Raw genomic sequence first — 54087 nt, 5'->3', positions numbered from 1 at the left:
TTTCTTGTGCGGGTCGATATTGGGACGACTTCGGGAGGAATCGTGCATCAGCATCACAACGGACTGAAGACCGCGGCCCTTTTCGGTGTGCTGTGGGCGGTGCTGCTGGGGCTTGGCGCGCTGATGGCCTCCAGCATGCGCAGCGCAGCGCCGATCTGGATCATGGCGCTGGTGGGCGTCGCCACGACGGCCTACGGCTACTGGAACAGTGACAAACTCGCAATCCGGGCCATGCAGGCCTATCCCGTGACGGAGGCCCAGGCGCCCCAGCTCTACCAGATTGTCCGGGAGCTCTCCGCCCAGGCGCAGCAGCCGATGCCGCGGATCTACCTCTCGCCGACGATGGCCCCGAACGCGTTCGCCACCGGACGGAACCCGCAAAACGCCGCGGTGTGCTGCACCGAGGGCATTCTCCGGATGCTCGACGCCCGGGAACTGCGCGGCGTGCTGGGCCACGAGCTGATGCACGTCTACAACCGGGACATCCTGACCGCCTCGGTGGCCGCCGCCGTCGCCGGTGTGATCACGTCGGTGGCGCAGATGTTCCTGATTTTCGGCGGCGGCGGGGACCGGCGCAACGCCAATCCCATCGCCGCGATCGCGATGGCGCTGCTGGCCCCGTTTGCCGCCTCGCTGATCCAGATGGCCATCTCCCGGACCAGGGAGTTCGACGCCGACGAGGACGGTTCCAAGCTCACGGGGGACCCGCTGGCGCTCGCCTCGGCCCTGCGCAAGATTGAGCAGGGCGTGCAGCTCGCCCCGCTGCCACAGGACCAGCGGCTGGTCAACGCCTCGCACCTGATGATCGCGAATCCGTTCCGCGCGGGCGGCGTCGCGAAGATGTTCTCCACGCACCCGCCGATGGGCGAGCGGATCGGCCGGCTGGAGCGGATGGCGGGCCGGCCGCTCGGCTAGCCGGCGGGTTGGGCCGGGGCGCATCCGTCCGGGGGCACTTTGAGCCCGGATTTCGACGGCGGCGCCTCAGCTGACGGCCTATCCGCGCCAATGTGCCCCCGGAGCGCGGACCGATCGCAGTGGATGCCCTGGATCTGAGGGTGCCGACGCGCAAGTGGCCCCGTGACGCGCTGAAGGGCTGTCGACACCGGTATACCGGCGCGCCAGCCCTTCAGCGCAACGTCAGGAAACCTGCGCAGCGTCAGGAAAATACCGCAGCGTCAGGAAAATAGCGCAGCGTCAGGAAACCTGCGCCGCGGTGAGACCCTAGCTGCGGAAGTTCACGAACTGCAGGTCGGCCTCGTCGAAGCCCTTCAGCAGGTTCATGGTCTCCTGCAGGTCGTCACGGGACTTGGAGGTCACGCGGAGCTCGTCGCCCTGGATCTGCGACTTGACCGACTTGGGGGCCTCGTCGCGGATGAGCTTGTTGATCTTCTTCGCGAGGTCCTGGGCGATGCCCTCCTTGATGGTGGCCTCAAGCCGGAACTCCTTGCCGGACGGGTAGGGCTCGCCCGTTTCAAGGGACTTCAGCGAAATGCCGCGGCGGATGAGCTTGGACTGCAGCACGTCCAGGACCGCGAGGACACGCTCTTCGGAGTTGGCCTTCATGAGGATCTTCTCGTCGCTGAAATCGACCTCGGCGCCGACTCCCTTGAAGTCGTAGCGCTGGACCAGTTCCTTCTGCGCCTGGTGCAGCGCGTTGGCGACTTCCTGCTTGTCGACCTTGCTGACGACGTCGAATGTGGATTCGCCTGCCATGACTGTCCTCCTGGGGTTGTGGGGTGCCCGGTGAGGGGCCGTTGTATCTGCAATCCAGCCTAGTACGGATGCCCCTGATGTGAAGTCCGGCGGTGCTTGTCGTCTTCACAGTCCCCTTCACAGTCCGCTCAAAGCTGAGTCAGGGCGGGAACGAAGTTTCGGGTGGGAGAGTTGCAGGAGTTGGAAGAGTCGCTCGAAAGGTACAGCTCATGCAGAACAAAGCCGTCCGGTACGTCGTCCGCTCCACGGCAGCCGCCGCCGGCGGTATCGCCACCGCCGCGACCTCGGTGGCGGCCGCGACATTGGCTGCCTCGATCATCTTCAGCCCGGCCGCGGATGCCCCGTCCCGGCTGGACGGCGTCCATGCTGATCTGGCCCGTGCCGTCCAGCTGAACCAGATCACGGAGGAGCAGGCAGCGAGGCTTGAGTCCAAACTCGCCGGCCGCATCCTCGGAGATGCCTGATTTTCCGGGCTTTTTCGGGCCTCAAAGCGCCGATTCGATTCTTCGGCAGAAGTTCTGTAAAGTTGTCTTGCCCGCGGTTACTGGAAGCGGAACGGACTGGAAACAGGCGTTCTGACGATGGAGGCCGCGAGTGATCTTCTTTTGAAGTTCGGCAGATTACCCGAGCGGCCAAAGGGGGCTGACTGTAAATCAGCTGGCAACGCCTACGGGGGTTCGAATCCCTCATCTGCCACCCTTGGAAAAGCCTCCGGAACCAACAGGTTCCGGAGGCTTTTTCTTTGCCCTTTTTTGTCCTGGGGAAAACGCGTCCCGCCGCGACGAGCGTCAGCGGCCAGTGTGTTCGTTTTGCCCGCTCACAGCCGGGCTCAGCCGAGCGTGCTGCCTTCAGGCTCCAGGGCTGCCGCCGCGGCCCCGCCGGCGGGGCGGTCGGACGTCGGCGCGATCTGCAGCCGCGTGGAGAGCGCCGCAATGAGGGCGAAAACGAAGGCCCCGGCAGCGATCGCGAGCGACATGACGGCCACGGTTCCGTAACCGCTGATCCGGGGTCGAGGAACGGGTACGGATACCAGCTGGCGATGGGACCGCGGACCAGGCTGTAGACCAGGTACAGGAGGGGGAACGCGAGCCAGATCAGCGAGGTGCGGACCGGAATCCGGCTTTTGGGCAGGTCAACCAGCCAGTCGATGACCATGATCGTGGGGATCGTGAAGTGCAGGACGACGTTGATCCACGGGATCGGGGTATTGACGTCGATGTTGCTCAGCAGGAGGTTGTAGACGATCCCGGTGATGGTCATGTAGATGGTTGCGGCCCCGCGCAGGAGCTCCAGCCAGCGCGGGCTTTCGCCTTTCCATGCGTAGAGGCCGCCGACTGCCAGAGTCACGAACGCGATGATGTTTGATTCGATGGTGAAGTAGCTGAAGTAATTCCCGGCAGTGGCTCCGGGTACATTCGCGAGCAGGTGGGTCAGCTGGAATACCACGGCCAGGAATCCCAGAAGGGCAAACCAGAACCTGAAGATTGCGAGCCCTCTATTGGATGTCATACAGGGATCCTATGGCGCGGCAGCGTCCGGACACGGCACCCGGCCGCATCCGGCGGCCTCCGGCTACTGGGGGCGCGCGGCCAGGGCAGCCGCCAGCGCCGTGGCGGAGGAAGTGCTGCTGTTGATGCGCCAGTCGGTTTCCTTGTTGAAGTGGAACCAGACCACGGCCGTGACGTCGGCCTGCGCCGCGAGGTAGCTGATCAGCGCCGTGTTCCAGTCCGCTTTGGATCCGCCTTGTTCCGCGGACGACGTTTCCGCGATGAGCACCTGCTTGCCGGGGGCGAGCCGCCTTAGCTCGGCGAGCCCCGGGCCGAAGAGCTCCGCCGGGGCGATCCAGCTGCTCCAGGCCGCAGACGTGCCCCAGTTGTACCCGTCGAGCGCCACCGCATCCACGTACCCGGTGCCGGGATACAGGCCGTCGAGCGGTGTTGACCCCCAGTAGGGGACGTTAGGGTTCCAGACCCAGGTGATGTTGGTGGCGCCCGTGCCGGCGACGACGTCGTGCACGTGCCGCCAGGCCGCGGCGTAGTCACCGGGTCCGTTGCCGTTGATGCCCTCGGCCCACGGGTACCAGTTGCCGTTCATCTCATGGCCGAAGCGCAGCATCACCGGGTGCCCCCAAGACGCCAGGGCCGCGCCCCACTGCCGCAGGTAGGGGTCGAAGTCTCCGGCGGTGATGCGGTCAAGGGCATAGGCGGGCTGCTCGGTTCCGCCGCCCCAGGCCCAGGGCTCCCACGTCAGCAGGGTCGTGGCGCCGCGGCTGCGGGCGGCGTCGAGCTCCGGAACGGGCGGGGCCTGGTTGAAGTCCTTGTAGGACAGAATGACGGACGGCACCTCGCCGGCGAGGGACGCGGCCTGGTCCAGTTCCGCCGCGGCCAGCGGTCCGCCCGGGGTGCCGATACCGAAGCGCAGCGGCGAGCTGCTGATGGCCGGAGGCGGCGGCGGTGCAGGGGCGGCGACGACGGTGAAGGCCGCCGAGGCGCTGACGGTCCCGGCGGTGGCCTGGACGTCCAGGATCGGCTGGGTCGTCTGCGGGATGACGACGGCGGCCGTGAAGTATCCGGAGGCGCTCACCTTGAACGCGGCGGAGCTGGTGCCGGCGCTAAGGGTTCCGGAGCTCTTTTTCGGGAACCCGGTGCCCGTGACGGTGACCGTGGTTCCCGCCGGGCCCTGGACCGGGCTGAGGCTGATGTTCGCGGCCGCGGCCTGCGCGGGGACCGCTGCCAGCGTCAGGCTCAGGACCACGAGGGCGAGAACGCACGCCAGGCTTCTTATCGGCTTCAATGGAACTCCTCGGCCGGGCGCCGGGTGCGGCGGGGCGTCGTGACGGTACCCGGCCCCCACCGGAAGCCGTAACTTCCAGTGTCCGCTACAGCCAGCCCGCTCAGGTGACCAAATAGACGCAGGACATCCCGAGGATTGCCCAAGGATTCCACTCAGTCATTCAGCGGGGATTTTGACAGGATCCAGGTGTTCGTCCCGTCCTGGCGCTTGAACGTCACGGTGGTGACAAGGGCGCGGATCAGGGCGAGGCCGCGCCCGGATTCCGCCTCGCCGTCGGGCATGGCAGGGTCGGTGTCGATGGGGTCGGGGTGCGCTGCGCCGAAGGCGCTGACCCGGGCCTCCAGCCTGAGGGGCGTGACGCTGATGTCGACCCCGAGTTCCACCGGGGCCGTGGATTCGGGAACCGCATGCTGCACCACGTTGCTGGCAGCTTCGATGACGGCCGTGGCGAAGGTCATCCGGTCCATGTCCGGGACGAATGAAGCATCCTCCCACAGCCCGTCCAGCTCGGTGTGCACGGCCTCGATGGCTTCCGGAAGTGCCGCCTGGCGCAGCGTCCGCCGGGCGAGGACGTCAGTCATCGCCGAAAGCTTCGGCCGCGGAGGGGTAAGACGTGAGGACCTTGTCCATGCTGGTCAGGCCCAGGACCATCTGGACCTGGGGCTGGACTGCCGCGATCCGGAGGTCGCCGCCAGCCTGCCGTGCGGCCTTGAGGCATCCGATGAGGGCTCCGAGGCCGGAGGAATCCATGAAGGCCGTCTCCTGCAGGTTGATCACGATCCGGGAAGTACCCGCCGCGACAACTTCCGCCACCAGTTCCCGCAGTTTCGGCGCAGAGACCATGTTGAGCCGGCCGGCGGCAGTTATCTCGGCGTAGCTGTCTTTTACTTCATAGCTCAGGTCCACGGATGGCCCTTTCTTTGGATGACTCGGTGCTGCTGTCGGTCTCATCGTCGGAATCGCCGGCCGGGTACCCGCGGTACAGGACGGCCCGGACCAGGATGCTCATGACGACGAGGTCAAACACCACCCAGAGTACGTTGACGAGGGTGCCGACCGGTTCGGACATTCCGGCAACGAGCCGGCCAATCCCGACCACCGCCGCAACGACCAGCAGGACGGACACGGCGATCTGGGGGCGGATCAGGCTCCACCGCGGCCCGCCGGACTGCCGGTCCTTGGGGGTGACGGCGAAGCCGAGGGGCCGTCCCAGCCAGACGTTCCGGGCCGCCGTCGTGCACGCCTTGATCCAGGTCGGGAACAAAGCGAGGCTGTACTGCTGCCCGCGCCAGGTGGGGATGCCCTTCCCGGCAATGGCAAACAGGAGCTGGTTCACCACCATGAACGGGATGAATCTGACGAAGAAGTCCGTGCTGAGGCTGGTCACGGGCAGGATGCCGAAGAGCAGATAGACGATCGGTGCGGCGAAGTAGACGACGGCGGCGAAGCCGCTGAGGTAGGTCCACATGGTCGCGAAGTACATCAGCCGCTGGCCGAACTTGAGCCCGCGCTGGACCAGCGGGTTTTCCCGCAGGAAGACCTGCATGGTGCCCTGGGCCCAGCGGAGCCGCTGGGTCAGCATGGTGCCGATGTCCTCCGGTGCCAGCCCGTACGCCAGGACCTCGTGGTGGTACACGCTCTGCCAGCCCATGGCGTGGAGCCGCATGGCCGTGGCCATGTCCTCTGTCACGGAGATGGTGGCCAGCGGCATGACCGGCTGGGCCTCGTCGGTCCGTTCCACCGACAACGCGTCCAGCACCGCCTGGACGGACTCGATCGCCCCGAGCGGGGACCAGTCACGGGCCGCCATCCGCTGCACCGCGTCGTCGGTCACCACCGGCACGCCCGCGTCGCCGACCTCCACCGGGGACATCGCGGCGATCTCCTCCAGGTCGGCCTGCAGGGCGGACACATCGGCCAGCACCAGCGACTGGACCGCCTGGTCCACCCGCCGCCGCGCCCGGTAGGTGATCTCGCTGAGCGACTCCCCGGCGTCGAGCCGGCGGCGGGCCTCCTGGGTGGCCGCTTCGACCTCGTCGAGGGTCTGCTGCAGCAGCGGCGATTCGCTGGAGGCCGCCTTGCGGGCCTTGCGGATCGCGGCCTGGGAGGCGCTGAGGGCGCGCCGGATGCTCTTTTCCGTTTCCTTGACGTAGCCGACCAGCCCCAGCTGCATCAGGGCCTCGCGCCGGAGGACCGCGTTGGAGCCGCAGAAGAAGGCGGCATTCCAGCCGTCCTTGCCCTGCTGGATGGGGCCGTAGAACAACGGCGCCTGGCTGCCCAGCGGGTCGTCGGCCGGGACGTTGCTGAAGTACTGGGGCGTCTGGACGAGGGCGACCCTGCGGTTGTTGAAGTAGCCCAGCGTGTTGTCCAGAATGTCCGGCTCGGGGATCTGGTCCGCATCCAGGATGAGCAGGAACTCGCCTGAGGTCATCATCAGCGCGTTGTTCAGGTTCCCGGCCTTGGCGTGCCGGGGCATCCCGCTCCACGCCGCGCTCCGCGTGACGTATCCCAGCCCGTGCGCGGCAGCCAGGTCCCGGAGTTTGGGCCGGTCACCGTCGTCCAGGATCCAGGTGCTGTGCGGATGCCGGATTTTCTGGGCGGCCAGCGCCGTCGTCATCACCAGGTCCAGCGGCTCGTTGTACGTCGTAATGAACACGTCAACGGTGGCGTCCGCGGGCGCCGGCGACGGCGGTGTGCGGGTTTTGAGCCGCCAGACCGTCATCCCGAAGAGCATCACGTCGATCAGGCTGTAAGTCTCGGCGATGACGAGCGGCACGGCGATCCACCAGGCGTCCCAATTGAGCGACGCCAGCCAGCGCCAGGCAATGTAGTTGACCCCGGTCAGTACCGTCAGGACGACGACGAGCCGGACCCAGAAGGGCCTCATCGGGTCTCTCCGGCGTGAGGGCCCAGGCCGCTCAGGTCATCCCGCCGGACGGCCAGGATGGTGACGTCATCGGGGTTGGCGGTGCCCTGTGCCCGCCGGCGCACGGCGTCGACGAGCTCTTCCGCGGACCCCACGCCGACGGCGAGTCTGCCGATCTCGTCAACCGCGGCGAGTGTTCCGTCATAGAGGTCCAGGACGCCGTCGCTGAAGCTGACGATCATGTCCCCGGGCCCCAGCCGTGTTTCCAGGGATTCCCAGCGGGTGTCGGGGAGCAGACCGACCGGGAAGTTGTCCGAGGCGAGCCTCTCCCAGGTGCCCGCGGCCCGGACCACCAGGGTCAGGCCGTGGCCGGCGTCCGCGAACAGGATCCGCCCGTCGGAGGCCCGGAGCCGGGCGTGGAAGAGGGTCGCGAAGGAGCCCGCCTGGCTGAGGTCGGTGGCGAGGCAGTCCTGCGTGAGGGTCAGGGCGGTCGCGGGGTCGCCGCTGTTTCGCGCGCTGCGGATGACAGCCCGCGTAGTGGCGGCGATCATGCCGGCGCCGGCTCCCTTGCCCATGACGTCGCCGAGGGTGAACCCTAGCCCCTCTTCGATGAGGTACCAGTCAAAGAAGTCCCCTCCCACGGCGGTGGAGGGGATGCAGGCCCCGGCGGTCTGGTAGCCGGGGAGGGGAGCGGCGTTCTTCGGCAGCAGGAAGCGCTGGATCTGGGCGGCCCGGCTGAGTTCGGCAGTGGCCGCAGCCGCCTGCTCGCGCGCTGTGTGGAGACGGCGTCGTGCCCGCCGCGCCAGTTCGTTGACCACGAGGGCTCCTAGGACGAAGATCATCGTGCTGTACAGCCCGCGGAAGAGCTCGTTGGGGTTCGCGTCGATGCTCGACCCGAGCGCGAACGGGACCATGATGGCAACCGTTGCGCCCACAGCCGCGTAGGCCACGTGGCGGCGGCCCTGCATGGCGGCGAGCCAGAGGACCGGCAGCAGGACAATCGAGGCATAGATGGAGTGGCTTTCCCCCGTGCCGTGCCGCAGTGCTCCGGCCGCCAGGAAATCCAGGCAAGGCACGATGATGGCGAAGCGGGCCAGTTCCGGTTTCGTCGCCAGGGCGGCCAGACCGGTGGCTGCCGCCGTCAGCACGGCCCCGGCTGCCAGTGCCGTCCAGTCGCTCACCGTCAGGGTCGCGATCGAACTGCTCATGGCCGCGGCGACGATAAAGAACAGCACGAACGGCAGCTGTTTCCGCAGCGGCGACAGTTCGTCCACACCCGTCCAGGTGAACGGCAACTGCTGCCGCAGCCATGGTTGCTCGTCCACACCCGTCACGACGGCTTCCCGTGTTGCCGTTGCCGCCACTGACTCCCCTATGCCTAGACTTCCCCAGCTTGTCCCCATGAATCCTACCGACGCTTTTTGGGGTGAAATTTCCGGCGGAACGCCGGCCCGCCCCGGAGCGGTGCCGGAGCGGGCCCGGAGCGGCGTCGGAGCTTAGCTTCGGCCCGGCCCGCGCTGGAAGAGGACGGCCGTGATGTCGTCGAGGACCACGGATTTTCCCCGCCGGTCGCACAATCTCTTGACGGCCGTGTCCGCGTTGTCCTGCGTCCGGCAATCGGTCATGGCGGTGGAGAGCAGGCCGAGGTCGCCGCCGTGGAGGTCGAGGAGGCCGTCGGTCGGAATCAGGACCGCGTCTCCGGGGGAGAGCGCGAAGGGGCGCTGCGTCCAGGTCGCGCCGGGGACCAGCCCCAACGGCGGGCCTGTGGGCGGCAGGCGCTCGACGGTGCTGTCGGCCCGGAGGATGTGGGTCAAGCCCTGTCCGGCGTCAGCATAGAGGCCGGTGCCGGTTGCCGGGTCGATCACGGCGTGGAAGACCGAAGCGAAGGACCCGGCGCGGGCCAGGGTCCCGTCCAGGCGGTCCGCTGCGTCCCGGAGGAGGCGGGACGGGTCCGCGTCCCAGCCGGCGTCGGCGAAGGCGGAACGCGCCGCCCCCGCCACGAGCCCGGGACCGACGCCCTTGCCCATGGCATCGCCGACGGTCATGCGGAAGTGCCCGGCCCCTGTGGTGCCGAGGTCGTAGAAGTCCCCGCTGAGCCCGAAGGCGGGATAGAAGCAGACTCCCAGCGAGTAGCCGGCAGGGGCCGGGGGAGTGACCGGCAGGAGCGCACGTTGGGTGCGGGCTCCTTGGTCGATGTCCCAGGACAGGTTCATCTCACGCTGGATGATCTGGGTCAGATCCTCCAGGATCTTTCGCTGTTCCGCACCGAAGGACCGGGGCGACTGGTCGATGATGCAGAACGTTCCGACATGGGTGCCGCCCGGTCCGGTGAGGGGGTGGCCGGCATAGAACTGAATGTGGGGGTCGCCCGTCACGAGCGGGTTGTGGCGGAAACGATCGTCGGTGAGGGCGTTCTCCACGATCAAGGTTTCGGAGGACTTGAGCGTCTCGGCGCAGAACGCATCGCCCCGGTCCGATTCGCGGGACAGCGGACCTACGAACGATTTCAGGTACTGGCGGTTCTCGGCGATCAGCGACACACTGGCTGCGCTGACCCCGAACAGGCTCTGCGCCAAACGCGTGATCCGGTCGAAGCGCTCCTCGGAAGGTGTGTCCAGCAGTCGGGTCCTGGACAGGTCCTCCAGCCGCGCCCATTCCGGGGCATTCGGACCCCGGAGGCTGCTGGGGGATGGGTGTTCCGTGCTTGTCATACTTCCTCCAACTTTGAGGGAGAAAACCCGCCACGGACCTACTCGTCAGAATAGACGGGTCATCCCGAAGCCACGGTGGGCGCTCAACCTCGAATGAGCTTACAGCCCATCGCAGGGTGCAGAGATGCGTCGTCCTCCCCGCACCGACAGGTCAGCAGATGACGAGGTGAAAGGGCGGTCCCGCTTCAGACCAGAATGGTCCCGGCCGCCCAGAGGCCGGCGACGGCACCGGTGATGAGAGCCGGGCGGTCCCAGGTGGAGACCACCCCCGTTGCCGGGCCGGGCAGGGCCGCAGCACGCCCCTCGTGCCAGGCGGTGACGACGGCGTCGCGGCCCGTTCTCGTCGGTGTGGTCCAGCTGCCGAACCGTCGGCCTTCTGCCCTGATCGCAACGGGGTAGTGCACCCGGACGTCGTAGACGGCCGGGTAAGGGATCCGGTGGTTGCGCAGAGGATTGACCAGTTCATAACCGTCCGTCAGGGTGCGGATGCACGGCCGCCACAGCGTGCAGTAGATGAGCCACGATGCCAGGAAGTGCCACGGTGCGGCTTCGACGCCGTCCCTCGTCTCCCCGACCAACAGCAAGGGGCCAAGGGACGCACCAACCCCGAGCCAGCAAAGAACGGCAAGCGGATGAGCGTACGCCGACCGGTGCGTGGTCACCACCGGCGACCACCTAGCAGCTCCGCCGGAACGACCGGCCCGCTGGTTCTGCGAGTTGTAGTCCGTTGTTCCCAATTGTTCCCCCACGTCTCTCCGGCCGTCGTCGTGTCCGAGAAACGTACCGCACTTGTGCCTCGCTGCGGGTGTGCAGCCCGTTCGGTCGGGCTCACCCGAAAGGGATGATGCGGCCACCCCGCCGCGCGCGCTGTAGTGATTCTGTAGGAGCCGGGAAGCTTCAAAGGGATGCGAGCCACCAGAGTCCGGTCCACCGCTGGACCGGCCGCCGGCTCGCCCCCGGGATCACCCGATGCGGGTGGTGACGCCCCGGCAGGCGACGTTCACACTTAGACGAGCGTGCCGGACAGGGCGCTCCAATCAGAACGGAGGAAAGCCAGTGACAACCACACCGGAGACTGAGGCCCACGGGCCGGTCGACTTTGTGCTCCTCGAGTTCCCCATGGCAGGACTGACCGGACGGGCGAGTGAAGAGCTCGTAAGGCTCGTGGAGCAGGGTGTGATCCGGCTCTTCGATCTCCTCGTCGTCATGAAGAACGATGACGGCACGGTCGAGGTGCTCGAACTCACCGACCCTGGCGGCCCCGCGGAGTCGTTCTCCTACTTCGACGGCGCGCAGTCCGGGCTGCTCGGCGAGGAGGAAATCGCCGAAGCAGCAAGCGCGATTCTGCCAGGGTCCCTCGCCGCGCTGATTGTCTACGAGAACATCTGGGCTGCACCCTTCGTAGCGGCGGTGCGCGACAGCGGCGGCGAGCTCGTCGCGAGCACGCGGATCCCCGCACCGGACGTGATGGCAGCGCTCGAGGCCCTTGAGTCCGTCGACGCCGCGCCGCCGGTCGCGGGCGCATAAGAACTAACGCAGACAAAGAGATGTGAGAGGAGAAGAATTATGGGACTTCTTGGGGGTATTGCCCGGACGGCGGTAGTCGCCGGGACGGCATCGGCGGTCAGCGGCCGCGTCCAGCGCAGGCAGGCTTCGAAGTTCGCGGAAAAGGACGCCGCGACCGCTGCGAAGCAGCAGGAGGCGTACGACGCGCAGATGGGCCAGCAGCAGGCTGCCTACCAGGAACCTGTTTACCAGCAGCAACCGCCTCCGCCTGCCGCCGGCGGAATCTCCAACGACGCGATCCAGCAGCTCAAAGAGCTCGCTGCGCTGAAGGAGCAGGGGATTCTCACGGAACAGGAGTTCGGGGTGCAGAAGGCGAAGATTCTCGGCGGCTAAGTCCGGCCGGCCCGCTCCACCCGACAAAAACACCCCCGCAGCTGCCGGGCAGGCGGCTGCGGGGGTGTTCCCGTGCGGGTTTCATTACTTGCCGCGGACCGGCTCCGGTCAGCTGACTTTGGTCTCGGCGAGGATGGCGTCGATCTGGGCGAGGGCCTGCATCATGCCCTCTTCCATGCCCATGGCGAGAACCTTCTCCAGCGCCTCCGCGGAGTCAAAGGTCGACACAATGGTCATCCGCGTGCGGTTGTCGATTGCCTCAAGTTCCATGACGGCGTGGCTGGTGCCCATCGAGAGGTCCGGATCGCCGTTCTCGTCGGCGAAGCCGTCGTCGAACTCCAGGCGGTGCGGAGCCTCGATGGCGGTGAACCGCCACCATCCCCGGCCCTTCTCGCCCTCGGGCCCGGTCATGTAATAGCTGGCCTTTCCGCCGGGCACGAAGTCGTGGCTGTCGAAGGTCGCGGGCCAGGTGGGCGGGCCCCACCAGCGTTCCAGCTTGCGCGGGTCTTCCCAGACCTGCCAGACACGCTCGACGCCGGCATTGAACTCGGCGACGACGGTGAAGCTCAGGGCTTCGGCATTCTTCTGCGAACTGATAACGGTCATGACGGAACTCCCTTACTATCCCTCTGCGAGAATGTCTGCGATCCGGTCAGCCCGCTGCCGCCAGATCGTTTCGTACTCATCGAGCAGCCGTCGGGCGCGTTGTAGGCCATCGTGGTGGGCCCGCACGATCTGCTCCCGTCCGCGCCGTTCCTTCGTCACGAGGGAGGCGCGCTCCAATACCGCCACGTGCTTCTGTACGGCGGCGAAACTCATGGCGTAGTGCTCCGCCAGCCCTGATACCGAATATTCTCCGGCCGTCACGCGGGTGACGATGTCCCGGCGGGTGGCATCGGCGAACGCCTGGAACAGGCGGTCAAGGTCTGCGTCTCGAAGCTGATCTACAACCATTTGGTTGTAGAATAGTCCGCCCGTTCCGCGGTGTCAACGGGTCATCGGTGGGCTACTTTGCCATCCCGGGGTGCACCGCCACGAACTCGATCGCGTTGGCGGGCTGGACGGTCCTTTTCGGCGCCCGGGAGTATCCCTTCGCGTCCAGGTGGTTCTCTGCCCGGTACACGGCTAGGGCCTCGTCGTAGAGGGTGTTGAGACGCTGGCCGGTGAACTCCTCCGTGGAGCCATCATTGAAAGTGACGGCAATGACGGTGCTGCCGGGGAAGTGCCTCTTCATGCGGATGAAGCCTTCGGCGTCCTGCTGGAGATTGATCAATGCGGTCCTGCCTTCGTATTGGGGACTTCCAGTCTCCCGCACGTTCCCCGGAACGCCCGCCCGGCGGGTCGTGACGGAGGGGAAGGCCCCTCGGGGAGGAGCCTTCCTTGGTTTCCGGTTAGACCTTCTCGCGGGTCCGGTCAGTCGTGGCCGGCTCCTCGACGGTGAATTCCCTGCTGCGGCGGGGGAAAGCCCAGAACTTGAAACCAGGCGATTCCACCCGGGGCTCCGGGCGCACAGTTGTTTCTTCTGGTTCCTTTGCTTCGTCCTTCTTGATGTCCCGCCGGAACTCCCTGTTGTACTGATAGCACATCACTGACCTCCTCATCGTGACTGCCTTTTAATCCTCCTCCCCATCCCGCCTCGCGTCGATACACTTCTTGACGAACCGGGGGAATGCCGGGGGAATTCGGATGCCCTTCCGGATCGGCCGCGGACCGGCTTTACTGAAACCAGCGACACATAATGGAGGGGGAACCATGAAGTCCAACGGATCACGGCTAATCGTGGCGGGCAGCCTTGCCTTGGCTGCGGCCATTTTTGTCCTGCCGGCACCGCTTTTCCAAGTGGCCACCGGCAGTGCCGATGCGGGGGCGACCGGTCTGTTTATCCTGGGGCTGGCGCTACTGGCAGGTGGACTCGGATTGCTCGGGGCCGGACTGTACCGCCGCTCGCGCGACTTGAAGACCGCGCGGACCTACGCCACCAGGGAGCCGTCCGCCCTGGACGAGGACCGGCCGGTCAACCCCTACGCGATCCCGAAGTCCTACGGCGCGCTACCTCCGCTGTCGTGACGCGGTCCGGCACTGGCGGTGCTACCGTCCGGCCGTATCCACCACGCAGAAGCGGTTGCCCTCGGGATCGGCCAGAATGACGTAGTCCGCGTCGGCCGGACGTTTGCTCCATTCCACACGGCTCGCGCCGAGCCGCAGGAGCCGGTCGACGTCGCGCTCCTGCTGTTCCGAATAGAGGTCGAGGTGGATTCGGGGCGGGACCTGGACCGTCGACGGGACGCGGTCCAGGGAGACGTTCGGGCCGCCCCCGTTCCGCGGCTCAAGGACGACGAAGTCCTCTTCGGGAGGCCGCCGCGGCACGTAGTCCAGGGCGGCAGTCCAGAAGTCCAGCTGGCGCTGGAGATCATCGACACGGATGACGATCGAGCCAATGCTGATCACGGGACGCGGCGCCCTAATCCCCGCCGAGGAGCCGGTCGGTGGCGGAGTCGGGCAGACCGTCGAAGTACTTCGCCAGGACCTCCTGGAAAACGCCCTGCCCGGGGTCCGCCCGCAGGAAGAGGGTCATCGAGGAGTGCAGCTTCCGTTCGTCGGTGCCGCCGAAGATCTGCCTCGCGGTGCGCCCTTCGAGACCGGCCACGGCACCGGCGCATTCGGCCAGCCGCGGACCCAACACGGGGTGGCCCAGATAAGCCTTCGCTTCATCGAGCGAGGTCACGGCATACTTCCGGGCCGTCGGGCTCTGCCCGAGCCCGGCGATCTGCGGGAACACAAACCACATCCAGTGGCTGCGCTTGGATCCCGCCCGGAGTTCGTCGAGGGCGTGCCCGTACGTGCCGCCCGCGTCCTGGGCTGTAACGAACCGTTCGAGATCGAAGGGATCCGCCGCAGCGTCCTCCCCGGTTCCGGGTGACGTCATTCCTCGAACCGTGCCGTCATGTCGGTATCGCCGGCGATGGAGGCCACGACGGCGGCCGCGACGTCGCGGATCTTCATGTTCCTATTGTTGGAGGTATTACGAAGGATCTTGAAGGCGGCTTCGCGCCCGCAGCGGTTCTGGGCCATGATCGCCCCGATCGCTATGTCGATGATGGTCCTCGACTGCATGGCGGCGGCAAGGTCATCACGGGAGTCGCTGAGCTGCGAGATCCGCAAGGCGAGCAGCAGGGCCCGGGACGCTTGGACGGCAAACAGATGTGCGTGCTCGACATCTTCGCTGGAGAATGCCTCGGTCCGCGGCGAGTGGAAGTTGACGACGGCGGAGCTGTCGCCGTCGAGCACAAGCGGGACCCGAAGCGTGCTGGCGGACCCCTCGCCGGTGCTGCCAGCATCGATGGAGGCCTGTTTCCGCCGGTGGACGGTAATCCCGCAGGACACCTCGGTGCCCGGGTGCGAGAGTTCCGCCGCCGCCAGGCTGGCCAGATCGGCCAGGAAATCGTCGACGCCGGACCCCGCCCGGGTGCTCTGCAGCAAAAGGCCCAGCAGTGTGCTGGCGCCGCCGCTGACGCCGCCTCTGATGCTGTGCGCCGTAGACGATACGGCACGGTCCTCACGCATTTGTTGCCCCCCAATTCCAAGCCGCACGCTGAGAAAACGGCGGCCTTCTCCCATCCTATTCCGGAGGATCCGCTGAGGGTAGCGAAGCGCCCTGCAGGATGTCCGTGGCAATGGTGTGGAGCTTCGTGTCCGTTGCCCTGGCGGCCAGATGAAGCAGCTCCATGGACTGCTCCCTGCTGCACCTGTTCTGAATCATGATGAGGGCGACGGCGGCGTCAATGATGGCGCGGGACTTCAAGGCGGACCGGAGATTCTCCGGGTAAATCTCCGGAGGGTGGACTTTGAGGGCCAGCCGTAAGATCCGGGAGATGGAGGCGGCGTGGCGCTCCACCTCCGCGACCGTCTCGCTGTCAAAAACGCCGCTCGTGCGGGCATAGCAGTTCAGGGCCGCCGCTGAACCCGGATCCGTGGCGATCGGCACGGCCAGCACCGACCGGATGCCCTCGCCGGACACCGTCGAGGCGTAGTGCGCCCAGCGGTCGTCAGCCGCCACGTCAGGAACCAGGACGGTGATTCCTTGCCGCAGCGCCGTCAGGCAAGGGCCGTCGTCGAACGTGTACTGCTTCTCGTCCAGCCGTTTCGCTTCCTCGCCGCTGCTGGCGACCGTGGCCGGGGAACCGTTCCGTTCCACCGTGATGGCACACAGCATGGGCTCCGGTCCGCCGAGGAGCGTCGCGGAGACGGTGGTCAAACCCAGAAGAAATTCAGTGAATCCCGGACTTTCCAGCAGGAGATCCTGCAGTTGCTCAGGGGTTGGAGATGCGCCGGTACCGGAAACCATGCCGGCCTCAATCCTACGAACGCCTGAACGTATGTGACGAGCCGGCTCAGCGGTGGCGGACTCTTGATCGCCCGCAACCCAAATAACTACTAACGACACTACGCCGTGCGGGGGGCGGTGAATATAGGCGCCCCCGGCCAGCCGCCGTATGCTTGACTCCTGCGGCGAAACTCGCCGGCTGGCGTGGCGCCGGTATGGAATTCTGAGGTGAAGATGAGCGTGGAACTGCCGCTGGCTGACGAGATCACCGCTGTTTTCGCCCGAGCCACCAAGCTGCTGCTGACCGAACAGACGGTGGCCCACGCCCTCCGGCTGATCACCGACGCCGCCACTGCGGCGATTCCCGGCGCGATCGGCGCCGGAGTCTCCCTGATCAACGATTCGGGCCTGCGGCAGACGACTGCCGCCTCCGACGCCGTCGTGGCGGAAGCCGATGCACTTCAGTACGAGCTGGGGGAAGGCCCGTGCATCACGGCCTGGGCGAGCGGGGAAACGGTCCTGGTCGAGGATCTGGCCTCCGACCGGCGCTGGAAGCGCTGGGCTCCCGCCGCTGCGTCCCTGGGAATTTCGTCCTCGGTAAGCTGCCCCCTGCTGTCCGGCGGTCTCGCCCTGGGAGCCGTCAAGGTCTATTCCGACGGCGGACAGTTCGCCGGCAACGGCACGGTCCGGTTGGCCGAACTCTTTGCCGAACAGGCGACGCTCTTTGTCATCCACTCGCACGCCCGCGAGGCTGCCCGGACGCTGAGCGACCGCCTGCAGGAATCGCTCGCGCAGCGGGACACCATCAGCATGGCCAAGGGCCTGCTGATGGCCCGGAACGGCACCAATGATGACGACGCATTCAGGGATTTGATGATGCTGTCGCGGCAGACAGGGAAGCCCCTGGCGCTGGTCGCGGCGGAACTGCTGGCTGCGGCCAGGACCTTCGAAAATTAAGCGCAGGACGACGGCATGGCCTTGGGCGACGAGGAGAGCGAACAGCGGCAGCGATTTGCCGAATCGCTGCGCCATGCCGACGTCAGCATTGAAGAGCTGTGGCTGCGGTACTTCACCCTCGGTGGCCACGCCGGGCAGTTCGAGGTTGAGGCGTACATTCACGGCGCCATTGCGCTGCCGGCCCTTCAGCGGGACATCCTCGCCCACGCACTGAACGAACGCCTCGATGAGCTGTACTCCCGGGCACCCCGGGCGCCGTACAGCGTCGATGTCCCCGACGACGGGCCCGACGACGGGCCCGACGACGGCCCCGACGACGAACCGGACGATGGGTCCGACGAAAAGCCCGACGACGAACCGGACGACGAGCGGGACGACGGGTCCGAAGAAAAGCCCCACGACGGCTGACGGCCGCCTTGCTAGAGTCAGCAATAGGGTGAGTGATCCGGGCCGGTCCGGCGCAGGTTAACGGGCCAAGGAAGGGGGTGGCATGTTCGCATTCTTCACCGACACAAGCCTGGTGGAAGCCGGTCTGCTGGCCGCGACGTTCGTCCTGTGTTCGCTGATCGGCATCGAACGCCAGGTCCGGCAGAAGAGCGCGGGCTACCGGACCCACGTGCTGGTGGGGCTCGGTTCGTGCGCCTTCACCCTCGTGTCCGCATACGGCTTCGCCTTTGTGACGGAGCCCGGCACCGTCGTGGACCCGTCCCGCATCGCGGCCCAGATCGTCAGCGGCATCGGCTTCCTGGGCGCCGGCGTCATCTTCAAGGGCCGGGACGTGGTCCGCGGCCTGACCACGGCCGCCACCATCTGGGTCTCTGCCGCCGTGGGCATGGCCTGCGGAGCCGGCATGGTCTCCCTGGGCGTCGTGCTGACGATCTTCCACCTCCTCACGCTGTTCGTGATTGCCCCGGCGGTCCGCAGGATTCCCTCCGTGGACAGAAACCGCGTCATGCACATCGATTACGTCGATGGCCAGGGCGTGTTGCGGCAGATCCTCGAAATCGCCACCACCATGGGGTTCAGTTCCTCGATCCTGCGCACCCGTAGGACCGGCGATGAGCAAAAGCCGATGGTCTCGATGGAAGTGCGGTTCTTCGGCCGCCACCCGCTGCGCAACCTGGTTCTTCCCCTGATGGATCTGCACGGCGTCGCCAGCGTGATTGTCCGGGGGACCGATTCGAGCGAGGATGACGACGACGACGAAGACGAAGACTGACGTGCTTCCCGGCAAGGATCCGCGCGGCGCCCCGTCAGCCTCGGTCGGCGCCTTCTGGCATTCGGTCGAGGCGGAGCAAATGCCACTGCCATGCGTCAAGTGCGACGAACATCCCGTCGACGAGATCATCTCCGGCGCGGTCGAAACTCATGTCCCGGGTCGGGTCGGTCAGCTGCCAGCGGTGACCACGCAGGTCCGGCCACGGTGCCCTCAGGTGACCTGCTGCGGGCGCGTCGCTCAGATTCACGACGATCAGCCACCGAGTGGCACCCTCCCAGGCCCAGACGACGAGGTTTTCGAAGCTGTTGTCGCCCGGCCACCCGGATCGTTCACACAATTGCCAGTGCCCGTCCCGAAAGGTCGGGTCGGAGACAGCCGCCAAGAGCCGGCGGTAGAACGCCGCGAGCTGGTCATCGACCGGCTCCGTGGGGAAACGACCGAGGAACACCGGAAGGCGTACCCTCCACCCCTGCAGCTGGCCGTGGTGAATGAGCCGTGCCCCTGTCTGGGTCAGTGCCGTCACCGCCGCAGCCTGTATTCGGCCGGCTCCGAACACCGTTGCGGCCCGTGGCTCGTCGTGATTCTCCACGAAGCGAACGAGGGCGTTCTGATACGTGTGCTCTGCCCGCAGGTGTAGCCGCACCTGTTCGGCGCTACCACCGAGAAGGCGGTCGTACAGAAGCTTGTCGTAGCAGTAGTCGAAGCCTTGCTGCATGAGGGACCACTCCAGATCCCAGTAGGCTTCGGCGAGGAATACGAAACCGGGGTGGGTTTCACGAACGGCGGTGATCACCGTCGGCCAGTACTCGGTGCTCGGTGCGGGCCCGACCCGGGCACCCCAGGTGCGGGCGAAAATGTCGTTCATGACCAACATCGCCATGTCGCAACGCACCCCGTCGCACTGATCGGCGATCGATCTCACCGTCTCCACCACCGCCGATCGCAGGGCCGGGTCGAAGGCGTTGAGCTGCACGACATCCGGCCACGCCGGGAAGTAGGGGTCCCGCCCGTTGGCGAACACCCGGCCGCCTACCTCGACGAAGGACGCCGGATCCAGGTCCCGATCCGCGGCGGTTCCCGGGACGAAGAGCTCGGGGTTCCCCGTCGTCCACGGATGATCCGGTGCGACATGGTTGGGCACGAAGTCCAGGATCAGCCGGACACCTCGCACCGCCAGCGCCTCCCGGGCGGCGGAAAGCCCGGCAGGTCCACCCAGGCGGTCATCAACCACATAGTCCCGGACGCAGTAGGGCGACCCGACGACATCCTCGGCACGCCAATCGGGAAGAGCGGCCTGGAAATCGGACCGCAGTGCCGGGTTTTCCAGTGCGATCCCGACTCCGGCCGGGCTGCGCCGCCAGACCCCCATCAACCACACCGAATCGAAACCCAGACCGGCAATCTCGTCCCAGTGCCGCCCCGGGGCGGAGCCAAGATCGATTCGGTTGCCTTCTGCGACGCTGATCGATTCGAGCCATGCCCAGGTGTTGATCTCGTAGATAAAGGGGTGGGCCACCGGTGGCGCCAGGCCAGGGGGCCAGGCCGGCATTACCTCGCCCGTCACGGCGCTCCCGCCGTTCATGGCTCTCCCGCCCGGGCCGGGCCACTCAGTCTCGTTTGGCATGGGTTCACGGTTCCCTTTCCGGCGGTGCTGTCGTGGTGGTCGGGTCCGGGTTCTCCCGGAACACCATCCGGTAGCTATGGCGGGGTGGGTCGAGGAGGAGGTCCGCTACCAGAGCGGTCCACCCGGTCTGGTGCATGGCACCCAGTCCGGCCCCGTTGTCGCCGTGAAAGTACTCGAAGAACAGCAGGTAGTCCTTCCATGCGGGATCGTTCTGCAGCAGGTCGACGCCACCATACACCGGTCTGCGTCCGTCCGGCCCAGGGAGCCAGATGCTCACCAGCCGGTCGGCAAGGTCACCGGCAATCTCCCGCAGGGTCAGGTGGTGACCGGACCGGGTGGGGTATTCGACGGTGAAGTCGGGACCGAAGAACTCGTCGTACTGCAGCAGGGACCGGATGACGAGGTAGTTGACAGGAATCCACACCGGCCCCCGCCAGTTGGAATTGCCGCCGTACATCGCGGTCCTCGACTCGGCGGGTTCGTACTGGATGGCCGCGGCGGGCATTCCCGGAACGGTGTAGGGGGTGTTGTGGCGCTTAGAGATCGATCGCAGGCCGTGGGGAGACAGGAAGGCCTCCTCGTCGAACAGGGTGGCGAACAGCCGGGCGAGTTGGTCCATCGGGACGACCGACAGCAGCGTCCGCCGGGAGCTCCCGGTGCCCCGGACCCGCCAGTCGAGGATCTGGTGCCGATCGGTCTGTTCCAACCGGCTGGCGAACCGCTTCCGCAGCCGGCGGATCCGCTCCGTGTTCTGGGTGGGGACCGCCACTGCGGGCAGTGCCGGAATCAGCCCGACGAGGGTCTGCACCTTGATCGGGACGGTGATCCCGGCGGGGTCGGTGAGCCGGTCGTAGAAGAAGCCGTCTTCGGTGTCATAGCAGCCTGAATCCTCCAGCGCGTCCATGATCAGCACCGTCTGTTCCAGGAATTTCACGACCATGTCCTCATAGACGTCATTGTGTTCGGCGAGTTTGGTGGCCAGGGTGAGCATAGCCACGGAGTAGTACGCCATCCAGGCGGTGCCGTCGGCCTGGTCCAGCCTGAAGCCGGGCGGGAGGTGCGAGCGGTCGATGGGGCTGATGTTGTCCAAACCCAAAAAGCCACCCCCGAAGAGGTTGTTCCCGTCGGGGTCCTGCCGGTTGAGCCACCAGGTGAAATTCAGCAGCAGCTTGTGGAACACCCGTTCGAGGAACTCCAGGTCGGTGCCGCCGTCGATAACGAACACCCGGATGGCGGCCAGCGCATGCACCGGCGGATTGACGTCGTCGAAGCTCCACTCATAAGCCGGGATCGCGCCGTTGGGATGCTGGAACCACTCCCGAAGGAGCACCAAGAGCTGGTATTTGGCGAACGCTGGATCCAAGTGCGCCCAGGTGACGGCGTGAAACGCCAGATCCCAGGCCGCGAACCACGGGTACTCCCACGGGTCGGGCATGGCAAGCACGTCGAACGAGTCCAGGTGCCGCCACCCCGTGTTCCGGCCGCTGCGATGCCCGGCCGGCGGCGGTGGTGCAGCGGGGTCGCCATCCAACCACCGGTTGACCCGGTACGGGTACATCTGCTTGCTCCAGACGAGCCCCGCGCAGGACTGGCGCATCACCCGCATCGGCTCGGCACCGATCTCAGCGGGGGCAATCGCGGCATAGAACTCGTCCGCTTCCCGTTCCCGGTCGGCCATGATGTCGTCGAAGTAAGAGTCGAACCACCTGGCACGGGGGACGGCCTGGTCCGGGGCCGGCCGGTGCAGCCGCAGCCGCAGCTCGACCCGACCCCCGCCCGGAACAGCCACCTGATACCACCAGGCTGCCTTCGTCCCCTGATGCTGAGGATTCACGGTGTCCGCGCCGGAGACCACGTGGTCGTTGATGCCGTCCTTCGGATAGGCGGTCCCCGGAGCCGCCCCGAACAGTCGGACCGTGTTTGTCTCGTTGTCGCAGAACAGGGCCTGCGGCAGCACGCCCTCCTTGGTGGGAGCGGCATCGAGCCGGTAGCCGGACAGCCGCGGGTGCTGGACGGCGACCCCGTCCCCGTCCAGGTACAACGACGGCGCCTCACCGCCCGAAACCCGCCACGTGTTGCGGAACCACAGGGTGGGCAGAACCGAAAGCACCGCTTCCTCGGGCGCATGGTTCTCGATGGTGATCCGGGCAAGCACCTCGGTCGGTGAGGCCTTCGCGTACGCGACATCCACGGACCAGTACCGGCCCCCTTCGAAAACCCCGGTATCCAGCAACTCGAACTCGGGTTCGTCCCGGGAACGACGGGCGTTCTCATCGATCAGTTGCTGATACGGAAACGCTGCCTGCGGATAGTGATACCGCCACCGCAGCCATGCATGGCTGGGCAACGCATCCGGGTACCACCAGTACTCCTTGACGTCCTCCCCGTGGTTGCCCTGGGGACCAGTCAGCCCGAACATCCGCTCTTTCAGGATCGGATCGGCCCCGTTCCACAGCGCCAGCCCCAGGCACAGGTCATGGTGGATATCGGACAGCCCCGCCATGCCGTCCTCGTTCCACCGGAAGGCACGGGACCGGGCGTGATCGTGCGGGAAATACTCCCACGCGTCGCCGTTGTCGCTGTAGTCCTCCCGAACCGTGCCCCAGGCCCGCTCCGACAGGTACGGCCCCCATTCGTACCAGGGATTCGCCTCGTACAGGACATCCTCGGCCGCGCCCGTGGCCTCGGCCAGCCGGGCATGTTCAGCCGTCACACGCTGAGGTGCCCCGGGCGGCATCTTGTCGTCGGTCATGACGTCCTCTCAGGAAGCGCTGACAGCCGGACTTCTCAAGACATGCCTTGATCGTGCCCATTGCCCTTGGTCCTGTCAACCTTCGACGGCGCCACGCACCGCGCCGGGCCATCCTCCATCCGGAACACTGAACTCCGCGCCGGGTTGACGGCGGTGCAAGGATGAGATCATGTCCTTCTTCGACGATCTTCCGGCCCCGCCGGAGCACCCGCGCCAGCCCTGCTGGCTGGCCCCGGACTGAGCCTCGGATGACAGGGACCAGCAGGGCGCTCGAGGGCGGCGTCGGGATCCGCGTGTTGCGAGCCTCTGACGCGGAACCCATGTGCGCCGCCTACCTGCGCAACCGCGAACACCTGGCGCCCTGGGAGCCGCTGCGGGCCGAGGAGTTCTTCACCGTTGACGGCCAGATGATGAGCGTCCAGTCCAAGCTGGCCCTGTTCATCGCGGGATCCGACGTTCCGTGGGTGCTGACGGACGGGGAAAAGATTGTGGGCGTGATGACACTCAGCGGCATCGTGCGCGGGCCGTTCCTCAGCGCCCACCTCGGGTACTGGGTGGACAAGGACTACACCGGGCGCGGGATCGGCTCCGCGGCGGTCGCCTTCGCCGTCGACGCGGCGCGGGACGAGCTGGGCCTGCACCGGCTGCAGGCCGCCACCCTCGAGCACAACGCCGCCTCACAGAAGATCCTCAAACGCTCGGGCTTCACGGAAATCGGCATGGCACCGGCCTATCTCAACATTGCCGGGGGCTGGCGGGACCACATCCTCTTCCAGCGCATCCTGTTCTGAGGCGCCGGATGCTGAGGCGCCGGACACTCGAGCGCCAGTTACCGAGACAACCCAAGGCGGGGTCACTCCGCGCCCGTCGCGCGCCCCGGAATGGGCGCGGAGTGACCCCGCGTTGCTGTTGGCTCCGAACACGGCGGAACCCGGGCGTGCGAGACTCTCTGGGTGACTGATGAATCGCTCGGGGCCCTGCACCACGTTGAACTGTGGGTCCCGCACCTGGGCCGCGCCAGGGACGAATGGGGCTGGCTCCTGGCCCGGCTGGGCTACCAGGGCTACCAGGACTGGCCGGACGGGTGCAGCTGGCGGCGGGGGCCGACGTACATCGTGGTCGAGGAATCCCCGGCCCTCAGCAGCCGGGCGCATGACCGGACGGCTCCCGGGCTCAACCATTTGGCGTTCAGCGCCGGGACCAGGCAGCAGGTCGACGCGCTCGCCGCGGCCGCCGTCGGGCACGGCTGGCGTGAGCTGTTCCCGGAGAAATATCCGCGCGCCGGCGGCCCGGACCACTTCGCGGCGTATCTGGTGAATTCCGACGGCTTCGAAGCCGAGCTGATCGCCACGGACTGATGCCCGCGTGGACGCCCGGACTAACGCCCGCGTGGACGCCTCGGCGCACTGCCCGGCGCACTGCGCAGGGCACCCCAGCGCACCATCCGCAGGATCCGGACCGGCGTGCCGGCCAGTTCGTGCACGGCGGTCGCCCCGTCAGGGACGAAGCCGTTGCGCCGGTAAAAGGCGAAGGCCCGGGGATTGTCCTCCGCAATCCAGAGGTACGCGCCGGCGTCGCCCACGGCCGCGTCCAGCAGCATCTGCCCTGCCCCCGAGCCGTAGTGGCTGGCGAGCACGTAGATGCCCTGCAGCTCCCAGGGCCGGGGTCCGTCGTCGTCGCGGCCGGCCCCCGCGCTCGCCCAGCCGATGATGTCCGTCCCTGCGCGGGCCACCCAGGTGTCCGAGGTGGCGGCGGCGATGATGGCGCGCCAGCGCTCCTCCCGCGGGCCCTGCCGCAGCCCCGCCAGAGTCCCGGCCGGCAGCAGATGGGCGTAACTCTCGCGCCAGGCCTGGAGGTGCACGCGCGCAATGCCGGCGGCGTCGTCCAGGACGGCGGCCCGGACGGTCAGCTCTGGTGTCATCCGCACAGCGTAATACGCATTTCTGCCCCACCCTTGGCAGCGATCCGGGTACTTTGAAGCCATGAGCATTTTTCTGGTCGGCGGCGGCCCGGACACCGTGTCGACTCCCGTGATCTTCGACCAGTTCACCGCGGAGGCCCGGCGCCGCACCGGCGGCAGCCGGCCGCCGCGGATCGCCATGGTGCTCGTTGACCACGAAGGCAGCGCCGAATACTTCCTCCCCGCCTACCTGGATCCCCTGCACCGCCGGACGCCGAGTGAGGTGACCACGGTCCTGCTCCGCCGCCACGGACACGTGGACCCCCGGGCGTTCGACGGCGTCGACGCGATCGTCGTCGGCGGCGGCCCCACCCCCGTCTACGCCGAGGGCCTGCAGACTGCCGCGCCCGCCATCCGCCAGGCAGTGGCCGCGGGCGCCTCGTATCTGGGCTTCTCCGCCGGAGCCATGATTGCGCCGGAGCGGGCGATTGTCGGCGGCTACCGGATCCGCGGCGTCGAGGTGTGCCCCGAGGAAGCGTCCGAGGGGCTCGGGGAGGTGGAGCTGCGCGCGGGTCTGGGCCTTGTCTCTTTCGCCGTCGACGTCCACGCCGCGCAGGCCGGTACGCTGGGCCGTGCGGTCGCCGCCGTCGTGCATGGCTTGGTGGACAGAGCGGTGGCTGTCGACGAGAACACGGCGCTGGTGCTGCCGCATGCGGACCCGGGGGAGCAGCGGGTGATCGGGACCAACAACTGCTGGCTGGTCCGCGGTCCCGGACCCAAAGCCACGGTCTCGGTCCTTGGCAGCGTTATTACTCGCGGGTAACATAGTCCCCATGCATCTGCTCCTTCGCACGCTTGTCCTGCTCTTCACGTCCGCCCGCCGCTCCCCGCTGAGCATCTGGGACACGTCGTCGCTGCCGCTGAAGGTCCTGCCGACCGACATCGACATCGCGATGCATGTCAACAACGGCATGTATTTCTCGCTGATGGACCTCGGCCGGTTCGACCTGATGGCCCGCAGCGGAACCTGGAAGACCATGCGCCGCCGGGGATGGAGCCCGGTGGCGGCGGGGGAGACCATCGCCTTCCGCCGGTCGCTGCAGCTGTGGCAGCGGTACACGATCGAAACGAAGATCATCGGCCTGGACGAGAAAGCCATCTACTTCGAGCAGCGCATGGTGGTGGACGGGGAAATATATGCCCGTGCCTTCATCGCCACCCGCCTGGTCTGCAAGGGCAAGCCGGTCAGCCAGGAGGACATCCTCCGTGAGTGCGGAGCGCCGCCGGCGGACCTGGTACTGCCCGAATGGATCCACGAATGGCGCGAAACCAATGCCCTCCCCGGCGCGCGGCGCCCGGCGCCGCACGTCTGGGCCTGAGTCGGTCTGGGCCTGAGCGGTCTAGCCGTAGGTTCCGACGTCGCGCCGGCTCAGCGCTGCGGCGCTGAGCGCCACGAGAACGGCGGAAATGCCCCACAGCCAGCCGCCGGCCGCCCAGTCCGCCCCGTTGGCCAGCGGGTTGTTGCCGTACGCCCAGCTGTAGGGCGAGAGGTTCAGGAGCCAGTCGACATCCCCGCTTTGCCGGCCCACGGCGTTGAACACATAGCCCAGGACGCCGACGCCGGCGCCGGCAGCCAGCCCGTAGGTCTTCCGCCCCGTCACGGCGCCGGCGAACAGCGCCGTGCTGCCCGAGAGCATGGTCAGCCCTGCGAACAGCACCGAGGCGCCGAAAAGGTTTTCCGGCCGGATGTTCAGCTGTGCTGAATCGGTCAGCAGCCGGATCAGCACGAATACCAGGGCCACGAGCAGCAGCACGCGCAGCAGCATGGCCAAGGCCCGCTCCAGGACCACCTGCGTCCGGGTCACGCCGTGCGCCAGGGTGAGTTCCAGCTGGCCCGATTCCTCGTCCCCGCCGACCGCCGCAGCCCCCCACGCCACTGCGGCGATGGTCATCAGCAGGAAGCCGATCAGCCCGAACATGGTGGCCTGGGTGTAGCCCGGTCCCGAGGTGATCTGGTCGTAGTTGAGGGCCTTGATCATCTCCGGCGGGAAGGCATCCATCACGGCCTGCATCTCCGGGCTTCCGCCGACGGAGGGATAGAGCGGCAGGTAGATGAAGATCGTGGCGGCGAGCCCTGCCGCCCACCCGAGCGTGGAACGCCAGGAGTCCACAAACGCCCGTGTGAACAGCGGCAGCGGCTTGCTCATGCGCCGTGTCCTTTCCGGCTGCGGCGTCCCCCGCGGTTCGTGCCGCCATTGCCGTTGCCGCGGATGGTGCCGTAGAGCTCCAGGACGGATTCCTCGAGGTCCGGCTCCTCCAGCACGAGGTCGGTGAGCTGGAGGGTGGCCAGGACCCGGAGCAGCGGCTGGATCGCGCCGCCCAGCGTGGCGGACAGCCCGACGCCGTCGCCCGCCGGGAGCACCTCGAGGTGCCCGATCCCGGGCACCCCGGCCAGCAGCGCGCCGGCGTCGGCCGCCGAAATCCCGGCGGCGGTGAACCGCACGTGCCGGACCGCGCCTTCCCGGAGGCTGTCCACGGTGGCGACGGTAATAATGCGGCCGTCGCGGAGAATCGCGACCTGGTCGGCGGCCTGCTGGACTTCGCTGAGCACATGGGAACTGAGGAACACCGTCTGCCCGTTGGCCTGGGCCTCGCGGACCATGGTGAGGAATTCCTGCTGGACCAGAGGGTCCAGCCCGCTCGTCGGCTCGTCCAGCACGAGGAGCTCGGGATCATGCATAAAGGCCTGGACGAGCCCCAGCTTCTGCTTGTTGCCCTTGGAGAGCTTGCGGGTGTGGCGGTCCAGATCCAGGCCCAGCCGTTCGGCCAGGGCATCGACCCGGCCCGGGCGGACGGGGCCGCTGATGTCGGCGTAATGGGACAGCAGCCTGCGGCCGGTGATCCGCCCCTCCAGGAACAGTTCGCCGGGCAGGTAACCAATCCGGCGCCGGAGCGCCGGGCCCGCGGTCCGGGGGTTCTGGCCCAGCACCGTCAACGTGCCGGCGTTCGGCCGGATGATGTCCAGCAGGCACCGCATGACGGTCGTCTTGCCGGCACCGTTGGGCCCGATCACGCCAAAGACGGAGCCCTTCTCGATGCCGAAGCTGACGCCGTGCAGGACTTCACGACTGCCGAACTTCTTGACCAGGGAATCGACCGTGATGGCCTGGCTGGCGGCGTTATCCGGGTCCGGGGGCATGGCGCCGATGGTAGGCCGCGGCCGCCGTGGAGGCTAGGGTCCTAGGGCCCCGGGCCGGATGGCACGGGGCGGGGGAGGGCCGTCACATGGATGTGCCAACAGCGAAATGCAGGGGACAAGCCGGGGCTGCTCGCGTACCGTTGACCCATGGCTACCGTAGACATTACAGGTGAACAGTTCGCATCTACCGTCGAGGACAATGACATTGTCCTCGTTGATTTCTGGGCCGAATGGTGCGGCCCGTGCAAGCAGTTCGGCCCCACATACGCCGCAGTGTCCGAGAAGCACCAGGACGTCGTCTTCTCCAAGGTGGACACCGAGGCCGAGCAGCAGCTCGCGGCCGAGGCCGGCATTACGTCCATCCCGACGCTGATGGCGTTCCGCGAGAAGGTGCTCGTGTTCTCCCAGCCGGGCGCGCTGAATGCCCAGCAGCTGGAGCAGGTCGTGGACGCCGTCAAGGCCCTCGACATGGAGGAAGTCCACGCGCACGTGGCCCGGTCCCAGGCCGAGGCCGCCGCCGCGTCCGGCAAGCAGGACGGCAGCCAGATCCCGGAGGCCTAAGCGCCACCGCTCTCCGGGAAACAGCAACTCACCGGCAAACAGCAACGCGGGGTCACTCCGCGCCCATAATCTTCGGATTTAGGGGCGCGGAGCGACCCCGCGTTGCTTTGTTCCGTCGTGGTTCCGGGTCCGGCTAGAGCTTTACGAGTTTGACCGGCTCGGCCAGCAGGGCGCTGAGGGATTCGTTGAGGTCCTGGACCGCGGTGCCTTTGGAGTGCTTGTCCAGGTCCTCCTGCGAGGCCCACCGCTCGGTCAGGACCAGTTTGTCCTCGCTGGCCTCGGTGAGCTCGTAGCGGATGCAGCCGGGCTCGTTGACCACCTCGTCAATCGCGATCTCCAGCGCGAGCTTCACACGGAAGAACTCGCCGTCGTTGGGGATGAAGATGGCCTGAAGGTCAATGGGTGCGCTCATGGTTTTTACAATACCGGGCGGGGGCCATGTGTCCCGAAGATTTCGTAGGACATCCAAGCTTTACTCTTCTTTTGGGGGCCGAGTGTTGGTAGCGTCACATCATGCTTGCATACACAGCCGGGGACACTGACGTCCCGCTGCTCGAGGAAACCATCGGCGACAATTTCGAACGGGTCGTGGCCCGGTTCCCCTACCATGACGCCCTGATCGAGGCCGCGGCGGTGCCGGGGGAAGAGGCCCGGCGCTGGAGCTACACCAAGCTGAACGACGACGTCGACCGCGTAGCACGCGCGCTGCTGGCCCTGGGCGTGGCCAAGGGGGACCGGATCGGCATCTGGAGCCCGAACTGCGCCGAGTGGACCATCCTGCAGTACGCGACGGCCAAGGTCGGGGCGATCCTGGTCAACGTCAATCCCGCGTACCGCAGCCACGAGCTGGAATTCGTGGTCAAGCAGAACGGCATGCGGATGCTGGTCGCGGCGCCATCGGACCGCAACAGCGACTACACCGTCATGGCCCGGCAGGCGCTTGCCGAATGCCCGGAGCTGCGCGAACTCGTGTTCCTGCCCGACGCCGGCCTGCCCGGCCTCATCGCCGGCGTCCCCGAAACCCCGGCGGAGCGCACCTTCGCGGAGCTGCTCAAGCGGGCCGACGACGTCGCGCACGCCGCGCTGAAGGCGCGCATGGCCGAGCTGGACCCCTACGACGCGATCAACCTGCAGTACACCTCCGGGACCACCGGGTTCCCCAAGGGGGCCACGCTCTCGCACCACAACATCCTGAACAACGGCTACTCGATCGGCGAGCTGATGGGGTACACCGAGCACGACCGGGTGGTGCTGCCGGTGCCGTTCTACCACTGCTTCGGCATGGTGATCGGAAACCTGGCCGCTCTCAGTCACGGCTGCGCCACCATCATCCCGGGCCGGGGGTTCACGCCCGCCGCCGCCTTGGAGGCCGTGCAGGACTTCGGCGGGACGTCGCTGTACGGCGTGCCCACGATGTTCATCGCCGAACTCGCGCTGCCGGACTTTTCCTCCTACGACCTCTCCACCCTGCGCACCGGGGTGATGGCGGGCTCGCTGTGTCCCATCGAGGTGATGAACCGCGTCATCGCGGAGATGAACATGACCGATGTGGTCATCTGCTACGGCATGACCGAGACCTCGCCGGTGTCCACCATGACCCGCAGTGTGGACACGATGGCGCAGCGCACCCAGAGCGTGGGCCGGACCATGCCGCAGCTGGAGAGCCAGGTGGTGGACCCGATGACCGGTGACGTGATGCAGCGCGGCGAGATCGGCGAACTGTGCACCCGCGGATACTCCGTCATGAAGGGCTACTGGAACCAGCCGGACAAGACCGCCGAGGCGATCGACGCCGACGGCTGGATGCACACCGGGGACCTGGCCCGGATGGACGAGGACGGCTACATCGTTATCGAGGGCCGGATCAAGGACATGGTGATCCGGGGCGGCGAGAACGTCTATCCCCGCGAGATCGAGGAGTTCCTGTACACCCACCCGGACATCCAGGACGTGCAGGTGATCGGCGTGCCGGACGCCAAGTACGGCGAGGAGCTGATGGCCTGCGTCATCCTCAAACCGGGTGCCGCCCCGCTGGATGCCGGCAGCCTGGCCGAGTTCTGCCGCGGCAAGCTGGCGCACTACAAGATCCCGCGGTACGTGGACGTGCGCGAGGACTTCCCGATGACGGTTTCCGGCAAGATCCGCAAGGTGGACATGCGGCAGGAAGCGGTGGCCCGGCTGGGCCTCTAGTGCGTGTTCCGGTGGACGGTCCGGATGCCCACGGCAAGCCCGACGGCGGCTGTCACGCCGGCGGCGGCCAACCCGAGCAGCGTGTCCACGCCCACCGCCCCGGCGAAGAGTTCGCGCTCGGCGTTTACAAGGTACGTCAGGGGATTGAACAGGCTGGCCGCCTGCATCCAGTCCGGCCCGGCCTCGATGGGCAGCATAATGCCGGACAGGATCATGAGCGGAAACAGGAGGGTCTGCTGGACGGCCCAGAATATCCACTCCTTGCTCTGCGAGACCAGGGCCAGTGAATAGGACAGCGCTCCGAGTCCGATGCCGAAAATTCCCAGGATGACCAGCCCGAACAGCACGTGAAGCGGGTAGAAGACGAATCCGAAGGGGACGCACACCAGGGCGATCAGGAGGCCCTGCACCACCAGCGGCGCCCACTCCTTGAGCGCCCGGCCGATCATCAGCGAGGAACGGGACAGCGGTGTGGCCAGGATCCGTTCGTAGGAACCGGTCATGAGCTCGTACTGCAGGTTGGAGCCGGTCATGGACGTGCCGAACAGAGCGATCATGACCACGACGCCGGGCAGGAACCACTGCAGCGTCGACTGGCCCCCGAAGGCCGGTGCCCCCACAGCGGATCCGAGAAGAGGTCCGAAGAGGGCGAGAAAGATCAGCGGCTGGAGCAGGGAAAAGACCAGCGAAAAGGGGTCCCGCAGCGGAAGCAGCATCTCGCGCAGGAAGACGTACCAGATGTCCCGCAGGAGCTGCATAGTCCCGGGCTGCTTCACATCGGCGTCGGGCCGCGGGCCGGTCCCGGGCATCAGACCTTCGCCCCTTCCCGCAGGCTGCGCCCGGTCAGTTCGAGGAACACGTCATCGAGGGTCGGCGGCTTCAGTTCCAGGGACAGCGCGGGTGCTCCGGCGTCGTGCATTTGCCGCAGCAGGTCCGGGGCCAGCCGGGAGCCGTGCGTGAGCCGCAGTCGGAACCGGACTACGCCGTCGACCTCGGATTCGTCGAGTCCGCCGTCCGCGGCGGTCCGCTCCAGCAGTCCCCGCACCGCGGCTGCCGACCCCGCGGCCACTTCCACGGCCAGCAGGTCTCCGGCCAGATCCGCCTTGAGCCGTGCGGGAGTGTCGTCGGCGATGATGGTGCCGTGGTCGATCACGACCACCCGCTCGGACATGGCATCCGCCTCATCCATGTAATGGGTGGTCAGCACGATGGTGGTTCCGTGCTCGGCACGCATGCGCATGATGTGCTCCCAGAGATTGGCCCTGTTCTGCGGGTCCATGCCGGTGGACGGTTCGTCGAGGAACAACAGCCGGGGTGAATGCATCAGCCCCAGGGCCACGTCCATCCGCCGCCGCTGGCCGCCGGAGAGCTTGATGACGGTGCGTTTCGCGAGCTCGGTGAGGTCCAGGGACTTGAGCAGCTCATCGGCACGGGCCAGCGCGTCGGCGCTGTTCATGCCGTAGAAGCGGCCCTGCATGACCATCTCGTCGATGACCCGGAAGCTGTGGCCGCCGCCGTTGCCCTGTCCGATGTAGCCGATCCTGGCCCGCACGCCGGCAGGATCCGTTGCGAGGTCCAGGCCCGCCACTCTGGCGGTGCCGGACGTCGGCTTCAGCAGGGTTGTCAGCATACGAAGCGTGGTGGACTTTCCCGCGCCGTTCGGGCCGAGGAAGGCCACGAGTTCGCCGGGGGCCACGTCAAGGTCGATGCCCTTGACCGCCTCGACGGTGTCCTTCTTGACGACGAAGTTTTTCGTGAGCTTATGGGTGTGGATCACTGGTACTCCGGGAAGGTGAGGCCCGGGCGCCCGGGGCTGCCGGGCGCCATGCCGCCACGCTATACCCAACCGGCAGGGCCGTCCACAGGGGTGTTAGCCGAGCTCCACGAGCATGTCGACGGTGTCGGGGAGGGTCTCGAACACACCCAGGTCCGAGGTGATCTCTCACCACACCACCGGCGGTGTGGTGATCGGCGTTCCCTCAGCCGTCCCCTCACCCGGGGCCTCAGCCGGGGCCTCAGCCGGGGCCCCGGCCGGGGCCGACGACGCGGTTGCGGCTGCGGTGGACGGGGTAGTTGCCGCGGTCGGGGATGTGGCGGTGGTCGCGGGTGCGGAGCATGCGGCGAGGGCGATCGCGGCCGTGGAGACGAGGGCGATGAGGGACGGGGATTTCTTCATCATTTCCTAAGCGTTTTCGATGGCCATGGTCGAGGACAGCTCGCGGTGGGCATCAACCTGGTCCAGCAGAAGCTGGGCCTTACGCTCGACGCCGGTGACGACATCCGCTCCGGCGACGAAACGCAGCGGCGGGGTCTCCAGGGCGGCGATCGTGACAAGGGCTGCGCCGAGCTTGGCGGGGTCTCCGCCCTGCTGGCCGTTCATGCTCTTCCAGGCGGCGATCGTCCGGGCGGTGCGCTCGGCGTAGTCGTCGATGGACAGTTCGGGCCAAATGGAAGACGCGCCCTCGACCAGGAGTTCGGTGCGGAAGAAGCCGGGTTCGACGATGGTGGTGTGGATGCCGTAGGGCTGGATGTCGTACTGGAGGGACTCCATCCAGCCTTCGAGGGCGAACTTCGATGCGGCGTAGGCGGCGCAGAACTCCTGGCCGATGATGCCGGCGGCAGAGGTGATGGTGATGACGTGTCCGCCGCGCTGCTTGCGCATTACCGGCAGGATCGCGCGGGTGACGTTCAGCGGGCCGAAGAAGTTGGTCTCCATCTGCCTGCGGAAATGCTCGTCGCTGATCTCCTCGAAGTATCCGGCGTAAAAGTTGCCGGCGTTGTTGACGAGAACGTCAATGCTTCCAAAGCGTCCGACGGCGGCTTCCGCGGCGGCCGCCGCGGCTGCGGCGTCGGTGATGTCCAGGGACAGGGCGAGAAGGTTTTCGTGTTCTCCGAGAGCCGCGGTGACCTTGGGGGCGTCGCGGGCGGTGCCGACGACGCGGTGGCCGGCGTCGAGGGCGGCCCTGGCCAGGTCGACGCCCATGCCGCGGGCGGCTCCGGTTATGAACCAAACGTTGGTCATGATGATGCCTTTCTCGAGTCCAAGCCGCCCGTTCGGGGCGGCTGATGTTTCAAGTCAACCGGCCGGCGCGGGGGCTAGCGAGACCCTATCTAGAGGTTCCCTGACAGGGACCCGCTACCGGGCGCGGGGTGGAGTACCTTCGATTTCATGGACTCCCAGGACGACCTCAGCAAGTTCCTCATCTCCCGCCGGGCCAAGCTCGACCTGGAACAAGCCGGGCTGCCGGACTACGGCGGACGGCGCCGCGTTCCCGGCCTGCGACGAGAAGAAGTTGCCCTCCTGGCCGGCATGAGCTCCGAATACTACAAACGCCTGGAACGCGGCAACGCCAAGGGGGTGTCGGAGGCGGTGGTCGAAGGCGTCAGCCGGGCCCTCCAGCTGGACGAGGCCGAACGCTCGTATCTCTACGAGCTCATCCGCTCAGCCAATGCCGGAGCCCATCCAGGGCGCGGGCGCCCGACCCGCAAAACGCAGGTCAGCTCCAGCCTGCAGCAGACCATCGACGCAATGTCGACCGTCCCGGTGTTCGTGCAGAACGGCCGGCTTGACGCAGTCGCCACCAACCGTCTCGGGAGGGCCCTGTTCTCGGAGATGTTCGACGGATCCCTCCAGCCGGTGAACGCCGCGCGCTTTGTCTTCCTGGATGCCAGGGCACAGTCGTTTTACCAGGACTGGGAAGCCAACACCCGCCAGATTGTCGCACTCCTCCGGGCCGAAGCTGGCCGTGCCCCCTACGACCGCCAGCTCAGCGACCTCGTCGGGGAACTTTCAACCCGCAGTGACCTCTTCCGGAAACTCTGGGGAGCGCACGACGTCCGCGAACACCGGACCGGCATCAAGAGCATCCACCACCCTGTCGTTGGCGACCTCGACCTGAGCTACCTCGCGCTGGACCTCGCGTCCGACCGCACCCTGCAGATGCTGGTGTTCTCCGCGGAACCAGGATCCGCGTCCCACGACGGGCTGCAGCTGCTGGCCAACTGGGCAGACACGCACAACGCCGGGTTCAAAGCCAACGACTCGGCAACCACTAACCTCATCAACGGAAATTGATGCTGCGACGATGGCTGGAAACCGCCAGATGCTAGTGGCCGCGGTGGTCCTGGATGGTCATCCGCGGGCCGAAGGTGGGTTTGCGGAAGCCGCTGAGGCCGATCATCCGGACCACGCGCTGCCGGTGCCCGGCCCACGGGGCCAGTAGCCGGAGCATCCCGGCGTCGTCGGTCCGGCGCCCGGTCAGCGCCGCCCCCACATACGCCGCCAGGTGGTAGTCGCCCACCGCAATCGAGTCCGGGCAGCCGTGCGTGCGCTGCATGACTTCGGCCGCGGTCCACACACCGATGCCGGGGATGGTCTGCAGCTTCGCGGAGGCCTCCGCGGCCGGGAGCGCCGCCAGCCGTTCCAGCGCGGCGGCGGAGCGCAGCGCGCGCATGACGGTCGCTGAGCGCTGCGGGCCCACTCCGGCCTTGTGCCATTCCCAGGACGGGATGCGCAGCCACTGTTCGGGCGTGGGCTGCACCAGCAGGTTCGCCGGCGCAACGCTGCCGGCGCCGGGGGCCTGGGTGCCGAAGCGGTACATCAGGTAGCGGTAGCCGCGCCGGGCCTCGATCACGGTGACCTTCTGCTCCAGGATCGTGGGCACGAGGGAATCGACCAGGCGGCCGGTGGCGGGCAGCCGGACGGCGGGGTTCCGGCGTCGGGCCTCAACCACCATCCGGGGGAGCGTGGCGTGGAACGCGGGCTCATCGAAGGCGGACCAGTCGTCGTCGCGGCCCAGCATCCGCGGCGCGGACGCGGCGGCATCGGCCGCACCCGGCCCCCAGGCCTGGATCTCGACGGCGGGACCCGCCGGCGGGCAGTCCGACGGATAAGCCACCGTCAGCCGGAGCGTGGCCGGACCCGACGGCGTGGTGAACGCCATCCAGAGGCCGTCCGCGGCCGTGCGGATGGACGGGTCGCCGTGGCCCCGCAGCAGCGTCCCGATGGTCTGCATCAGGTCGAAGGGGCCGCCCGGGAGCCAGCGCAGGGAGGCGTCCGCCGCGGCGGCTACGCCGGCGGGGACGTCTGCAATGGTCATCCGACCATGATTCCACGAACGCCTGACAGCGGCCGCCGCTGCCCCCACCACCTGCCCACGGAAAGCATGGGCCGGACGGCCCTTAGCCCCGGGGTTGAGCGGTACTAGACTCCGGCTGTGGCGTGGGCGCCCGCGCCTCGCATTTGGCCCAAATCCCTATTCTAAGGAGAGCGTGATGGCTGGTGGAGTAGTACATTTCGAGATCCCCGCGGACGACGAGAACCGCGCGCGGGAGTTCTACAGGTCGGCGTTCGGCTGGAGAATCGATGCCATGCCGGAGATGAGTTACGCCATGCTCATGACGACGCCGACGGATGAGACGGGCATGCCCTCCGTACCGGGCTCCATCAACGGCGGCATGTTCCGCCGCGAGGGCGAACTCACCTCCCCCGTTGTCACGGTGGACGTGGAGGACATCGACGCCGCGCTGGAGAAGATCAACGCCCTGGGCGGCAGCACTGTCCAGCCGCGGCAGGAGGTCGGCACCATGGGCTGGGCCGCCTATTTCCGGGACACCGAAGGCAACATCATCGGCCTGTGGCAGAACGCTGCGCCGGAGGGAGGCGCCGCCGCAGGGACGACCGCGGCGAACGACATCGGCGCCTAAGGCACGCGGGCCCGCCGGCCCGCCGGCCTCAGTGGATCCCCGTGCTGAACCGGAGGGCCACGACCGCCTCCGGGCCGCCCCGCCGCGCCCGGGACCGCCCCATGCGGCCGGAGACGGTAACTTTGTACCTATGAAGTACGCCCAGTCCGTTCTGGACCTCATCGGCAATACGCCGCTCGTCAAACTGCACCACGTCACCGACGGCATCGGGGCCACGGTCCTGGTGAAGCTGGAATACCTGAACCCCGGCGGTTCCATCAAGGACCGCATCGCGGTGAAGATGATCGAGGAGGCCGAACGCACCGGCAAGCTCCTGCCCGGCGGCACCATCGTGGAACCCACCTCCGGCAACACCGGCGTCGGCCTGGCCCTCGTGGCCCAGCAGAAGGGCTACCGCTGCATCTTCGTGGTGCCGGACAAGGTCGGCGAGGACAAGCGCGCCGTGCTCCAGGCCTACGGCGCCGAGGTCGTGGTGACGCCCACCGCCGTCCCGCCCGACAGCCCGCAGAGCTACTACGGCGTCTCGGACCGGCTCGTCACCGAGATCCCCGGCGCCTACAAGCCCGACCAGTTCTCCAACCCGGCCGCCCCGGCCAGCCACTACGAAACCACCGGCCCGGAAATCTGGCGCGACACGGACGGCCGGATCACACACTGCGTGATCGGCGCCGGCACCGGCGGCACCATCACCGGCACCGGCCGGTTCCTCAAGGAGGTCTCCGCCCACCGCGCGGAGGCCGACGGCGGCGTGGTCAAGATCATCGGCGCGGACCCGGCAGGTTCGGTCTACTCCGGCGGCACCGGCCGGCCGTACTTCGTCGAGGGTGTCGGCGAGGACATGTGGCCCGCCAACTACGACAAGTCCGTCCCGGACGACGTCATCGCCGTCAGTGACGCAGACTCCTTCGAGATGACGCGGCGGCTGGCCCGCGAGGAAGGCCTGCTCGTGGGCGGGTCCTCCGGCATGGCCGTCGTCGCCGCCCTGCGGGTCGCCAAGGACCTGCCGGACGACGCCGTCGTCGTCGTGATCCTGCCGGACTCCGGCCGCGGCTACCTGGCCAAGATCTTCAACGACCAGTGGATGCGCTCCTACGGCTTCCTGGCCAGCGGCGACGACGCCTCCGTGGGCGAGATCCTCAAGGCCAAGACCGGGGAGCTGCCGGACCTGGTGCACATCCACCCGAACGAGAGCGTCCGCGACGTCATCAACATCATGAACGAGTTCGGCGTCTCCCACATCCCGGTGCTCTCCCAGGAACCGCCCGTGGTGATGGGCGAGGTCCTCGGCGCCGTCGACGAGCGCACCCTGACCGCCAAGCTGTTCCGCGGCGAGGCCAAACTCTCGGACAAGATCTCCGAACACATGGAGGCCCGGCTGCCGGTGATCGGATCGCTCGAATCGATCCAGACGGCCCGCGAACTCCTCTCCGACGCGGACACCCTCATGGTGACGTTCGTCGGAGCTCCGGTGGGGATCCTGACCCGCCACGACCTCCTCGCCTACCTGAGCAACTGAAGCCACTGACGCCCGCAACTGACCTCAGCAACTGACCCGGCAGCCGGACCGCCCTTCCGGGGGCGCCGGCCGCCGGCCGAAAGGAACGCACATGTCTTTGCCAGAAAGCTCCGCCGCACCCACCACCGGCTTCAACACCCGCGCCGTGCACGCCGGCCAGGAGTTCGAGCCGCGCACCGGCGCCGTCGTGCCGCCCGTGCACTTCTCCACCACCTACGCCCAGGAAGCGATCGGCGTGCTGCGGGCCGGCTACGAATACGGCCGGGGCACCAACCCCACCCGCGACTCGCTGCAGGAACAGCTCGCCGCCCTTGAGGGCGGGACCGCCGCGTTCTCCTTCAGCTCCGGCCTCGCCGCCGAGGACTCGATGATCCGCGCGCTCACCCGCCCGGGGGACCACATCGTGCTCGGCAATGACGCCTACGGCGGCACCTACCGGCTGATCGCCCGGGTGCTGGGGGAGTGGGGCATCGGCAACACCCCGGTGGACATGTCCAACCTTGAGGCCGTCGCGACGGCCGTGGCGGCGGGTGGTTCAAACGGGGGCAAGACCCGCCTCGTGTGGGTGGAGACGCCGTCGAACCCGATGATGAAGATCACCGACATCGCGGCCCTCGCCAAGCTGGCGCACGACGCCGGCGCCCTCCTCGTGGTGGACAACACCTTCGCCTCGCCGTACCTGCAGACCCCGCTGGCCCTCGGCGCCGACATCGTGGTGCACTCCACCACCAAGTACATCGGCGGGCACTCCGACGTCGTCGGCGGCGCCATCATCGTCAACGACGCGGAGCTGGCCGAGAAGATCGGCTTCGTGCAGTTCGCCGTCGGCGCCATCTCCGGCCCGATGGACGCCTTCCTGACCACCCGCGGCCTCAAGACCCTCGGCGTCCGCATGGACCGGCACAGCGACAACGCGCAGGCCGTGGCCGAATGGCTGCTGCAGCGCCCCGAGGTCGAGGCCGTGCTGTACCCGGGCCTGCCCTCCCACCCCGGGCACGAGCTCGCCAAAAAGCAGATGAAGAAGTTCGGCGGCATGATCTCCGTACAGTTCAAGGGCGGCGAGGCGGCGGCACGCAAGGTGGCCGAGTCCACCTCCGTGTTCACCCTGGCCGAGTCGCTCGGCGGGATCGAATCGCTGATGAACTACCCCTCGGAAATGACGCACGCCTCGGTCAAGGGCACCGAACTCGCCGTCCCGGTCAACCTGATCCGGCTCTCCTGCGGCATCGAGGACGTCGAGGACCTGATCGCCGACCTCGAGCAGGCCTTCGCTCAGCTCGGCTCCGGCGCCGGCGAGTCAGGCAGCTAAGCACCCGTGACCACCACCACCATCAGGGCCACGCCCTCCACCATGCGCGGCTGGCTCGCGACGGCGGCCGGCGCGCTCGCCGTCGTCCTCGCCCTGGTGGTGCTGTACTCGTCCTACATCCCGCTGATGAACGACTTCGAGGTGTACTTCTACGGCGGCAGCCGGGTGCTGCAGACCGGGGAGACCGGCGTCAACGAGCTCTACGCGCCGCGGGACGGGCTGCCGTTCACCTACCCGCCGTTCGCGGCGCTGCTGTTCGCGGCGATGGCGACTCTGGGCCAGGACGGCGGCGGCCTCGTGTTCATCAGCACGGCGCTGCTGGGGGCCGCGACCGTGTCCGCCTGGCTCGCGCGGCACTACTTCCGGCTCGGCGGCTGGCGGAACGCGTTCGCCGACTGGCGCTTCCGGGCCGTGGCCCTGGCCGGCACGGCCGCGATCCTGCTCCTGGGCCCGTGGCGGGACACCTTCGACTTCGGCCAGATCAACATCATCCTGATGGGCCTGATCCTCGCCGACTTCGCGCTCTACGGCAAAGCCCGGGCCGGGGAGATCCGCTGGCCTGCGGGGCTGCTGATCGGCGTCGCGGCCGGGATCAAGCTGACCCCGCTGGCGTTCGGGCTGTATTTCCTGGTCCGCCGCGACTTCAAGGCGCTCGGCTGGATGGCAGCCGGCTTCTTCGGCTCGATCGGCCTTGCCTGGGCCATCCTGCCCACGGCCTCGCACACCTTCTGGACCAAGATCCTGCCGGACACCGGACGGATCGGCGGGCCGGCCTACGTGGACAACCTCTCGGTCAAGGGCCTGCTGCTGCACCTGGGACTCCCGGACTCCGGCCTGACCAGCATGCTGTGGCTGGTGCTCTCCCTGGCCCTGGCCGCCGTGGCCGCGCTCGTGATCGCCTGGGCCGTGGACGCGGACGAGAACTTCGTCGCGGTCTCGGCCACCGCGGTACTGATGCTCCTGATCAGCCCGGTGTCCTGGTCCCACCACTGGGTGTGGATGGCCGTGGCGCTGCCCTGCATGGGCTTCGCGATCCACCGGGTGCCGTCCCGGAACGGCCGGATGCGCCTCGCCGGCTGGATAACCGTCGCGTTCTCGGCCCTGGCCTTCTACCTGACGCCCAAGTATCTGTCCGTCATGGCCGGGGCGGCCGAATGGGGCAAGGACCCGCAGACCCAATGGCAGCTGATCGTGGCGAGCCTCGGTGTGCTCTGCGGGATCGCCATGCTGGTGTTCTGGGCGCTGGCCTACCGGCCCTCCCGCGCCGCGCTCCGCCCGGGGATCAGCATTCGACCCTAGCCCGCCCGTCCCGCCGGCCCCGCCGGCCAGCCGGTAGAGATCCCTCTAGCTTTCTTGAAGATAGTCAGCTAGCTTTGTCGGCATGGCACTTCGATCTGACTGGTCCCAACGGAGCTGCAGCATGGCCCGCGGCCTGGACATCCTCGGCGACCCGTGGGGCATGCTCGTCCTGCGTGAGGTCTTCTTCGGCAACGGCCGCTTCGACGCCATCAAGTCCCGGCTCGGGGCCGCGGATTCCGTCCTCACCAAACGCCTCACGGCACTCGTCGACGCCGGGCTGCTCAGCCGGCAGCCGTACGACGACGGCGGCCGCACCCGCCAGGAGTACGTGCTTACCGCGATGGGGGAGGACGCCCTGCCGGTGCTGAACGCCGTCGTGCTCTGGGCCGAAAAGCATCTGCCGGCGCCGTCCGAGCGGGCCCACATGTTCGTGATCCACACCGGTTGCGGATCGCGCACGACCTCCGCGGACAGCTGCACCGTATGCGGGGAGCGGCTCACGGCCCGCAACACGAGCTGGCACAGCCTGAGCCGGACCCCGGAACCTGTGATCCTCGCCGCCGCGCCGGCTGCGCCCCCGACCCCGGCCGGTACTACACTCCCGGTCCCGGTCCCGTCCGACGCCGCCGCCCACCTGAACGGACCCGCCGCATGAGCGCCCCCGAAACCACTCTGTTGCCCGCGCCCAAACGGCGGATCCACCCCGCCTGGATCGTCGCCGCGGTCGCCTTCCTCGCACTCGTCGGCGCCGCGGGCTTCCGTGCCGCGCCGGGGGTGCTGATGGTGCCGCTGCAGAGCGAATTCGGCTGGTCCACCACGGTGCTCTCGGCCGCGGTCAGCATCAACCTGGTGCTCTTCGGCCTCACCGCCCCCTTCGCCGCGGCCCTGATGGAACGCTTCGGCGTCCGCATTGTCACGTCCGTGGCGCTGGTGCTGATCGGGGCCGGCAGCGCCCTGACCGTGCTGGTCAACGAGTCCTGGCAGATCCTGCTGACCTGGGGGCTGCTGATCGGGCTCGGGACCGGGTCCATGGCGCTGGTCTTCGCGGCGACCATCGCCAACACCTGGTTCGTCAAGAGCCGCGGCCTGGTGATCGGCATCCTCACCGCCGGCAGTGCCGCGGGACAGCTGGTCTTCCTGCCGTTCATCGCCGCCCTCGCCCAGGATGCGGGGTGGCGGCAGGCGTCGCTGCTGATCGCCGCCGGCGCCCTGGCCGTGGTGCCGCTGGTGCTGAAGTTCCTGAAGAACTCACCGGCCGAGGCCGGGGTGCTGCCCTACGGTGCCGACGCGGGGACCGTGCCCGCCGCCGGGCCGGGCGCCGGGCCGGGCGCCGCCGGCACCGCAGGACCGGGCCCCGCGGGCGCCGCCGGAGCCGAGGAACCGAGCCGGAATGCCGCGGTCCGTGCGCTGCAGGTGCTCAAGCGGGCCAGCAGGGTGCGGACGTTCTGGGCGCTCGCCGCCGGGTTCGCGATCTGCGGCGCGACCACCAACGGCCTGATCGGCACGCATTTCATCCCCTCCGCCCACGATCACGGGATGTCGACGACGACGGCGGCGGGCCTGCTGGCCGTCGTCGGGATCTTCGACATCGTGGGGACGATCGCCTCCGGCTGGCTCACCGACCGCTTCAATCCCCGGATCCTGCTCGCGGTCTACTACCAGTTCCGCGGCATTGGCCTGCTGGTCCTGCCGCTGCTGCTGAGCGCGACCGTCCAGCCCAGCATGATCGTGTTCGTGGTGATCTACGGGCTGGACTGGGTCGCCACCGTGCCGCCGACCGCCGCCATCTGCCGCGAGGTCTTCGGCGCGGACGGCAGCGTCGTGTTCGGCTGGGTCTTCGCCGCCCACCAGCTCGGGGCGGCCGCCGCGGCTCTGGCCGCCGGCGCCGTCCGGGACGCCACCGGACACTACACCTACGCCTGGTTCGGCGCCGCCGCGATGTGCACGATCGCCGCCGTCATCAGCGCGACCATCCGCAAGGACACCGCCGCCAAGAAGCCCGCGCCCGTCCCGGCCTAACCGGCCGCGGCAACCAAGGGGCCGGATCCGCGGGAATGGGTCCGGGGTTGGCCCCGTCCAGGGAAGCCTGACGCGGGGCGCCGTCCGCAGGAAACCTGCCGCGGGAAAACCTGCCGCGGGAAAACCTGCCGCGGGAAAACCTGCCGCTAGGCTGGTCCGCATGGATGCCACCCCGCCCGCTGTGCCGCCTGCCGCGCCCCAGCCTCCCGAACACCGGCCTCCGGCGCCCCCGGCGCACCGCAAAACTGTCCTGGTGACCGGCGTCGGCCGGCTGGCGGGAATCGGTGCGGGCATCGCGCGCCGGCTGGCGGCCGACGGCTGGGACCTCGTGCTGACTTACTGGCAGGACTACGACGCCCGGATGCCGTGGGGCGTCCAGCCTGACGACGTCGGACGGCTCACCGCGGAACTCCGGACCGCCGGCGCCGCCGTCGTCGCGCTGCCGGCAGATTTCCAGGACCCGCAGGCCGTGGACGGGCTGATGGCGGCCGTCGCGGCTGAGGCTGGGCCGCTGCAGGGGATGGTGCTCAGCCACGCTGAATCCGTGGACTCCGGCATCCTGGACACGTCCCTGGAAAGCTTCGAGCGGCATTTCGCCGTCAACACCCGCGCCAGCTGGCAGCTGATCGCGGCGTTTGCCCGGCAGGCCCCGCCCGAGGGCGGCGCCATCGTGGCCCTGACCAGCGACCACACCGCCTTCAACCTGCCCTATGGCGCATCCAAGGGCGCGCTGGACCGGATCGTGACCGCGGCCGCGCGGGAACTCGGACCAATGGGAATCAGCGCCAACGTGCTCAATCCCGGCCCGGTGGACACCGGCTGGATGGACCGGACGCTGCGCGAAGAACTGGCCCGGCGCCAGCCCGGCGGCCGGCTCGGCACCCCGGCGGATGTGGCCGGGACGGTAGCGTTCCTGCTCTCACCCGACGGGCGCTGGGTGTCCGGCCAGCTGGTCAAGGCCGACGGCGGCTTCTCCGCCTGACCGCCCGGGCTAGCGGAAGGCGGCCAGCCCGGTGATGTGCTGGCCCAGGACCAGGGTGTGCACCTCGTCGGTGCCCTCGTAGGTGCGCACGGACTCCAGGTTGGCGGCGTGCCGGAGCGGGGAGTAGTCCAGGGTGATCCCGTTCCCGCCCAGGATGGTCCGGGCCTCGCGGGCGATCGCGATCGCCTCACGAACGTTGTTCAGTTTGCCCAGCGAGATCTGCTCGGGCCGCAGTTTCCCGGCATCCTTGAGCCGTCCCAGCTGCAGCGCCACGAGTGTGCCTTTCTGGATCTCGAGCAGCATGTTCACGAGCTTCTCCTGGGTCAGCTGGTAGCCGGCGAGGGGCTTGCCGAACTGCAGCCGCTCCTGCGAATACTTCAGCGCGGCCTCGTAGGAGTCCCGGGCCGCGCCCATCGCTCCCCACGCGATCCCGTAGCGGGCCTCGTTCAGGCAGCTGAACGGCCCACGCAGCCCGCGGGCTGCCGGAAGCAGGGCCTCCGGAGCCAGCCGGACGCCGTCGAACGCGACATCACACTGGATCGAGGCGCGCATCGAGAGCTTCTGTCCGATCGTTGTCGCGGTGACCCCGGGGGTGCGGGCGGGGACCAGGAAGCCGCGGACACCGTCGTCGGTCATGGCCCAGACCACCAGCACGTCGGCCACCGAGGCGAGCCCGATCCAGCGTTTGGTGCCGTCCAGGATCCAGCCGGCGTCGTCGCCCGAGCCGTCGCGGCGGGCGAAGGTCTGCATGGAGGCCGGGTCCGAGCCGGCGGTGGGCTCGGTCAGCGCGAAGCTGCCGATTATTTCGCCGGCGGCCATCCGGGGGAGCCACTCCTGCTTCTGCTCCTCGGAGCCCCACTTGTGGATGGCTGTCATGGCCAGCGAGCCCTGCACGGAGACGAAGGTCCGGATCCCGGAATCGCCGGCCTCCAGTTCCATCGCCGCCAGGCCGTATTCAACGGCGGAGCGGCCCGGGCAGCCGTAGCCCTCCAGATGCATCCCGAGGACACCGAGTTCCCCCAGTTCGGGGGCCAGCTCCAGCGGGAAGACGCCGTCCTCGTACCAGCCGGCGATGCCGGGACGGATCCGCTGCTCGGTGAAATCGCGGACCCGCTCCCGGAGGGCCAGTTCGCCGGCGCTCAGCAGGGAATCGATTGCCAGGATGTCGGACACGTCGGAAACGTCAGATCCAGAGGGAAAACCAGCCTCGGTGCTCATTTCAGCATCCTACGGTCTCGGCGCGGCCGCCGGCCCGGCCTTCCCGCCCAGTTACTTCCGGACACGGGCCCGGATCCCGGCCAACACGCCGGTGTCGCCGGGGAATCGGGGGCTGCGCCGGAATGTAACTGGGCTGGAGCGTCGCGCGGGTCCGGAGCCGGACCGGTTTCGGGGCCGCAGGGGTCCCGGGCCGCGGGTTTGTGTGGCGTGCGGGGGACATGTCCCGTGGGCGGCCCCGGGGGCCCAGGCCTACACTGGTGCCATGGACACCGCTTCTGTGCTCGCCGTCTGCCGCGTACACCAGTTGCTGGACGACCCCGGAACCGTGGGCGTCACAGCGATCGACAAGCGTCCCGTGGCCGGGCCGGTCAGGGTGCACAGGCTCGGGCTGCGCGGCGACGTCCAGGCCAGCCGCGTCCACCACGGCGGCGAGGACCAGGCGCTTTACGCCTACTCCCAGGACGACGCGGACTACTGGGCCGCGGAGCTCGGCCGTGACCTGCCGCCGGGGATCTTCGGGGAGAACCTGCGTATTGCCGGCATCAGCGCCACCGACGCAATCATCGGCGAACGCTGGAAGATCGGACTCGACGTCGAAGTCGAAGTGACCTCGCCCCGCACCCCCTGCGCGACGTTCCAGCGCCGGATGCATGAACCGCACTGGGTCAAGCGGTTCGGCGATGCCGGGCGGGTGGGGACCTATCTGCGGGTGGTGCGGGTGGGCAGCATCCAGGCCGGCGACCACATCCACCGGATCTTCGTCCCCACCCACGGGGTGACCATCGGCAAGTGGTTCAGCGACCCCACGGTCGAGGACATGGAGGCCCTGCGGGACGCCGACGCCGACGGCGAGATCCGCCTCCAACCCGAGTACCACGGGGAGTTCGCGAAGCTTCAGCGCAGCCTCGGGGTGTAGCGGGACAGGCGCCCGTGTGCGCAGGATCACCGCCGTCGTAAGCCCCTGAGTTACCCATGCGCGGATCCATGCCCTACAATTGAACTATCCCCCACTCCGGAAATCCCTTATTTCCTGCCCAATTCTTGAGGCAAGACTGGTAAGTGTTGGGGCCCGCGCATTGAGATGCGGGCATTTTCATAGGGAGAGCCGGCTAAAGAAAACGCTGTACAGACTGCTGGGATAGCAGCCAAGAGATGCAGCGGGAAGTCCTGCCACGGGATTGCGAAAGCGCCGGGCTTCTATGTGACCGGCCGGTCAAAGTATGCCCGGCGATTTCGGTCACGCGTACTGCGGCTCCGCTCACCTCGGGTTGTGCCGCTTGGCCCCTATGGATGAGGATATTTCACCTATGCCCGAAAATCAGAACAACTCCGTCGAAACCGAAACCGTCAACATCGACGTCGAGACTTCTGAAACGGCTGCCCCCGCAGCCGGCTCCGCCCCGGTATTCACCGAGGCTCCTGCGAACAACGACGCTCCGGCTGCTGCCGAAGCCGCACCGCAGGCCGACGCTCCGGCTGCCGCCGAAGCACCGAAGGCCGAAGCCCCGGCTGCCCCCGCGAAGGAAGAAGACGCCGAAGAAGAAGGCGTCAAGTTCGTGGACCTCGGCATCGACGGCCGCGTCCTTGCTGCCCTGCAGGACGTTGGCTACGAGAAGCCGTCCCCGATCCAGGCAGCAACCATCCCGCTGCTGCTCGAAGGCCGCGACGTCGTGGGCCTGGCCCAGACCGGCACCGGTAAGACTGCAGCATTCGCAGTACCGGCGCTGTCCCGTCTGGCCGAGCTCCACGACCTCAACGGCCCGTCCCGCAAGACCCAGGCCCTGGTGCTCGCTCCGACCCGTGAGCTCGCCCTTCAGGTCGCCGAGGCCTTCACCTCCTACGCCAAGCACATCGACGACTTCACCGTCCTGCCGGTGTACGGCGGCTCCGCCTACGGCCCCCAGCTCAACGGCCTGCGCCGCGGGGCCCAGGTTGTTGTCGGTACCCCCGGCCGCGTGATCGACCACATCACCAAGGGTTCCCTCGACCTGTCCGAACTCCAGTACCTGGTACTGGACGAGGCTGACGAGATGCTCCGCATGGGCTTCGCCGAAGACGTGGAGCAGATCTTCCAGCAGACCCCCGCGGGCCGCCAGGTTGCCCTGTTCTCCGCCACGATGCCGAGCCAGATCCGCCGGCTGTCCAAGCAGTACCTGAACAACCCGGCCGAGGTGCAGGTCAAGTCCAAGACCACCACGGGCGCCAACACCCGCCAGCGCTACCTGCAGGTCATGGGCCCGCACAAGCTCGATGCGCTGACCCGCATCCTCGAGGTCGAGCCGTTCGAAGGCGTCATCGCCTTCGTCCGGACCAAGATGGCCACCGAGGACCTCGCCGACAAGCTGCGTTCACGGGGCTTCCAGGCCGCCGCCATCAACGGCGACATCCCGCAGCAGCAGCGCGAGCGTACGGTCGAGGCCCTGCGTGACGGCAAGATCGACATCCTGGTCGCCACCGACGTCGCGGCCCGCGGCCTTGACGTTGAGCGCGTCAGCCACGTGGTCAACTACGACATCCCGCACGACACAGAGTCCTACGTGCACCGCATCGGCCGCACCGGCCGCGCAGGCCGTTCCGGCGACGCGATCCTGTTCATGACGCCGCGGGAGAAGTACCTGCTGCGGTCCATCGAGAAGGCGACCCGCCAGCCGGTGGAGCAGATGCACCTGCCCACCGCCGAGTCGGTCAACACCCTGCGCCTGGGCAAGTTCGCGGAGAAGATCACCGAGACCCTCGCCTCCGAGGATGTTTCGTCGTTCCGCGACCTCATCGCCTCCTACGAGGAAGAGCACAACGTTCCGGCCTCGGAAATCGCCGCCGCACTGGCCGTGATGGCCCAGGGCGGGCAGCCGCTGCTGGTCAAGGAACTGCCTGCTGCTCCTGAATTCCAGAAGCGCGAGCGCGCCAAGGACGGCTTCGGCTCCCGCGGCCCGACCCGCACGCTCACCGAGGGCAACGCCACCTACCGGATCGCCGTCGGACGCCGTCAGCGCGTCATGCCGGGTTCGATCGTTGGCGCCATTGCCAACGAAGGCGGCATCTCCTCGGCCCAGATCGGCGGCATCGACATCCGCGCCGACCACTCCCTCGTGGAGCTTCCGGCGGACCTGAGCGCCGACCAGCTGAAGGCCCTGTCCCGCACCCGGATCGGCGGCGAGCTGATCCACCTCGAGCTGGACAACGGCCGCAAGCCCTCCGGCGAGCGCGGCAGCTACCAGGGTGGCGGCCAGGGCGGCAGCCGCGGCGGTTACTCCGGCGGCAGCGACCGTGGCGGGTTCTCCGGCGGCGGCGACCGTGGTGGCAACTTCAAGGGCAACGGCGGCTTCAAGCGCGAATTCCGCAAGAGCGACGGCGAGCGGACCTCCGCTGACCGTGGCGGACGCTCCTTCAGCGACCGCAACGAACGTGGCGTCGGCTCCGACGCGGCCCGCAAGCCGCGCACCAAGTGGTAACCGTCAGCTGCTAACGCACTGATTCACCCCTGAGAACGGGCCGGCCCAACAGCCGGCCCGTTCTTCGTTAAGTTCCCTTGGTCACATCCGCTCGTCCGGCGGGGTCGCCGGGCTGCCGGCGGACCCTCGCCAGGCCCCTGTGAGCCCGGATTTCCGCCGGTTTTGGCGCTTTCAGGGCGTCCCCGGCGCCGATTTGTTGGGAGCGGAATCTTCCGGTAAAGTATTTACTCGTTGCCCCCCTAGCTCAGTGGTAGAGCGCGTTCTTGGTAAGAACGAGGTCACCGGATCGATTCCGGTGGGGGGCTCTGAATGAGGGCCTGTGTCAAGGCGGTTTTTGACCGGCTTAGCGCAGGTTTTCCTCATTTATGGCGGCGTAGCTCAGTTGGTTAGAGCGCACGACTCATAATCGTGAGGTCGGGAGATCGAGCCTCCCCGCCGCTACCAGATAAGACCCCCGGAATCCTTGAGATCCCGGGGGTTTTTCTGTGACAGCAGATGAGCGATTTCCGAGAGTTGTCTCTGGGATTCCCGGAAATTCCCTACTTTCTCTGGCAGGTGGCTGTTAAATGGCTGCTACTGGGATGGTTTGCCGCCCGACCCCCGCACTCGGACGCGAGGCCTTGAGTGCCCCTGTGCGCTGGCTTTAGGGTCATCGGCGGCTTGCAACCACGGCCAGCGGGACGGAGGGCCTTCAGATGGCCACCTGAGGGGGTAGGGGGAGGTACCGTACGGGGCCGTACCGTACCGGGTTGAAGCGGAGGCCGCCAGGCCGCAGCTTCAGTCGCTTCGCTCCTTCAGCTGCGGGTGCCAAGCGGAACCGACAACCGGGGGCTTTGGAGCCCCCGGGGTCAGAACCGGAATCAACCGTCAAGGCCCCGTTCGGTACGGTACCTCGGGAGGCTCCGCCTCCCTCGGGTAACAAGCGGAATCAACCGTCAAGGCCCCGTTCGGTACCTCGGGGGGCTTCGCCCCCTCGGGTAACAAGCGGAATTTACCGCGTCGAACCCTCTTCGGCTTCGTCAAGGATCCTTTCCAGGACCCTTGACCCCTCCGGGGTGATATGCCCCGGAGCCAATCAGGATCAGGGCCGCGCGTAACCGCGCGACCAGTGCTTCGGTCAAGGCTTCTTTCCGTCGTGCAGGAATTACGGGACGGACTGATCGGCATCTTCAAGAGGCTGGCCAGGTCCCGCGAGCTGCGCCAGTCTTCGCTGGCGCCCATGAGGTAGATGACCCGCGGGTGGCCCGGAGTGCCTTGGCCTGGGACGCTATCTCGTTGGTGCCCTTGCGGATCCAGTACCGCTGCGCGCTCGTCCGTTTCACGATTCTCCGCATATATTTCATTCTTCCGCCCCGGTGGCTCCCACGCTCGCGCCAGTCCTTCCCCCTCCTTCGGCCCGCTGCGCGATTTAGCAGCTGGTTCCGACGCCTCGGGGCGGAACACCTTACACGTCGGACACCCAGCGCGGCCGTACTACTCAATGTAGACCCCCGGCCGGCGGGCTACTTCAGATTCTGCAGCCGGTCCCGGAGCCGGGAAAATATCTCCTCGTCCGTCATCTGCTTCGGGGGCGGCGGGGGTGGCGTCGGCCTGTATGGCGGATCGGCCCGGCCCATGGTTTCCGCGAAGGCGCGGTCCCATGCCCGCTTGTCCAGGAGGGTCTCCTGATGGTTGGCCGGGGTCCACTTCCGCTTGTACCCGGGGGCAGGTACGGGACGCCGCTTGGCCCCGGGGGCAGGTACGGGACGCCGCTTGGCCCTGGGATCCATCTTCGCGTGGAGCACCATGCGCCAGACCAGGAACACAAGCAGGCCGATGATGATCAGGGCCAGAGCGAAGATGACGAGATAGATAAACACCCCCAGGGCGAGAAGCGACCCGAGTGCCACCACCAGGACAAGATCATCGTCACTCTTCTTTGCCATGGCCAACATTAACTTTTCAGCAGCCCATTAGGGAAGGGGCGCGGTTCCGCTACCTGTCCCTGTTTTAGGGTGGGACGGATATATTGGGCGGCCTCTAGGGCTGCAACTGAGGTGGCGGCGACGGACGTATCTGGCAAGTAAATGTCCGGTGATCAGAGACGGTGATCGGTTCAGGGCCGCAGACGGACCGCGCTCGGGAGGAAGGTTGCCAGCACCAGTGCGGCGGCGCGGAGTAATCGGCCGTGACCACACCGCCACGGAGGACGGTGGCAGAAGCATTGGCGCTCAGGGCCTCAGCCTCGGAGCCCAACTGTGACCTTGCGGCGTGTGGGAAAGGGCAAAGCTGCCCGAAGGCTGGAACAGGCCCGCCGGCTCTTCGTCCCTCAACTGTTCAACAGGGCGCCAGCGGCCCTTTTGGTGACGCTGCCAGGCGACGAGGGACTCTCGGCGCCTTGCTCCCGTACCGTAGTCAACAATTCCGCACCCAGGGCCGCTACTGGCCCACTGAGGGGCCTCCCGGCCGGGAGGACTTGGCCGCGCGGCGAGGAGAGTTGGAGCGCCACTTTCATCCCCGCCGCGGGATGCGGCGGGGATGGCCGGCGCTGACCGGGGCCCTGCAATACCTGGGTCGGGGCCCCTGGGGATCATCGGTGTCGCCGCCGGGGTGGTGAGAAGCCCGGGCCTTGGCCGAGGCGTACTTTGGATCCCTGGCGTGCGGGATCCTTGGGCTCAGGGTTTGGCGTAGTCGACGAATCCCTGCCAGTCGATCACGACACAGGGTTCGTCTCCCAACACCCAGGCATCGTGCCCGGGTGCCATCATGGCGAAGTCTCCCGGCCCATACTCCATTTCTTCGCCGTCGTTCATCACGACTTTCATTCGACCGGAGATGAAATATCCCATGTGCGAGGCCTGACAGCTCTCCGTTTTGGCGATCGGTTTGACGTGCTCGGACCAACGCCATCCGGGCAGGAACGTGGCGCGGCCCACGCCGCCCTGTTCCAGGTTGACGAGTTGAAGTTGACCCTTACCACCTTCGAAGGGACGCGTCTCCTCGGGCGAATCGAGGCTTTTACGAATTAGACTTGGCATCTTGACCTCCTATGGTCTGCACTGCCTGCTGTTGTGATTTCCCTTCGGCAACGGCGCGCTGGCGGTGTGTTGGCCCCCTCGGGTGCGGGCGAACTTCAGCTGCCGGCGCCCGGGTAGAGGGCCGGCAACGCACTCAGTTGCCGTGATGATTTATAGACCCATTGGCACCATTTGCCTAGAGCACATTGGTTACGGAGCCGGGTGAGCCCGCGAGTGACCGCTCACGGCGCGTGTCTCTGTCCACGCCTTCCAGTGCTCGTCTCTCCCTGCTGTCCCTTGCGCTGCAGGCGCCTGTGACCCAGCCAAATCGATGCCACCATGAGGCCCAGCACGTCGGCGAAGCCGAGGATGGCGGCCCAGGGAAGCTCGATGTCTCCGGTGTTGAGGTTATTGAAGAACGAACCCAATGGAGTGAGTAAGGGCCACAGGACCAGGGCGTTACGGGTCAGATCGAACGCGACCGCGTAGACGATGCCGAGCCCAAAAAGGAAGACCATGCCCTCGCTGCTCATCCCGTACCCGACGTGGTAAACGGCGTACAGTGCGGCCGCGACTGCTATGCCGGGGGCCCGGCCGAAACTGGCACTGAGGCGGGTCTGCACGAAGCCCCGGAAGAAGACGGTTTCAAAGGCTCCCACCGTCAAAGACATCACCAGCAAGGGAACCCAGCCGGCTGGTTCCGGCAGGGGATACCCGAGGAGCGTGATGGCGAACTGAATGGCCGCCAGAACCGCTCCCAGGGCTACGGCCTGCTTCCAGTTGCCGAGCGACAGTCCCAGGTCGGAGAGTGGCCGCCGGCGTCTTACGGTGTAGAAGACGGGGCCGGCGACGCCCAGGACGAGCCCTGCAGCAAAACACAGAAACAGGCCCAACACGTTCGTAACAGTGAATACGGTAAAGGCCACCCGGAACAGTGCGACGACGGAGATATAGAGGGTCGCCACCACGGCGAGATCCAATTTATCGATACCCTGACGCCGCCAGGCTGCGGGCCCGGAAATCACGGCCAGCAACAGCGCTGAGGCGGGCACCACCAGTCCATAGACCGTCAGGTCGAGGAACGCCAACATCATCATCGCCGCGACCAGCCACAAGCACCACATCCAAGTGCGCCAGCCTCGAACCGCCTGAACGCTCATCAGGGCCGTCCTTCCACGTTAGCTTCAGTTTGGTGCCAGGAGGCCGCCGTCGATAGGGGCTTTGGACGCAGCGCTTCCGCGTCCGGATGATGAGAACTGCCTCCGCGGGCGGCATCTCTAAAGGCCTTTAGCCACTGGCCGCGTAGTGCCGCCGGCGTGCCCGTCATGGCCCCAGATATGAGGAAAGCCTCCGCGCGAGTCCAAAGACTCAAGCGCGGAGGCTCCCGGCTCTCCAAGCTGGGGGGACTGGAGAGCCGATATGAGTCTACTAGCAGAGGCCACTGATCGGCAGTTCATTTGCGTTCCCCCCGGAACCGGTGATCCGGGCCCGTTGCGCTGTCACTCCTGGGGCCTAACCGGGCTTTTTGGCCGCGCAGAGTGATAGGGCAACATGGGGTTGTGGGACAGAATGGGTCCATGACGCGAATCGCAATCATTGGCGGCCACGGCAAAGTGGCTCTGGAACTCTCCCGCATCCTCTCCGCCGAAGGTATGGACGTGACGTCGTTCATCCGCAACCCGGCGCACCGGGAGGACGTCGCGGCCACGGGCGCCGCTCCCGTGGTCCTGGATGTTGAGCACTCGACGACGGCGGAGATCGCCGAAGCGCTCCGGGACCACGACGCCGTGGTCTGGTCCGCCGGTGCCGGCGGCGGGAGCCCGGAGCGGACCTACGCCGTGGACCGGGACGCCGCCATCCGGTCGATGGACGCGGCGGCACAGGCCGGCGTCGGGCGGTACATCATGGTCTCCTACCTCGGCGCCGGGCCCGATCACGGGGTCCCCGAGGACAACAGCTTCTTCGCGTACGCCGAGGCCAAGTCCGCCGCGGACGCCTATCTCCGGGGAACTGACCTGGAGTGGACCATCCTGGGCCCGGGAGCGCTCACTGACGGGCCCGGCAACGGCCTGATCGAGGTCAATCCGGCGGAAGGCTCCGGAGGCGGGGAAACGGCCCGCGCCAACGTGGCCCTCGTCGCGGCGGCGGTGCTGGGCCTGCCCTCCACGGCCGGACGCACCATCGACTTCCGGGACGGCACCCTGCCCCTGGCGGCGGCCCTGGCGCCGGTGAGCTAGCCGGCGCACCAGCTGATGAAAGAGCTGCCGAAGGCAAAGGCGCCGCTGGTCACAACAATGTGACCCGGCTGCGCGCCGAATTGCCAGACGGCAGCATCCGCAACGAAAGGTGTGGGAGAGCTGGCGGCTGCGGCCAGACGGTCGAGCTCGATGCGGCCCCGCCAGGAAGTCGCAGCCTCCCGCCACTGTTTTGCCGTGATGACTGCGGGGACAACAGAAAGGGCCGGATCATTGACGATCCGGCCCTTTCAGTCTCGCTGTGGCTCTCTGCCGGCTGGTGCCGCGGCCTCGGCGCGGTCAGTAAACCCTAGTTTGGCATCCGAGGAGTCGGTTGCCGTTGGATAGCGGCGAGATGGCGATGCCGTAGGAGCAGACGTTATACGTGCCACGTTGTGTGACGGGTATGGCGGCGGCGTACCCGTGGTTGCCGGTGATACCGAGGGCGGTGTTGACGTCGGCCCGTAGTTGGTTTGTGGTGAAGGCATAGCCCAGCGTTTTACCATCGGGCGCTGTGACATAGATGTGGACGGGGTTGGACACGCTGGGATTCCCCGGGTCAACGGTCCATCCGCGGGCGGTTATGGTGGCTCCCGACGCGGTCTTGGCGATTGAGGTGCTGTCCAAATGGCCTTCCGGTGACGGAAC

57 protein-coding genes, 3 tRNA genes and 2 pseudogenes are annotated in these 54087 nt (G+C 67.5%); 28 read left to right on the top strand and 34 right to left on the bottom strand.

The genetic code is table 11. The features are described 5' to 3' along the window. Positions 1-42: 42 nt before the first annotated feature. Positions 43-915, top strand: coding sequence for a zinc metalloprotease HtpX (gene htpX, locus J2W14_RS07815; protein WP_307460797.1), 873 nt, complete (start codon positions 43-45; stop codon positions 913-915). Positions 916-1221: 306 nt separating this feature from the next. On the opposite strand, the gene J2W14_RS07810 is transcribed toward htpX, so the two are convergent. Beyond that, a complete protein-coding gene (locus J2W14_RS07810; RefSeq protein WP_226758422.1) occupies positions 1222-1713 on the bottom strand; it encodes a YajQ family cyclic di-GMP-binding protein in 492 nt (163 codons plus the stop codon). Positions 1714-1922: 209 nt separating this feature from the next. On the opposite strand from J2W14_RS07810, the gene J2W14_RS07805 reads away from it, so the two are divergent. After that, positions 1923-2177 carry a hypothetical protein gene (locus J2W14_RS07805; protein ID WP_307460795.1) on the top strand — a complete coding sequence of 85 codons (255 nt, stop codon included), beginning with the start codon at positions 1923-1925 and terminating at the stop codon, positions 2175-2177. 150 nt (positions 2178-2327) lie between these two features. Next, positions 2328-2409 (top strand) — tRNA-Tyr (locus tag J2W14_RS07800). Positions 2410-2542: 133 nt separating this feature from the next. Here the strand turns inward: J2W14_RS07800 and J2W14_RS07795 are convergent. The 9 genes and pseudogenes from J2W14_RS07795 to J2W14_RS07755 all read right to left on the bottom strand — a co-directional run bounded on the left by J2W14_RS07795 (position 2543) and on the right by J2W14_RS07755 (position 10667). After that, a complete protein-coding gene (locus tag J2W14_RS07795; RefSeq protein WP_307460792.1) occupies positions 2543-2689 on the bottom strand; it encodes a hypothetical protein in 147 nt (48 codons plus the stop codon). A gap of 83 nt (positions 2690-2772) precedes the next feature. Then, a pseudogene (locus J2W14_RS07790) lies at positions 2773-3222 on the bottom strand (Pr6Pr family membrane protein); the annotation flags it as partial. Positions 3223-3285: 63 nt separating this feature from the next. Beyond that, positions 3286-4506 carry a glycoside hydrolase family 26 protein gene (locus tag J2W14_RS07785; protein ID WP_307460790.1) on the bottom strand — a complete coding sequence of 407 codons (1221 nt, stop codon included), beginning with the start codon at positions 4504-4506 and terminating at the stop codon, positions 3286-3288. A gap of 152 nt (positions 4507-4658) precedes the next feature. Further along, complete coding sequence (locus J2W14_RS07780) at positions 4659-5087, bottom strand: ATP-binding protein (RefSeq protein WP_307460788.1); 429 nt, start codon at positions 5085-5087, stop codon at positions 4659-4661. Then, complete coding sequence (locus tag J2W14_RS07775; RefSeq protein WP_307460785.1) at positions 5080-5412, bottom strand: STAS domain-containing protein; 333 nt, start codon at positions 5410-5412, stop codon at positions 5080-5082. The genes J2W14_RS07780 and J2W14_RS07775 overlap by 8 nt, the downstream gene beginning before the upstream one ends. Beyond that, positions 5396-7393, bottom strand: coding sequence for a glycosyltransferase family 2 protein (locus J2W14_RS07770; RefSeq protein ID WP_307460782.1), 1998 nt, complete (start codon positions 7391-7393; stop codon positions 5396-5398). Before J2W14_RS07770 ends, J2W14_RS07775 begins: the two co-directional genes overlap by 17 nt. Further along, positions 7390-8736, bottom strand: a complete 1347-nt coding sequence (locus J2W14_RS07765) for a PP2C family protein-serine/threonine phosphatase (RefSeq protein ID WP_307460779.1) — start codon at positions 8734-8736, stop codon at positions 7390-7392. The genes J2W14_RS07770 and J2W14_RS07765 overlap by 4 nt, the downstream gene beginning before the upstream one ends. A gap of 132 nt (positions 8737-8868) precedes the next feature. Further along, on the bottom strand, positions 8869-10083 hold the full coding sequence (locus J2W14_RS07760; RefSeq protein WP_307460776.1) for a PP2C family protein-serine/threonine phosphatase: 1215 nt from the start codon (positions 10081-10083) through the stop codon (positions 8869-8871). 185 nt (positions 10084-10268) lie between these two features. After that, the gene (locus tag J2W14_RS07755; RefSeq protein WP_307460775.1) at positions 10269-10667 is read right to left on the bottom strand and encodes a hypothetical protein; all 399 of its coding nucleotides are present in this window, start codon (positions 10665-10667) and stop codon (positions 10269-10271) included. A 472-nt stretch (positions 10668-11139) separates the two neighbouring features. Here J2W14_RS07755 and J2W14_RS07750 point away from each other — a divergent pair, with 472 nt between their 5' ends. Continuing rightward, a complete protein-coding gene (locus tag J2W14_RS07750; RefSeq protein ID WP_307460773.1) occupies positions 11140-11610 on the top strand; it encodes a DUF6325 family protein in 471 nt (156 codons plus the stop codon). Between the two features lie 39 nt (positions 11611-11649). After that, positions 11650-11982, top strand: a complete 333-nt coding sequence (locus tag J2W14_RS07745; protein WP_307460772.1) for an SHOCT domain-containing protein — start codon at positions 11650-11652, stop codon at positions 11980-11982. Positions 11983-12090: 108 nt separating this feature from the next. On the opposite strand, the gene J2W14_RS07740 is transcribed toward J2W14_RS07745, so the two are convergent. The 4 genes from J2W14_RS07740 to J2W14_RS07725 form a co-directional block, all read right to left on the bottom strand. After that, the gene (locus tag J2W14_RS07740) at positions 12091-12588 is read right to left on the bottom strand and encodes an SRPBCC family protein (protein ID WP_307460770.1); all 498 of its coding nucleotides are present in this window, start codon (positions 12586-12588) and stop codon (positions 12091-12093) included. Between the two features lie 15 nt (positions 12589-12603). Continuing rightward, positions 12604-12936 (bottom strand): ArsR/SmtB family transcription factor, encoded by a 333-nt coding sequence (locus tag J2W14_RS07735; protein ID WP_307460769.1) that lies wholly within the window; start codon positions 12934-12936, stop codon positions 12604-12606. A 52-nt stretch (positions 12937-12988) separates the two neighbouring features. Further along, complete coding sequence (locus tag J2W14_RS07730) at positions 12989-13255, bottom strand: hypothetical protein (protein WP_307460768.1); 267 nt, start codon at positions 13253-13255, stop codon at positions 12989-12991. Positions 13256-13373: 118 nt separating this feature from the next. Further along, a complete protein-coding gene (locus J2W14_RS07725) occupies positions 13374-13583 on the bottom strand; it encodes a hypothetical protein (RefSeq protein WP_307460765.1) in 210 nt (69 codons plus the stop codon). A gap of 151 nt (positions 13584-13734) precedes the next feature. On the opposite strand from J2W14_RS07725, the gene J2W14_RS07720 reads away from it, so the two are divergent. Continuing rightward, positions 13735-14049 (top strand): hypothetical protein, encoded by a 315-nt coding sequence (locus tag J2W14_RS07720; RefSeq protein ID WP_307460764.1) that lies wholly within the window; start codon positions 13735-13737, stop codon positions 14047-14049. Between the two features lie 21 nt (positions 14050-14070). Here J2W14_RS07720 and J2W14_RS07715 read toward each other — a convergent pair whose 3' ends face one another. Genes J2W14_RS07715 through J2W14_RS07700 form a run of 4 tightly spaced genes read right to left on the bottom strand, consistent with a single transcriptional unit; the run spans position 14071 to position 16327 of the window. Continuing rightward, positions 14071-14430, bottom strand: coding sequence for a VOC family protein (locus tag J2W14_RS07715; RefSeq protein WP_307460763.1), 360 nt, complete (start codon positions 14428-14430; stop codon positions 14071-14073). 13 nt (positions 14431-14443) lie between these two features. Then, entirely contained in the window at positions 14444-14908 is a 465-nt protein-coding gene (locus J2W14_RS07710; protein ID WP_307460762.1) for a DUF1810 domain-containing protein, read from the bottom strand. Then, positions 14905-15546, bottom strand: coding sequence for a GAF and ANTAR domain-containing protein (locus J2W14_RS07705; protein ID WP_307460758.1), 642 nt, complete (start codon positions 15544-15546; stop codon positions 14905-14907). The genes J2W14_RS07710 and J2W14_RS07705 overlap by 4 nt, the downstream gene beginning before the upstream one ends. A 55-nt stretch (positions 15547-15601) precedes the next feature. Continuing rightward, entirely contained in the window at positions 15602-16327 is a 726-nt protein-coding gene (locus tag J2W14_RS07700) for a GAF and ANTAR domain-containing protein (protein ID WP_307460755.1), read from the bottom strand. 213 nt (positions 16328-16540) lie between these two features. Here J2W14_RS07700 and J2W14_RS07695 point away from each other — a divergent pair, with 213 nt between their 5' ends. The 3 genes from J2W14_RS07695 (at position 16541) to J2W14_RS07685 (ending at position 18482) form a co-directional block, all read left to right on the top strand. Continuing rightward, entirely contained in the window at positions 16541-17263 is a 723-nt protein-coding gene (locus J2W14_RS07695; RefSeq protein WP_307461586.1) for a GAF and ANTAR domain-containing protein, read from the top strand. A gap of 15 nt (positions 17264-17278) precedes the next feature. After that, positions 17279-17671, top strand: a complete 393-nt coding sequence (locus J2W14_RS07690; protein ID WP_307460753.1) for a hypothetical protein — start codon at positions 17279-17281, stop codon at positions 17669-17671. Between the two features lie 82 nt (positions 17672-17753). Then, positions 17754-18482, top strand: a complete 729-nt coding sequence (locus J2W14_RS07685; RefSeq protein WP_307460750.1) for an MgtC/SapB family protein — start codon at positions 17754-17756, stop codon at positions 18480-18482. Positions 18483-18516: 34 nt separating this feature from the next. Here the strand turns inward: J2W14_RS07685 and J2W14_RS07680 are convergent, their stop codons facing one another. Together J2W14_RS07680 and J2W14_RS07675 are read right to left on the bottom strand one after the other, a co-directional pair. Next, positions 18517-20106 (bottom strand): alpha-amylase family glycosyl hydrolase, encoded by a 1590-nt coding sequence (locus J2W14_RS07680; protein ID WP_307460745.1) that lies wholly within the window; start codon positions 20104-20106, stop codon positions 18517-18519. A gap of 4 nt (positions 20107-20110) precedes the next feature. Then, entirely contained in the window at positions 20111-22858 is a 2748-nt protein-coding gene (locus tag J2W14_RS07675; protein WP_307460742.1) for an MGH1-like glycoside hydrolase domain-containing protein, read from the bottom strand. Positions 22859-23106: 248 nt separating this feature from the next. Here J2W14_RS07675 and J2W14_RS07670 point away from each other — a divergent pair, with 248 nt between their 5' ends. Then, on the top strand, positions 23107-23649 hold the full coding sequence (locus J2W14_RS07670; protein WP_307460739.1) for a GNAT family N-acetyltransferase: 543 nt from the start codon (positions 23107-23109) through the stop codon (positions 23647-23649). 162 nt (positions 23650-23811) lie between these two features. Beyond that, positions 23812-24216 (top strand): VOC family protein, encoded by a 405-nt coding sequence (locus J2W14_RS07665; protein WP_307460736.1) that lies wholly within the window; start codon positions 23812-23814, stop codon positions 24214-24216. 20 nt (positions 24217-24236) lie between these two features. Here the strand turns inward: J2W14_RS07665 and J2W14_RS07660 are convergent, their stop codons facing one another. Continuing rightward, positions 24237-24779: a GNAT family N-acetyltransferase gene (locus tag J2W14_RS07660; protein ID WP_307460732.1), complete on the bottom strand. Its 543-nt coding sequence runs from the start codon at positions 24777-24779 to the stop codon at positions 24237-24239. Positions 24780-24840: 61 nt separating this feature from the next. Here J2W14_RS07660 and J2W14_RS07655 point away from each other — a divergent pair, with 61 nt between their 5' ends. Beyond that, entirely contained in the window at positions 24841-25581 is a 741-nt protein-coding gene (locus J2W14_RS07655) for a Type 1 glutamine amidotransferase-like domain-containing protein (RefSeq protein ID WP_307460730.1), read from the top strand. 10 nt (positions 25582-25591) lie between these two features. Then, positions 25592-26137 carry an acyl-CoA thioesterase gene (locus J2W14_RS07650; protein ID WP_307460728.1) on the top strand — a complete coding sequence of 182 codons (546 nt, stop codon included), beginning with the start codon at positions 25592-25594 and terminating at the stop codon, positions 26135-26137. Between the two features lie 21 nt (positions 26138-26158). Here J2W14_RS07650 and J2W14_RS07645 read toward each other — a convergent pair whose 3' ends face one another. Further along, positions 26159-26965, bottom strand: a complete 807-nt coding sequence (locus J2W14_RS07645; RefSeq protein ID WP_307460725.1) for an ABC transporter permease subunit — start codon at positions 26963-26965, stop codon at positions 26159-26161. Further along, positions 26962-27957 (bottom strand): ABC transporter ATP-binding protein, encoded by a 996-nt coding sequence (locus J2W14_RS07640; protein WP_307460721.1) that lies wholly within the window; start codon positions 27955-27957, stop codon positions 26962-26964. Before J2W14_RS07640 ends, J2W14_RS07645 begins: the two co-directional genes overlap by 4 nt. A 147-nt stretch (positions 27958-28104) precedes the next feature. On the opposite strand from J2W14_RS07640, the gene trxA reads away from it, so the two are divergent. Beyond that, on the top strand, positions 28105-28518 hold the full coding sequence (gene trxA / locus J2W14_RS07635; protein ID WP_307460719.1) for a thioredoxin: 414 nt from the start codon (positions 28105-28107) through the stop codon (positions 28516-28518). 133 nt (positions 28519-28651) lie between these two features. Here trxA and J2W14_RS07630 read toward each other — a convergent pair whose 3' ends face one another. Then, a complete protein-coding gene (locus J2W14_RS07630; protein WP_307460717.1) occupies positions 28652-28930 on the bottom strand; it encodes a putative quinol monooxygenase in 279 nt (92 codons plus the stop codon). A 101-nt stretch (positions 28931-29031) separates the two neighbouring features. Here J2W14_RS07630 and J2W14_RS07625 point away from each other — a divergent pair, with 101 nt between their 5' ends. Next, complete coding sequence (locus J2W14_RS07625; RefSeq protein WP_307460714.1) at positions 29032-30708, top strand: AMP-binding protein; 1677 nt, start codon at positions 29032-29034, stop codon at positions 30706-30708. Here J2W14_RS07625 and J2W14_RS07620 read toward each other — a convergent pair. The 4 genes from J2W14_RS07620 to J2W14_RS07605 all read right to left on the bottom strand — a co-directional run bounded on the left by J2W14_RS07620 (position 30705) and on the right by J2W14_RS07605 (position 33730). Continuing rightward, positions 30705-31466, bottom strand: coding sequence for an ABC transporter permease (locus J2W14_RS07620; protein ID WP_370871240.1), 762 nt, complete (start codon positions 31464-31466; stop codon positions 30705-30707). The genes J2W14_RS07625 and J2W14_RS07620 overlap by 4 nt on opposite strands. 50 nt (positions 31467-31516) lie before the next feature. Further along, on the bottom strand, positions 31517-32485 hold the full coding sequence (locus J2W14_RS07615) for an ATP-binding cassette domain-containing protein (protein ID WP_307460709.1): 969 nt from the start codon (positions 32483-32485) through the stop codon (positions 31517-31519). Between the two features lie 165 nt (positions 32486-32650). Next, a complete protein-coding gene (locus J2W14_RS07610) occupies positions 32651-32887 on the bottom strand; it encodes a hypothetical protein (protein WP_307460707.1) in 237 nt (78 codons plus the stop codon). 3 nt (positions 32888-32890) lie between these two features. Further along, positions 32891-33730, bottom strand: coding sequence for an SDR family NAD(P)-dependent oxidoreductase (locus J2W14_RS07605; RefSeq protein ID WP_307460704.1), 840 nt, complete (start codon positions 33728-33730; stop codon positions 32891-32893). Between the two features lie 147 nt (positions 33731-33877). Here J2W14_RS07605 and J2W14_RS07600 point away from each other — a divergent pair, with 147 nt between their 5' ends. Further along, a complete protein-coding gene (locus J2W14_RS07600) occupies positions 33878-34783 on the top strand; it encodes a helix-turn-helix transcriptional regulator (protein WP_307460701.1) in 906 nt (301 codons plus the stop codon). A gap of 31 nt (positions 34784-34814) precedes the next feature. On the opposite strand, the gene J2W14_RS07595 is transcribed toward J2W14_RS07600, so the two are convergent. Continuing rightward, entirely contained in the window at positions 34815-35807 is a 993-nt protein-coding gene (locus J2W14_RS07595) for a DNA-3-methyladenine glycosylase family protein (RefSeq protein ID WP_307460699.1), read from the bottom strand. A gap of 175 nt (positions 35808-35982) precedes the next feature. On the opposite strand from J2W14_RS07595, the gene J2W14_RS07590 reads away from it, so the two are divergent. The 7 genes from J2W14_RS07590 (at position 35983) to J2W14_RS07560 (ending at position 43539) form a co-directional block, all read left to right on the top strand. Next, on the top strand, positions 35983-36414 hold the full coding sequence (locus J2W14_RS07590) for a VOC family protein (RefSeq protein WP_307460695.1): 432 nt from the start codon (positions 35983-35985) through the stop codon (positions 36412-36414). Between the two features lie 130 nt (positions 36415-36544). Beyond that, the gene (locus J2W14_RS07585; RefSeq protein ID WP_307460691.1) at positions 36545-37930 is read left to right on the top strand and encodes a cystathionine beta-synthase; all 1386 of its coding nucleotides are present in this window, start codon (positions 36545-36547) and stop codon (positions 37928-37930) included. A gap of 91 nt (positions 37931-38021) precedes the next feature. Continuing rightward, the gene (locus tag J2W14_RS07580) at positions 38022-39239 is read left to right on the top strand and encodes a cystathionine gamma-synthase (protein WP_307460688.1); all 1218 of its coding nucleotides are present in this window, start codon (positions 38022-38024) and stop codon (positions 39237-39239) included. 6 nt (positions 39240-39245) lie between these two features. Next, positions 39246-40538, top strand: a complete 1293-nt coding sequence (locus tag J2W14_RS07575; RefSeq protein ID WP_307460685.1) for a glycosyltransferase 87 family protein — start codon at positions 39246-39248, stop codon at positions 40536-40538. Positions 40539-40620: 82 nt separating this feature from the next. Next, positions 40621-41193: a winged helix-turn-helix transcriptional regulator gene (locus J2W14_RS07570; RefSeq protein WP_307460681.1), complete on the top strand. Its 573-nt coding sequence runs from the start codon at positions 40621-40623 to the stop codon at positions 41191-41193. Continuing rightward, the gene (locus J2W14_RS07565; protein ID WP_307460677.1) at positions 41190-42557 is read left to right on the top strand and encodes an MFS transporter; all 1368 of its coding nucleotides are present in this window, start codon (positions 41190-41192) and stop codon (positions 42555-42557) included. Before J2W14_RS07570 ends, J2W14_RS07565 begins: the two co-directional genes overlap by 4 nt. A gap of 160 nt (positions 42558-42717) precedes the next feature. After that, positions 42718-43539: an SDR family oxidoreductase gene (locus J2W14_RS07560; protein ID WP_307460674.1), complete on the top strand. Its 822-nt coding sequence runs from the start codon at positions 42718-42720 to the stop codon at positions 43537-43539. A gap of 9 nt (positions 43540-43548) precedes the next feature. Here J2W14_RS07560 and J2W14_RS07555 read toward each other — a convergent pair whose 3' ends face one another. Then, positions 43549-44757 (bottom strand): acyl-CoA dehydrogenase family protein, encoded by a 1209-nt coding sequence (locus J2W14_RS07555; protein WP_307460670.1) that lies wholly within the window; start codon positions 44755-44757, stop codon positions 43549-43551. A gap of 262 nt (positions 44758-45019) precedes the next feature. On the opposite strand from J2W14_RS07555, the gene J2W14_RS07550 reads away from it, so the two are divergent. The 4 genes from J2W14_RS07550 (at position 45020) to J2W14_RS07535 (ending at position 48653) form a co-directional block, all read left to right on the top strand. After that, positions 45020-45673, top strand: a complete 654-nt coding sequence (locus J2W14_RS07550; protein ID WP_307460666.1) for an MOSC domain-containing protein — start codon at positions 45020-45022, stop codon at positions 45671-45673. Between the two features lie 391 nt (positions 45674-46064). Beyond that, the gene (locus J2W14_RS07545) at positions 46065-48209 is read left to right on the top strand and encodes a DEAD/DEAH box helicase (RefSeq protein ID WP_307460663.1); all 2145 of its coding nucleotides are present in this window, start codon (positions 46065-46067) and stop codon (positions 48207-48209) included. Positions 48210-48442: 233 nt separating this feature from the next. Continuing rightward, positions 48443-48514: transfer RNA gene (locus J2W14_RS07540), tRNA-Thr, on the top strand. 62 nt (positions 48515-48576) lie between these two features. Continuing rightward, positions 48577-48653: transfer RNA gene (locus J2W14_RS07535), tRNA-Met, on the top strand. A gap of 1058 nt (positions 48654-49711) precedes the next feature. Here J2W14_RS07535 and J2W14_RS07530 read toward each other — a convergent pair. From J2W14_RS07530 to J2W14_RS07520, 3 genes are all read right to left on the bottom strand, one after another. Continuing rightward, positions 49712-50134 carry a hypothetical protein gene (locus J2W14_RS07530; RefSeq protein WP_307460660.1) on the bottom strand — a complete coding sequence of 141 codons (423 nt, stop codon included), beginning with the start codon at positions 50132-50134 and terminating at the stop codon, positions 49712-49714. A gap of 729 nt (positions 50135-50863) precedes the next feature. Next, the gene (locus J2W14_RS07525; protein WP_307460657.1) at positions 50864-51226 is read right to left on the bottom strand and encodes a cupin domain-containing protein; all 363 of its coding nucleotides are present in this window, start codon (positions 51224-51226) and stop codon (positions 50864-50866) included. A gap of 221 nt (positions 51227-51447) precedes the next feature. Then, positions 51448-52365: a CPBP family intramembrane glutamic endopeptidase gene (locus J2W14_RS07520; RefSeq protein ID WP_307460655.1), complete on the bottom strand. Its 918-nt coding sequence runs from the start codon at positions 52363-52365 to the stop codon at positions 51448-51450. A gap of 417 nt (positions 52366-52782) precedes the next feature. Between J2W14_RS07520 and J2W14_RS07515 the strand changes: the two genes are divergently transcribed. Next, entirely contained in the window at positions 52783-53442 is a 660-nt protein-coding gene (locus J2W14_RS07515; protein ID WP_307460652.1) for an SDR family oxidoreductase, read from the top strand. 297 nt (positions 53443-53739) lie between these two features. On the opposite strand, the pseudogene J2W14_RS07510 reads toward J2W14_RS07515, so the two are convergent. Continuing rightward, positions 53740-54087: pseudogene (locus tag J2W14_RS07510) on the bottom strand (lysozyme); the annotation flags it as partial.

Source organism: Pseudarthrobacter oxydans (genome assembly GCF_030812335.1).
In the GTDB taxonomy this organism is placed as follows: domain Bacteria; phylum Actinomycetota; class Actinomycetes; order Actinomycetales; family Micrococcaceae; genus Arthrobacter; species Arthrobacter oxydans_B.
Note: the sequence above shows the minus strand (reverse complement) of the source record. Positions and strands in the feature narration are given on the sequence as shown.

Excerpts from the sequence above, each read along its gene's own strand:
- J2W14_RS07810 (WP_226758422.1), bottom strand. The coding sequence starts at position 1,713 with ATGGCAGGCGAATCCACATTCGACGTCGTCAGCAAGGTCGACAAGCAG.
- J2W14_RS07805 (WP_307460795.1), top strand. The coding sequence starts at position 1,923 with ATGCAGAACAAAGCCGTCCGGTACGTCGTCCGCTCCACGGCAGCCGCC.
- J2W14_RS07795 (WP_307460792.1), bottom strand. The coding sequence starts at position 2,689 with ATGTCGCTCGCGATCGCTGCCGGGGCCTTCGTTTTCGCCCTCATTGCG.
- J2W14_RS07780 (WP_307460788.1), bottom strand. The coding sequence starts at position 5,087 with ATGACTGACGTCCTCGCCCGGCGGACGCTGCGCCAGGCGGCACTTCCG.
- J2W14_RS07770 (WP_307460782.1), bottom strand. The coding sequence starts at position 7,393 with ATGAGGCCCTTCTGGGTCCGGCTCGTCGTCGTCCTGACGGTACTGACC.
- J2W14_RS07760 (WP_307460776.1), bottom strand. The coding sequence starts at position 10,083 with ATGACAAGCACGGAACACCCATCCCCCAGCAGCCTCCGGGGTCCGAAT.
- J2W14_RS07745 (WP_307460772.1), top strand. The coding sequence starts at position 11,650 with ATGGGACTTCTTGGGGGTATTGCCCGGACGGCGGTAGTCGCCGGGACG.
- J2W14_RS07740 (WP_307460770.1), bottom strand. The coding sequence starts at position 12,588 with ATGACCGTTATCAGTTCGCAGAAGAATGCCGAAGCCCTGAGCTTCACC.
- J2W14_RS07735 (WP_307460769.1), bottom strand. The coding sequence starts at position 12,936 with ATGGTTGTAGATCAGCTTCGAGACGCAGACCTTGACCGCCTGTTCCAG.
- J2W14_RS07725 (WP_307460765.1), bottom strand. The coding sequence starts at position 13,583 with ATGAGGAGGTCAGTGATGTGCTATCAGTACAACAGGGAGTTCCGGCGG.
- J2W14_RS07720 (WP_307460764.1), top strand. The coding sequence starts at position 13,735 with ATGAAGTCCAACGGATCACGGCTAATCGTGGCGGGCAGCCTTGCCTTG.
- J2W14_RS07710 (WP_307460762.1), bottom strand. The coding sequence starts at position 14,908 with ATGACGTCACCCGGAACCGGGGAGGACGCTGCGGCGGATCCCTTCGAT.
- J2W14_RS07705 (WP_307460758.1), bottom strand. The coding sequence starts at position 15,546 with ATGCGTGAGGACCGTGCCGTATCGTCTACGGCGCACAGCATCAGAGGC.
- J2W14_RS07700 (WP_307460755.1), bottom strand. The coding sequence starts at position 16,327 with ATGGTTTCCGGTACCGGCGCATCTCCAACCCCTGAGCAACTGCAGGAT.
- J2W14_RS07695 (WP_307461586.1), top strand. The coding sequence starts at position 16,541 with ATGAGCGTGGAACTGCCGCTGGCTGACGAGATCACCGCTGTTTTCGCC.
- J2W14_RS07690 (WP_307460753.1), top strand. The coding sequence starts at position 17,279 with ATGGCCTTGGGCGACGAGGAGAGCGAACAGCGGCAGCGATTTGCCGAA.
- J2W14_RS07685 (WP_307460750.1), top strand. The coding sequence starts at position 17,754 with ATGTTCGCATTCTTCACCGACACAAGCCTGGTGGAAGCCGGTCTGCTG.
- J2W14_RS07680 (WP_307460745.1), bottom strand. The coding sequence starts at position 20,106 with ATGCCAAACGAGACTGAGTGGCCCGGCCCGGGCGGGAGAGCCATGAAC.
- J2W14_RS07675 (WP_307460742.1), bottom strand. The coding sequence starts at position 22,858 with ATGACCGACGACAAGATGCCGCCCGGGGCACCTCAGCGTGTGACGGCT.
- J2W14_RS07670 (WP_307460739.1), top strand. The coding sequence starts at position 23,107 with ATGACAGGGACCAGCAGGGCGCTCGAGGGCGGCGTCGGGATCCGCGTG.
- J2W14_RS07660 (WP_307460732.1), bottom strand. The coding sequence starts at position 24,779 with ATGACACCAGAGCTGACCGTCCGGGCCGCCGTCCTGGACGACGCCGCC.
- J2W14_RS07655 (WP_307460730.1), top strand. The coding sequence starts at position 24,841 with ATGAGCATTTTTCTGGTCGGCGGCGGCCCGGACACCGTGTCGACTCCC.
- J2W14_RS07650 (WP_307460728.1), top strand. The coding sequence starts at position 25,592 with ATGCATCTGCTCCTTCGCACGCTTGTCCTGCTCTTCACGTCCGCCCGC.
- J2W14_RS07645 (WP_307460725.1), bottom strand. The coding sequence starts at position 26,965 with ATGAGCAAGCCGCTGCCGCTGTTCACACGGGCGTTTGTGGACTCCTGG.
- J2W14_RS07640 (WP_307460721.1), bottom strand. The coding sequence starts at position 27,957 with ATGCCCCCGGACCCGGATAACGCCGCCAGCCAGGCCATCACGGTCGAT.
- trxA (WP_307460719.1), top strand. The coding sequence starts at position 28,105 with ATGGCTACCGTAGACATTACAGGTGAACAGTTCGCATCTACCGTCGAG.
- J2W14_RS07630 (WP_307460717.1), bottom strand. The coding sequence starts at position 28,930 with ATGAGCGCACCCATTGACCTTCAGGCCATCTTCATCCCCAACGACGGC.
- J2W14_RS07625 (WP_307460714.1), top strand. The coding sequence starts at position 29,032 with ATGCTTGCATACACAGCCGGGGACACTGACGTCCCGCTGCTCGAGGAA.
- J2W14_RS07620 (WP_370871240.1), bottom strand. The coding sequence starts at position 31,466 with ATGCAGCTCCTGCGGGACATCTGGTACGTCTTCCTGCGCGAGATGCTG.
- J2W14_RS07610 (WP_307460707.1), bottom strand. The coding sequence starts at position 32,887 with ATGATGAAGAAATCCCCGTCCCTCATCGCCCTCGTCTCCACGGCCGCG.
- J2W14_RS07605 (WP_307460704.1), bottom strand. The coding sequence starts at position 33,730 with ATGACCAACGTTTGGTTCATAACCGGAGCCGCCCGCGGCATGGGCGTC.
- J2W14_RS07600 (WP_307460701.1), top strand. The coding sequence starts at position 33,878 with ATGGACTCCCAGGACGACCTCAGCAAGTTCCTCATCTCCCGCCGGGCC.
- J2W14_RS07595 (WP_307460699.1), bottom strand. The coding sequence starts at position 35,807 with ATGACCATTGCAGACGTCCCCGCCGGCGTAGCCGCCGCGGCGGACGCC.
- J2W14_RS07590 (WP_307460695.1), top strand. The coding sequence starts at position 35,983 with ATGGCTGGTGGAGTAGTACATTTCGAGATCCCCGCGGACGACGAGAAC.
- J2W14_RS07585 (WP_307460691.1), top strand. The coding sequence starts at position 36,545 with ATGAAGTACGCCCAGTCCGTTCTGGACCTCATCGGCAATACGCCGCTC.
- J2W14_RS07580 (WP_307460688.1), top strand. The coding sequence starts at position 38,022 with ATGTCTTTGCCAGAAAGCTCCGCCGCACCCACCACCGGCTTCAACACC.
- J2W14_RS07570 (WP_307460681.1), top strand. The coding sequence starts at position 40,621 with ATGGCACTTCGATCTGACTGGTCCCAACGGAGCTGCAGCATGGCCCGC.
- J2W14_RS07565 (WP_307460677.1), top strand. The coding sequence starts at position 41,190 with ATGAGCGCCCCCGAAACCACTCTGTTGCCCGCGCCCAAACGGCGGATC.
- J2W14_RS07560 (WP_307460674.1), top strand. The coding sequence starts at position 42,718 with ATGGATGCCACCCCGCCCGCTGTGCCGCCTGCCGCGCCCCAGCCTCCC.
- J2W14_RS07555 (WP_307460670.1), bottom strand. The coding sequence starts at position 44,757 with ATGAGCACCGAGGCTGGTTTTCCCTCTGGATCTGACGTTTCCGACGTG.
- J2W14_RS07550 (WP_307460666.1), top strand. The coding sequence starts at position 45,020 with ATGGACACCGCTTCTGTGCTCGCCGTCTGCCGCGTACACCAGTTGCTG.
- J2W14_RS07545 (WP_307460663.1), top strand. The coding sequence starts at position 46,065 with ATGCCCGAAAATCAGAACAACTCCGTCGAAACCGAAACCGTCAACATC.
- J2W14_RS07530 (WP_307460660.1), bottom strand. The coding sequence starts at position 50,134 with ATGGCAAAGAAGAGTGACGATGATCTTGTCCTGGTGGTGGCACTCGGG.
- J2W14_RS07525 (WP_307460657.1), bottom strand. The coding sequence starts at position 51,226 with ATGCCAAGTCTAATTCGTAAAAGCCTCGATTCGCCCGAGGAGACGCGT.
- J2W14_RS07520 (WP_307460655.1), bottom strand. The coding sequence starts at position 52,365 with ATGAGCGTTCAGGCGGTTCGAGGCTGGCGCACTTGGATGTGGTGCTTG.
- J2W14_RS07515 (WP_307460652.1), top strand. The coding sequence starts at position 52,783 with ATGACGCGAATCGCAATCATTGGCGGCCACGGCAAAGTGGCTCTGGAA.